This is a genomic window from Vibrio rubrogenes, assembly GCF_059641415.1.
This window is the reverse complement of the sequence record NZ_JCARSY010000024.1, coordinates 1-57,671: the sequence shown is the minus strand read 5'-3', so window position 1 is coordinate 57,671 and position 57,671 is coordinate 1. Positions and strand designations below refer to the sequence as shown.

Sequence of the window (57,671 nt, the reverse complement as noted above, 5' to 3'; positions counted from 1 at the left end):
ACCGTGACCGGTACCAATGATGCACCGGTTGCCGAGGCGGCCACCGCGACCGTGAGCGAAGATGCCACCGTAACCGGCAGCATTACCGCCAGCGATGTCGATTTACCCGACGGTCAAGCGCTGGTGTTTACCACCGAATCAAATGTCCCCGGTCTGACCCTCAATGCCGACGGCTCTTACAGTTTTGATGCCTCCGGTTATGACGCGCTGGGTGAAGGCGAGACACAGGTGATTGAAGTGCCGGTGACCGTCACTGACGATCAGGGTGCCACCGCAACCACCACGCTGACCATTACCATAACCGGCACCAATGACGCACCGGTTGCCGAAGCGGCCACGGCGACCGTGAGCGAAAATGCCACGGTGACCGGCAGTATCACCGCCAGCGATGTCGATTTACCCGACGGTCAAGCGCTGGTGTTTACCACCGAATCAAATGTTCCCGGTCTGACCCTCAATGCCGACGGCTCTTACAGTTTTGATGCCTCCGGTTATGATGCGCTGGGCGACGGCGAGACGCAGGTGATTGAAGTGCCGGTGACCGTCACCGACGATCAGGGCGCGACCGCGACCACCACGCTGACCATTACCATAACCGGCACCAATGACGCGCCGGTTGCCGAGGCAGCCATCGCGACCGTGAGCGAAAATGCCACGGTGACCGGCAGTATCACCGCCAGCGATGTGGATTTAGCGGCCGATGCCAGCCTGACTTTCAGCACTACATCGACTGTTGACGGACTGACCTTAAACCCGGACGGTAGTTACAGCTTTGATGCCTCCGGTTATGATTCACTGGGCGAGGGCGAGACACAGGTGATTGAAGTACCGATCACGGTGACCGATGATCAGGGCGCGACCGCGACCACCACGCTGACCATTACCGTGACCGGTACCAATGACGCGCCGGTTGCCCAGGCGGCCACGGCGACTGTGAGCGAAGATGCCACGGTGACCGGCAGCATTACCGCCAGCGATGTGGATTTAGCGGCCGATGCCACGCTGACCTTCAGCACTACATCAACGGTGGACGGACTGACCCTTAATGCCGACGGCAGTTACAGCTTTGATGCGTCCGGTTATGACGCGCTGGGCGAGGGTGAGACACAGGTCATCGAAGTGCCGGTGACCGTCACCGACGATCAGGGCGCCACCGCGACCACCACGCTGACGATTACCGTAACCGGCACCAATGACGCGCCGGTTGCCGAGGCGGCCACCGCGACCGTGAGCGAAGATGCCACGGTAACCGGCAGCATTACCGCCAGCGATGTGGATTTAGCGGCGGATGCCACGCTGACGTTCAGCACCGAAGCGACCGTGGACGGACTGACGCTCAATGCGGACGGTAGTTACAGTTTTGATGCCTCCGGTTATGACGCGCTGGGCGAAGGCGAGACGCAGGTGATTGAAGTGCCGGTGACGGTCACCGACGATCAGGGCGCGACCACAACCACCACACTGACCATTACCGTGACCGGCACCAATGACGCGCCGGTTGCCGAGGCGGCCACGGCGACCGTGAGCGAAGATGCCAGCGTAACCGGCAGTATCACCGCCAGCGATGTCGATTTACCCGACGGTCAAGCGCTGGTGTTTACCACCGAATCAAATGTTCCCGGTCTGACCCTTAATGCCGACGGCTCTTACAGTTTTGATGCCTCCGGTTATGACGCTTTGGGCGAGGGCGAGACACAGGTGATTGAAGTACCGATCACGGTGACCGATGATCAGGGCGCGACCGCGACCACCACGCTGACCATTACCGTGACCGGCACCAATGACGCGCCGGTTGCCGAGGCGGCTACGGCGACTGTGAGCGAAGATGCCACGGTGACCGGCAGCATTACCGCCAGCGATGTGGATTTAGCGGCGGATGCCACGCTGACCTTCAGTACTACATCAACGGTGGACGGGCTGACCCTTAATGCCGACGGCAGTTACAGCTTTGACGCGTCCGGTTATGACGCATTGGGCGAGGGCGAGACGCAGGTGATTGAAGTACCGGTGACCGTCACCGACGATCAGGGCGCCACTACGAGTACGACACTCACGATTACCGTAACCGGCACCAACGATGCACCGGTTGCCGAGGCAGCCACCGCGACCGTGAGCGAAGATGCCACGGTAATCGGCAACATTACCGCCAGCGATGTCGATTTAGCGGCCGATGCCACGCTGACCTTCAGTACTACATCAACGGTGGACGGACTGACCCTCAATGCCGACGGCTCTTACAGTTTTGATGCCTCCGGTTATGATGCACTGGGCGACGGCGAGACGCAGGTGATTGAAGTGCCGGTGACTGTGACCGACGAGCAGGGCGCGACGGCAACCACCACGCTGACCATTACCATAACCGGCACCAACGATGCACCGGTTGCCGAGGCGGCCACAAATACCGTGAGCGAAGATGCCACCGTAACCGGCAGCATTACCGCCAGCGATGTGGATTTAGCGGCCGATGCCAGCCTGACGTTCAGCACCACATCAACGGTGGACGGGCTGACCCTTAATGCCGACGGCAGTTACAGTTTTGATGCCTCCGGTTATGACGCGCTGGGCGACGGCGAGACGCAGGTGATTGAAGTGCCGGTGACCGTCACCGACGATCAGGGCGCGACCACCACCACCACGCTGACGATTACCATAACCGGCACCAATGACGCGCCGGTTGCCGAGGCGGCCACCGCGACTGTGAGCGAAGATGCCACGGTAACCGGCAGTATTACCGCCAGCGATGTGGATTTAGCGGCGGACGCCAGTCTGACCTTCAGCACTGAGGCCACCGTGCCCGGTCTGACCTTAAACCCGGACGGCTCTTACAGTTTTGACGCCTCCGATTACGATGCGCTGGGCGCCGGTGAGACGCAGGTCATTGAAGTACCGATCACGGTGACCGATGATCAGGGGGCGACCACAACCACCACGCTGACCATTACCGTGACCGGCACCAACGATGCGCCGGTTGCCGAGGCGGCCACCGCGACTGTGAGCGAAGATGCCACGGTGACCGGCAGTATCACCGCCAGTGATGTCGATTTAGCGGCCGATGCCAGTCTGACCTTCAGTACTACATCAACGGTGGACGGACTGACGCTCAATGCCGACGGCTCTTACAGCTTTGATGCGTCCGGTTATGACGCGTTGGGCGAGGGCGAGACGCAGGTGATTGAAGTGCCGGTGGCCGTCACCGACGATCAGGGTGCGACGGCAACTACCACGCTGACCATTACCGTGATCGGCACCAACGATGCACCGGTTGCGCAGGCGGCCACAAATACCGTGACTGAAGATGCAAGTATTAGCGGCAGCATTACCGCTTCCGATGTCGATTTAGCGGCGGATGCCACGCTGACGTTCAGCACCACATCAACCGTGGACGGACTGACGCTCAATGCCGACGGCTCTTACAGTTTTGATGCCTCCGGTTATGACGCGCTGGGTGAAGGCGAGACGCAGGTGATTGAAGTGCCGGTGGCCGTCACCGACGATCAGGGTGCGACGGCAACTACCACGCTGACCATTACCGTGACCGGCACCAACGATGCACCGGTTGCGCAGGCGGCCACAAATACCGTGACTGAAGATGCCACGGTGACCGGCAGCATTACCGCCAGCGATGTGGATTTAGCGGCCGATGCGACGCTGACCTTCAGTACCGAGTCCTCCGTGGATGGGCTGACCCTTAATGCGGACGGCTCTTACAGCTTTGATGCCTCCGGTTATGACGCGCTGGGCGAGGGTGAGACACAGGTCATCGAAGTGCCGGTGACCGTCACTGACGATCAGGGCGCGACCACGACCACCACGCTGACCATTACCGTGACCGGTACCAATGACGCGCCGATTGCCGAGGCGGCTACGGCGTCGGTCACTGAAGATGCAACGGTGACCGGCAGTATTACCGCCAGCGATGTCGATTTAGCGGCGGACGCCACGCTGACCTTCAGCACCACATCAACGGTGGACGGGCTGACGCTCAATGCCGACGGCAGTTACAGCTTTGATGCCTCCGGTTATGACGCGTTGGGCGAGGGCGAGACGCAGGTCATCGAAGTGCCGGTGACCGTCACCGACGATCAGGGCGCCACTACGACCACCACGCTGACCATTACCGTGACCGGCACCAATGACGCGCCGGTTGCCGAGGCGGCCACGGCGACCGTGAGCGAAGATGCCACCGTAACCGGCAGCATTACCGCCAGCGATGTCGATTTAGCGGCGGATGCCAGCCTGACCTTCAGCACTACATCAACGGTGGACGGACTGACCTTAAACCCAGACGGCTCTTACAGCTTTGATGCCTCCGGTTATGACGCGCTGGGCGAGGGCGAGACGCAGGTGATTGAAGTACCGGTGACGGTCACCGACGATCAGGGCGCGACTACGAGTACGACACTCACGATTACCGTGACCGGTACCAACGATGCACCGGTTGCCGAGGCGGCCACAAATACTGTGAGCGAAGATGCTACCGTAACCGGCAGCATTACCGCCAGCGATGTCGATTTAGCGGCCGATGCCACGCTGACCTTCAGCACCGAAGCGACCGTGGACGGGCTGACCCTTAATGCCGATGGTAGTTACAGCTTTGATGCCTCCGGTTATGATGCGCTGGGCGAAGGCGAGACGCAGGTCATCGAAGTGCCGGTGACCGTCACCGACGATCAGGGCGCGACCACAACTACCACGCTGACGATTACCATAACCGGCACCAATGACGCGCCGGTTGCCGAGGCGGCCACGGCGACCGTGAGCGAAGATGCTACGGTGACCGGCAGTATTACCGCCAGCGATGTGGATTTAGCGGCGGACGCCACGCTGACCTTCAGCACCACATCAACGGTGGACGGGCTGACCCTTAATGCCGACGGCAGTTACAGCTTTGATGCGTCCGGTTATGACGCGTTGGGTGAAGGCGAGACGCAGGTGATTGAAGTGCCGGTGACCGTCACTGACGATCAGGGCGCCACTACGACCACCACGCTGACCATTACCATAACCGGCACCAACGATGCACCGGTTGCCGAGGCAGCCATGGCGACCGTGAGCGAAGATGCCACGGTAACCGGCAGTATCACCGCCAGCGATGTCGATTTACCCGACGGTCAAGCGCTGGTGTTTACCACCGAATCAAATGTCCCCGGTCTGACCCTCAATGCCGACGGCAGTTACAGCTTTGATGCGTCCGGTTATGATGCGCTGGGCGAGGGTGAGACGCAGGTGATTGAAGTACCGGTGACCGTCACTGATGATCAGGGCGCGACTACGAGTACGACACTCACGATTACCGTGACCGGTACCAACGATGCACCGGTTGCCGAGGCGGCCACGGCGACCGTGAGCGAAGATGCCAGCGTAACCGGCAGTATCACCGCCAGCGATGTCGATTTACCCGACGGTCAAGCGCTGGTGTTTACCACCGAATCAAATGTTCCCGGTCTGACCCTTAATGCCGACGGCTCTTACAGTTTTGATGCCTCCGGTTATGACGCTTTGGGCGAGGGTGAGACGCAGGTGATTGAAGTACCGGTGACGGTCACCGACGATCAGGGCGCGACCGCGACCACCACGCTGACGATTACCGTGACCGGCACCAATGACGCACCGGTTGCCGAGGCGGCCACCGCGACCGTGAGCGAAGATGCCACCGTAACCGGCAGCATTACCGCCAGCGATGTGGATTTAGCGGCAGATGCGACGCTGACCTTCAGCACCGAAGCGACCGTGGACGGACTGACCCTTAATGCCGACGGCTCTTACAGCTTTGACGCCTCCGGTTATGATGCGCTGGGCGAGGGTGAGACGCAGGTGATTGAAGTACCGGTGACCGTCACCGATGATCAGGGTGCGACGGCAACCACCACGCTGACGATTACCGTGACCGGCACCAATGACGCACCGGTTGCGCAGGCAGCGACAAATACAGTTACTGAAGATGCAAGTATTACCGGCAGTATCACCGCTTCCGATGTCGATTTAGCGGCGGACGCCACGCTGACCTTCAGCACTACATCAACGGTGGACGGGCTGACCCTTAATGCCGACGGCTCTTACAGCTTTGATGCCTCCGGTTATGACGCGCTGGGCGAGGGCGAGACGCAGGTGATTGAAGTACCGGTGACCGTCACTGACGATCAGGGCGCCACTACGAGTACGACACTCACGATTACCGTGACCGGCACCAATGACGCGCCGGTTGCCGAGGCGGCCACGGCGACCGTGAGCGAAGATGCCACGGTAACCGGCAGTATCACCGCCAGCGATGTCGATTTACCCGACGGTCAAGCGCTGGTGTTTACCACCGAATCAAATGTTCCCGGGCTGACCCTTAATGCTGACGGCTCTTACAGCTTTGATGCGTCCGGTTATGACGCGCTGGGTGAAGGCGAGACGCAGGTCATCGAAGTGCCGGTGACCGTTACCGACGATCAGGGCGCGACCACAACCACCACGCTGACCATTACCGTGACCGGCACCAATGACGCGCCGGTTGCGCAGGCAGCGACAAATACAGTTACTGAAGATGCAAGTATTAGCGGCAGTATTACTGCCAGCGATGTCGATTTAGCGGCGGACGCCACGCTGACCTTCAGCACCACATCAACGGTGGACGGGCTGACGCTCAATGCCGACGGCAGTTACAGCTTTGATGCGTCCGGTTATGACGCGTTGGGCGAGGGCGAGACGCAGGTGATTGAAGTACCGGTGACCGTGACCGACGATCAGGGCGCCACTACGAGTACGACACTCACGATTACCGTGACCGGCACCAACGATGCACCGGTTGCGCAGGCAGCGACAAATACAGTTACTGAAGATGCAAGTATTAGCGGCAGTATTACCGCCAGCGATGTCGATTTAGCGGCAGATGCCACGCTGACCTTCAGCACCGAAGCCACCGTGGACGGGCTGACCCTTAATGCCGATGGTAGTTACAGCTTTGATGCCTCCGGTTATGACGCGCTGGGCGACGGTGAGACGCAGGTGATTGAAGTGCCGGTAACCGTCACCGACGATCAGGGCGCGACCACAACCACCACGCTGACTATTACCGTGACCGGCACCAATGACGCGCCGGTTGCTGAAGCGGCCACAAATACCGTGAGCGAAGATGCCACGGTGACTGGCAGCATTACCGCCAGCGATGTCGATTTAGCGGCGGACGCCACGCTGACCTTCAGCACTGAATCTACCGTGGACGGTCTGACCCTCAATGCCGACGGCTCTTACAGCTTTGATGCTTCCGGCTATGATTCACTGGGCGAGGGCGAGACGCAGGTGATTGAAGTGCCGGTGACCGTCACTGACGAGCAGGGTGCGACCACAACCACCACGCTGACGATTACCATAACCGGTACCAATGACGCGCCGGTTGCCGAGGCGGCCACCGCGACCGTGAGCGAAGATGCCACGGTAACCGGCAGTATTACCGCCAGCGATGTCGATTTAGCGGCGGATGCCACGCTGACGTTCAGCACCACATCAACGGTGGATGGGCTGACCCTTAATGCCGACGGCTCTTACAGTTTTGATGCCTCCGGTTATGACGTGCTGAGTGAGGGTGAGACGCAGGTCATCGAAGTGCCGGTGACTGTGACCGACGATCAGGGCGCCACCGCGACCACCACGCTGACCATTACCATAACCGGCACCAACGATGCACCGGTTGCCGAGGCGGCCACAAATACTGTGAGCGAAGATGCCACGGTAACCGGCAGCATTACCGCCAGCGATGTGGATTTAGCGGCGGATGCCAGCCTGACGTTCAGCACTACATCGACGGTGGACGGGCTGACCCTTAATACCGACGGCAGTTACAGCTTTGATGCCTCTGGTTATGACGCACTGGGCGAGGGTGAGACACAGGTCATCGAAGTGCCGGTGACCGTCACCGACGATCAGGGCGCGACCGCGACCACCACGCTGACGATTACCATAACCGGCACCAATGACGCGCCGGTTGCCGAGGCGGCCACCGCGACCGTGAGCGAAGATGCCACGGTAACCGGCAGCATTACCGCCAGCGATGTCGATTTAGCGGCAGATGCCAGTCTGACCTTCAGTACTACATCAACCGTGGACGGGCTGACCCTCAATGCCGACGGCTCTTACAGCTTTGATGCCTCCGGCTATGATTCACTGGGCGAGGGCGAGACGCAGGTGATTGAAGTGCCGGTGACCGTCACTGACGATCAGGGCGCGACCACAACCACCACGCTGACCATTACCATGACCGGCACCAATGACGCGCCGGTTGCCGAGGCAGCCACCGCGACCGTGAGCGAAGATGCCACAGTAACCGGCAGCATTACCGCCAGCGATGTGGATTTAGCGGCCGATGCCAGTCTGACCTTCAGCACCGAAGCCACCGTGGACGGGCTGACCCTCAATGCCGACGGCTCTTACAGCTTTGATGCCTCCGGTTATGACGCGCTGGGTGAAGGCGAGACGCAGGTCATTGAAGTGCCGGTGACCGTTACCGACGATCAGGGCGCGACCACAACCACCACGCTGACCATTACGGTGGTTGGGACCAATGATGCACCGCAAGCGCAGGCTGCGGTGGGTATTGTTGCTGAAGATATGAGGATTATCGGCAGCATCACCGCCACCGACGTCGATTTAGCGGCGGACGCCAGTCTGACCTTCAGCACTGAGGCCACCGTGCCCGGTCTGACCTTAAACCCGGACGGCTCTTACAGTTTTGACGCCTCCGGTTACGATGCGCTGAGCGCCGGTGAAAAACAGGTGATCGAAGTACCGATCACGGTGACCGATGATCAGGGCGCGACCACAACCACCACGCTGACCATTACCGTGATTGGGACCAATGATGCACCGCAAGCGCAGGCTGCGGTGGGTATTGTTGCTGAAGATATGAGGATTACCGGCAGTATTACCGCCACCGATATCGATTTAGCGGCGGATGCCACGCTGACCTTCAGCACTGAGGCCACCGTGCCCGGTCTGACCTTAAACCCGGACGGCTCTTACAGTTTTGATGCCTCCGGTTACGATGCGCTGAGCGCCGGTGAAAAACAGGTGATCGAAGTACCGATCACGGTGACTGATGATCGCGGTGCGACCACGACCACCACGCTGACCATTACCGTGGTTGGGACCAATGATGCACCGCAAGCGCAGGCTGCGGTGGGTATTGTTGCTGAAGATATGAGGATTACCGGCAGCATCACCGCCAGCGATGTCGATTTACCGGCGGACGCGAGTCTGACCTTCAGCACCGAAGCCACTGTGGACGGACTGACGCTCAATGCCGACGGCTCTTACAGTTTTGACGCCTCCGGTTACGATGCGCTGAGCGCCGGTGAGACACAGGTGATCGAAGTACCGATCACGGTGACTGATGATCGCGGTGCGACCACGACCACCACGCTGACCATTACCGTGGTTGGGACCAATGATGCACCGCAAGCGCAGGCTGCGGTGGGTATTGTTGCTGAAGATATGAGGATTACCGGCAGTATTACCGCCACCGATGTCGATTTAGCGGCGGACGCCAGTCTGACTTTCAGCACCGAAGCCACCGTGGACGGACTGACGCTCAATGCCGACGGCTCTTACAGTTTTGACGCATCCGGTTACGATGCACTGGGTGCCGGTGAGACACAGGTGATCGAAGTACCGATCACGGTGACCGATGATCGCGGTGCGACCACGACCACCACGCTGACCATTACGGTGGTTGGGACCAATGATGCACCGCAAGCGCAGGCTGCGGTGGGTATTGTTGCTGAAGATATGAGGATTACCGGCAGCATCACCGCCAGCGATGTCGATTTACTGGCGGACGCGAGTCTGACTTTCAGCACTGAAGCCACCGTGGACGGACTGACGCTCAATGCCGACGGCTCTTACAGTTTTGACGCATCCGGTTACGATGCGCTGAGCGCCGGTGAAAAACAGGTCATTGAAGTACCGATCACGGTGACTGATGATCGCGGTGCGACCACGACCACTACGCTGACCATTACCGTGGTTGGGACCAATGATGCACCGCAAGCGCAGGCTGCGGTGGGTATTGTTGCTGAAGATATGAGGATTACCGGCAGCATCACCGCCACCGATGTCGATTTACCGGCGGACGCGAGTCTGACTTTCAGCACCGAAGCCACCGTGGACGGACTGACGCTCAATGCCGACGGCTCTTACAGTTTTGACGCCTCCGGTTACGATGCGCTGAGCGCCGGTGAGACACAGGTGATCGAAGTGCCGGTGACCGTCACCGACGATCGCGGCGCGACCACAACTACCACGCTGACCATTACCATGGTTGGGACTAATGATGCACCAGTAGTGACTGGCACCTTCACCGGTGCGGTGACCGAAGGCGATGTCGGTGATGTAGTGCAAGTGAGCGGCACCATCGGGATTGATGATGCGGATGTAGATGATAATCCGGTGTTTGCCGATACCACTGAAAGTGGAGCTTACGGCAGTTTGACACTGGTGGATGGTCAGTGGACTTATACCTTAGATCAAAGCAAAGCGCAGTCGCTGGCTGAAGGGGAGCAAGTCACTGATACGATTACGTTGACCGCCAGTGACGGCACCACACAGCAAATCGAAATTGATATTACTGGTACCAACGATGCGCCTGTTATTTCTTTAGAGGATTCGGCAAAACAAGTCTCGATTTCTGAAGAAGGTCTGGCTCAGGGGAATCCAGATACTATCGGTTCTCGTGATACAACGAATGCTCGACAAGTGTCAGGATCTTTTTCTGTATCTGACCCGGACTCATCTTCTGTGACATTGTCACTTATAGCGCCGACAACCCCGTTATATAGCCATGGCATCGCAATTATCTGGACATTGCTGGAAGATGGTTCTTTGATTGGTCAGGCAAATGGTACAACAGTGTTGACGATTAGCCTTGCCGATGAGGGGGATGGTGATTATTCATATACGGTTCATATGTATGGATCAGTCGATCATCCGGACTCATCAGGTGAAGATTCACTTCAAGTCGATTTTGGTATCTCTGCGGATGATGGCCAAACGGTTTCGACTCAATCCGTTCAAGTTTCGATTGAAGACGATTCACCGGACTCACATACGATGGATGTTGTGGTTGAAGACGATGATGATGCACCTTTTAATTTTTCCGTTTCGGACACAACGGTTTCACTAGAGAATTCTGTTTTCGATAATGGTGACTGGCATACCCAACAAACTGATACGAGAGTTGCTTGGGGAACTTCAGGTGCATGGGATACGAGTTATTCATCTTATCAGGTCTCACCAGCACAACAGGGATCACATGGTTATACAGAAGGGCAACCATTTGAACTGGCAACATTAGTGCATCAGAATGGTTCGATCTTGAGCTATGAATCCACATTGGATAGTACGGTATTAACGATTGTCACTCAGGTGACGATTAATGGTGTGACGCAGTCGGTTACATTACATTTGAATGTTGATCATGACGAAACAGCAAATAATACGGATACGAATGGTGACTCAATTACATTGACGACTGATTATGTTGACGTCGAGATCGATGGTGTAATGTATCGATTGGATATTGAAGGCTTTAAGAAAGACGACGGTACGATATCGAAAACAGTGGTGACGCCTGAAGGTGATACGGAGTCTTACACACTTGTTGCAAGTCTGAATTACCATCCTGATTCGCATCCTGATCAAATCGTAACGGGGACGATCGATTATGATGCCGGTGCCGACGGTATGGCTTCAGTCGCGTGGGAAACTGGCACGGAAAATAATGGTGTCACAGTGATTCATGGAGAATACGGTACGCTGACGGTTTATGCCGATGGTCATTATACTTATGAGGTGAATGAAGATGCGTTGGCTACGCTGGATGAAGGAACAACAGCAACCGATTCATTTAACTACGTGGTAACGGATAATGATGGTGACAGCGCAACCAGCTCACTGAATTTTGAAGTCTCCGGACATTCTGCCGCGTCGTTGAGTTCCGGTCTTCACGGGGAGTTTTATAACTATCAGGAAGGTTGGTCTAATCACTGGAATAATGTTGATAGCCTTGCTGATGCATTGGCGATTATCCAGAATCAGGATCCGAATGCTGAGTTTACTTCCACAAAAGTGGATTACCAGAGTGATTTACTTGCCTATAATTTGGGTAGTTACGATGCGGCCTACTGGCTGAATGGTCGTACAAATCTCGAAGAATGGCTGGAAGACACCGGTGATGATCGCTCGGTTATTTTCAACAATAAGGAAAATTCATCAGATGCTGTTGTCCGTTTAACCGGGGGCGTTGCGCTCGATAGTGGTACTTATTCAATCAAGGTCATTGCTGATGATGGTTATCAGATTAAGATTAATGGTGTTGTTGTTGCTGAATACGATGGGATTCAGTCGGCAACAACCGATACATTTACCTTTACCGTTGATGGTTCCGGATATCAGACTGTTGAAATTGTCTATTGGGATCAAGGTGGAGCTCACCAACTCACCGTTGCTTTGGCTGATGTGACAGATGGTGTGACGGGGGATTATTCCGTTCTGGGTAGCGATGCTTATCCGACCGTAAATGGTGATGTAACGGCTGCCGGTTCTGTGGATGTGATTACTGACCATGAAGCAATGGCGGCGAGTTATGAAGATCGAATCGCCCAATTCGAAGCCGATCATTATTGGCAAGCCGACGGTGACCATAAAGATAATGATTTAGTCGGTTCATCGGACGATGACCATATTGATGGTCGTGGCGGTGATGACTGGATTGATGGTGGCCTCGGTGGTGCAGATTGGTTACAGGGCGGTCACGGCGATGATACCCTTGTGAGCAGTTATGGCAGCGAAGGTGACTTACTGGATGGCGGAGATAATGGGGATCATCTGTATGGTCGGGATGGCAATGATATTCTGATTGGTGGTTCGGGTGAAGATTATCTTTCTGGCGGTGCAGGTGATGATATCTTGATTGGCGGCTCGCTCGATGACCATCACGCAGATGGTTCTGATCTGTTGATTGGTGGTGCGGGTAAAGACCTGTTTGTTCTGGATTCTTCCTCGGTCGATAAGATTCAGGATTTCCATACCGGTGAGGATGCGATTGACTTATCGAATCTGTTAGCTGACGTTTTAGATAATCAGAGTGATGATGCAATTCAGCAATACTTGGATCAAAATGTTGAAGTGACATCTGAACATGGACAAACTCATCTGAGTATTAACAATGTCAATGTTGCTGATTTTGGCCATGACTCCAGTTTTGATGCGAACAGTACAATTGCGGTGATTATTAATGACCATGAGTTCTCGGTGAAATATCACGATTCATGATAAATCTGCATTTTTGCGGAGCAATGAAACAAAGCCAGTGTAGCGTGCCTATGCTGGCTTTTTTATCGGGATTATTTTAAATAATTAGTCATCAAGTAGTTGAATAATTTATTTTTTTCTTCAGGCGTAAGGCTTTTTATCCGTTGAATATTATGCTCAGGAATCAATTCGGGCTGAGGGTAGTGCGTCAGGACTTTCTCGATACTTTCTTCACGGATGAGATGGTAGATCGGATAAGGTGATTTGTTGGTGAGGTTGTCATCATCTTCAGGATAATTTCCGGCAAAGCAATAGTCTGGGTGAAAAGTAGCGACTTGATAAATACCTTCCCACTGATGTTGCATGATCAGGGCATCGATCCAGTCAATGAACTGATTGTAGTCATCAAACGATGAAAGAAAGTGGGGCACGACAACCAGCGTCGTTTCCAACTGTTCAGGTGGAGTCGTCTCTAACTCGAGCAACTGCCGATAGATATCTTCCAGTAATTGCTCTTCTTGCCGCGCTTGGCTAATATGGATTTTGATCTGTTTCTTTTTATACGGTTTTGCTGCGAAAGGACATAAGTTTAGGCCGATGACAACTTGTGTCAGCCATTGCTCGACCATTTGATGAATCAATGTATGCTCTGATTGAGAGTTCATAGTGTGAAATAACCGCGTGAAAAAATTTGCAGGCAGAATACCATGAAATTTAGATGGAGTTGGTATGTTGCTGTGCTTGGAAAATATCGAACTCTTTCAATTGCCAGCATAAGGTAAACAGGAACAAATAGATAACCGTTCCTCCTGCGACCACCATATGCCAGCCGCCATACTGCCAACAAGCAATCAGAAAGAACCCACCAAAACTCCCTCCCAAGTAGTAATGAACCAAATAAAGTGCGGTCGCTGTTGCTTTTGCCTGCTTGGCATGTTGACTGACCCAAGCGTAAGCCAATGTATGACTAAAGAAGGCGCCAGAGCTAATACAGATTAAAGCTATCATGAGCATCGGCAGTGACTCAATCATTGCAAGCCACATGCCGGATAGACTGAGACATGTTCCGGCAATCATTCCGGAAACGGTATTATGATGTTTAAGCCAACAAGATGTCAGACGCGAACTCAATGTGCCTCCCAGATAACAGATGAAGATCAGTGATGCGAGTCCGACAGGAATTGAATAGGGGGCGGCTACCAAACGAAACCCCATCACGGTGTACAGATTGACAAACAGGGCAAAGTTTGCACCGCCAAACAACATCGCCAGCCACAGCTTACGTTGACGAAGATGCATCAATACTGAGCGTTGATGTTGTAAAAACTGTCCTTTACGAGGAGTAAAATGTTGCTGAGGCGGGAGCCGGAAATAAACATATAATGCACCAGCGATACTCAAAACGCTGACCACGGCGACAGCTGTTTCCCAACTGAATCGATCAGTAAGATTCCCCCCGGCAATTCGTCCACAGATCCCGCCCAACGAATTCGCGGCAATATAGCTCCCAATTGCGGCTTGAAAGGCTTGAGGCGAGAATTCTTCAACCATATAGGCGACAGCAACAGAGGCAAAAGCTGCGATCGCAACCCCGGTAAGTGCACGTGCCGCTACAAGAGTCCACCATGTCGGATGTAACAGAAGGGCAAGACCGAGTAAAGGAAGTGTCAGTAAGCCAATCATCATAATTTTCCGGCGTCCGAACACTTCAGAGCAGATGGCCCAAGGCACCAGAGTGACCGATAAAGCGAGTGTTGATGCTGCGAAGAGCCAGTTAACCTTCGTTTCAGATAAGTGATAGAGTTCGGCCATGTGGGGGAGAATGGGCTGAAAAAGATATAAATTACAGAAGACAATGAAAGCACCGAGCGCTAATCCAAAAGAAACTTGGCGATATTGAGGGGTATGACGTTCGATCATTCATTTGTCCTGTCGGTTATCCTGTGACCAACGTAACATTAGTGCCTTAATTAATAAAATATATTAAAAATATTGTTGCTATATAATTTGTATATCATGGAAATTCGTCAACTGAAATATTTCACCACGATTGTTCAATTCGGGAGTTTTACTGCAGCGGCTCGGTCACTGCATATTGCTCAGTCAGCTTTGAGTATTTCGATTAAAAAATTTGAGCAGCAGTTGGGGACTCGTTTGCTCAAAAGAGATGATCGCAAAGTGAGTATGACTGATGAAGGCAAGGTACTGTATGAGTACGCACAACGCATTTTACAACAGGTTGATGATGCACATCTGGCGATGGATGAGTTGAAAGGACTGGTGAAAGGTGAAGTGCGTTTGGGAACGCCAAGTATGACGGGATCTTATTTTTTCCCTGAAATTGTCATGGCTTTTAAGAGTCACTATCCGAATTTGAAAATGACGGTGGTTGAGGCCGGTGGTCAGTCAATCCGGAACATGTTGTTGACTGGAGAATTAGATATCGGGGTGATTTTAAACCGCGATATCCCAGAGGGACTGAGTGTTGATCCACTATTGACATCACAGATGGTTGCCGTGGTCAGTCAACATCATGAGTTGGCCGACGCATCCCACATCAGTCTGGATACATTTTTACAACATGAGTTGGTTACTTTTCAACCGGGCTATTACCATCGTGAATTCATTGAGCAAGCCTGTCAGACACATAATTTTCATGCTCAGATTTCATTTGAAACTAATCTGTTACCAATGATTTTAAGAATCGTAAAGTGTGAATATGCAATCAGTGCATTGCTTGAGTTGGTGACGGAACAAGAACCGAGTGTTCGTGCGATCCCTTTTGAGCCCCCCGTGCCCGTGCATTTGGCATTAGCGTGGCGTAATGATGGTTATCTGTCTTATGCAAATCAAGCCTTTATCCACTTTGTGAAAAATCATGTGTCTTGAGATGAAGTTGGTACAAAAGTGTGAAATGTTAGTCAGAACAATGTGTATATGTTGAAATCGTGCTAGGTTTAAAGAAGTTCGTTTCAGACTGAACTAGATGTCAGGGAGGTTGAAATGGATGCTGACATGTACCTACCGTGCCAACCTTACTGGTTATGTCGGTCTTTGATGTTTACATTCTATGTTGTGATGGCAGGTGTGGTTCTTTGGCTGATTATTCTCGTCATTCGTGAATATGTTCGGATTAAGAATCGTGCGAAATATGTTCAGGAGCGCCGCAAATTACATTACAAAGAAAGGCATCGATTGAAATCTGAGCGCGTGATCAAACGTTCAAAACGACCGATAAGGCGAAGATAATCCGTTGTTGTGCCTGAATAATAGATAGAGTCCGCTATCCTGAAAGGAGTCTGATGATGGATATTCAGGTCTTTTATTATGCACCGTGTAAACCAGACTGGTTATGCCGGCCTGCTCTGATCGTTATTGGCATTATGCTTGCGATTGGACTGATTTTATTCATTCGGCTGGTGATTCGAGAATATTTGCGGATTCACCGCAAGCAATATGTTTTAAAACGTAGACGTCTCCATTACAAACAACGACACAAGCTGAAACCATATCATCCAATGCGTTGGCCAAGGACGCCTCGTGATTAGCGGTCGGTTGCGGTCTCTCGATCAAGCTGGCGTTGAAATGCCAGCGATTGTTCTGTCGTCCCGAAATCTTGAATAAATGTAGCGAGACGTGTTCTGGCAACGGAGAACCGTCGGGCTTTGATTGCTATCTGGATGAGATAGAACTGAGACTGGAATCGCTTTGGATCATGATTCAGTGCCTGTAAAAAAAACTTCTTTGCTTGCAAAGTATTCCCGGTTTTTAGTGAGCACAGTGCGGCATTTTCATAGCCGGCAGCAATCTGAGGGTAGTTTGTTCTCGAGTAAACTTGCGCGAAATAGTGTTGGGCCTGGTTGACATTCCCCTGTTTGCACAAAAATGTCCCATAGTTGTTGTATACATCCGGATGATTCGGGTGCTCGTTCAATGTCAGTTCATATTGTTGTTTGGCTTTGTCTGTTTCACCAACTCTTTCATAGTAATAGGCTTGCGCGAGTTGCAACCGAATATAATGTGGTGCGATGTCGGCAGCCCGTATCAGGTTGAGCAGGGCTTTTTGAGGTTCATGGCGTTGAAGGTAGGCAATACTCAGGGTAATTCTGGCATCTGCAATTCGGTGTCGCTCAGGAGTTGAAGGCGCACTATGGCTGCAACCTGAAATGACCAACCACCATCCTAGAATCAATCGACGTACCATCCGGCCTCCGCTCAATCACGTCCTCGTTTATCTGAGGGATGATAAAGCGATTCTTCGGGGAGAAAATAGGGCAGCGTATATCTTGCGACACAGATAAAAAAGAGCGGCCTTATTCAGGCCGCTCTTGAATAAGATGACGTTGCTCTAATCATCTTTGGTAAACTTATCTTCACTGAAATGTTCCAGATCATAGGGTGTCTGCTGGTAAACACAGTAGTTAAGCCAGTTTGAAAACAGCAGATGTCCGTGGCTCCGCCAACTGGCGATGGGTTGATTGTCCGGATTATCATTCTGGTAATAGTTCACTGGAATGGTTGGCTCCAAGCCTTCACCCAGATCCCGGACATATTCACCATGTAGTGTAAAAGCATCATATTCAGGATGACCGGTCACAAACACATGACGTTTATCCGGACTGGTTGCCAGATACATCCCTGCATCTTCAGAGGTAGCAAGAATATCGAGACTGGTATTTTCTCGAATGTAATCGACAGGGAAATCTGCATATCTGGAATGGGGGGCAAGAAAAGAGTCATCAAATCCGCGAATCAGGGGATGAAAGTCTTTCTGTAGGGAATGCGTATAAACCCCGGAGAGCTTGTCTTTACGGGTCAGCTTCGGCAATCCATAGAGAATGTTGAGTCCTGCCTGAACAGCCCAACAGACATATAAAGTTGAAGTGACATGATCTTTGGCCCATTGGATGATGGATTCCAGATGCTGCCAGTAGACGACATCTTCAAAAGCAACCAATCCCAGCGGCGCCCCTGTCACAATTAATCCGTCGAAGTAACGATCTTTCACCATCTCAAATTGCCGATAAAACATATCTAAATGTTCTTCGGGTGTATTGCGGCTAGGACGGTTATCGATGCGCAAAAGTTCAACATCTACCTGCAGCGGACTATTAGAGAGCAGGCGTAAAAATTGAGTTTCGGTCTCAATTTTTTTGGGCATCAGATTCAGTATCAGTACTTTGAGCGGTCTGATTTCTTGCGTAGAAGCTCGAGATTCATGCATGACGAAAATGTTCTCATGCAGAAGAACATCCGTTGCAGGAAGTTGATCAGGAATCTTTATCGGCACAATATCACTCTCACAATAAATCTATCTGGACGTCTATACATCTAAACTTAACTGAATCGATCACATATGTCGAGAAAAAATCAAGCTCGCATGTAAACTGATATTTGATTGTTATTGGTGGTTGAACAATGACTACCGATTTCATGCCGAACGATAGAAAAGGTAAAATCAGAGCGACAGATATGACGAAAAATCACCACAGATAGATCTAGCACCGAATGATTCGCCTATCTGTGGTGACAAGGGATAAGATGATAGACAATAGTCAGATTTATTTATAAAACTTGTTTATTTATGAAAGCTGGGACAAAAGAAGTCAGCCCGCCATATCAGCTTATGTTTACCTTTCATCGATAATAGAACGTCTTTGCCTTTCATTTGAGGAAATGCAAGCAAAGGAGGCAAATCATCGACATCTGTAGCTACGGCTTTATAAGCACGGATACAAGTAAAAGTTGAATCTAAATTGTCTACCAGCATCTCATGGGATAAACAAATACCTAGCTCGTCACGTCTCATTGTATGTTCCTTCTATTTTTGCTCTTCCAATCTTTTCCCAATGGTGTATCACATACTTTTCGGATGATTTTATGATATATGCTATAGCTTCAACACCCCGTATAAAAAGTATACAATCCATATGGCAATACCAAGGGAATAAGTCACAATTTCCTTGTGATCTTTGCCAAAATTTGTGATGAAATTTTTAAAGTTATTTTCGTGATAACAGCCTCCTGTATCTGCTGCGTGTGTGAGTCAATTAACCAATGATACTGGCACGGACTTAGCTGATGAATTTATTGTTATTTTTCCTAAATCCTGACAATATGAATAACGGAACATCTATGTGATCGGAGCAGCTCTGATGAAGAGAAACTTTTGTTTGAGATGAAACAATAAGATACTGGTCATATTCTTTCGTTCGTTCAGCGATAAAATAACGATACTCGGGTAGATAAGATCTACAATAACAAATGTTAAATTTGCTGTTTTTACAGCCCGGATCAATCCAGAATAGAAGTAGAGTGGTATGAGTCATCCAACTAGTACGATCTTGACAGAAAGCGGCACCAATGAACTTGAAATTATCGAGTTTCATATAGAAAAACGTCTACCGAACGGTGGTACCAAAACTTGTTACTACGGTATTAACGTTGCGAAAGTCCGGGAAGTAATTCAGGTCCCGGAAACAACAGATTATCCCAATGCTCAGCCACATATGATTGGTGTATTTTCTTCTCGGGATATATTAACCCCATTGGTTGATCTGGCTGGCTGGCTTGGCATCCCGAAATCACCGGATGTTGAAAGCAAGTTTGTTATCGTGACGGATTTTAACCGGATGACGAATGGGTTCTTAATCGACAGTGTCAGCAGAATTCATCGCATCTCTTGGAATGATGTTGAATCGCCAAGCCAGTTTCTTGAAGCCGGCGAGCAAGATTGTGTTGTTGCCGTCGTGCGCAAAGAAGGGCATCTGATTATGATTTTGGATTTTGAAAAAATCATTGCAGATATTAACCCTGAACTGAGTATGGAAAAGTATGATGTCAGAGTGGATAAAAGCATCGACCTGAATCAAAAAATGGTGAGCAAAAGAAATGCGAAGACCGTAATGGTTGTGGATGATTCTGCATTTATTCGTAGTCTGATCCAAGATACGCTGAGTTCTGCCGGTTACAACGTTATTGCCTGTAAAGATGGTGGTGAGGCTTTTGAAAAGCTAATGAATATTGAACAAGCTGCTGAGAAAGAAGGCGTTCAGGTTCGAGAGCTGATTGATGCGGTGGTGACAGATGTAGAAATGCCTCGTATGGATGGGATGCATTTGGTGAAACGGTTGAGAGACAACAATTCATATCGTGAGATCCCCATTGTAATGTTCTCTTCTCTGATGAGTGATGATAACCGTCATAAAGCGTTGACACTGGGAGCCAATGATACGATTACCAAACCGGAGATCGGTAAATTGGTCGGCATGATGGATCAGTATATTTTTGGGACTGAATGACTAAAGCCGTGAGTATCCATGTTGTCGGCTTTGATTGAGTATTTCGTTTGGTTGGGGATACTGTTTTATCAGACGGTTGATGTGTTTGGATGGTGCGTTTCCGGCCCGTATTGAAGTGCATCACTGGGGGTATTAAATTACGATGCTGAACATCTTTATTATTGTTGCATTGTTAGTCTTGTTCTTTCTTTTTGCGCAGCGTTACATCATTAAAAAAGATGACAGTAAAGAATATAGTTATCGACGATTCGGACCGCTGCTCAACCCCGCTGAGAGTATATTTTACCGGGCATTAATTGAAGCGGTCGGAGAGCAGGGGGTTGTATTTGCCAAAGTGAATATGGCGCAGTTATTAGTTCCTGCCGGGCTGAAAAAGAAAAAGGATATCTTTATTGCCAGTCACAAGATTTCAAAATATAGCTTTCAGTTTGTCGTCTGTGACCCCAGAACATTTGAAGCCCGTGCGGTGATTGAACTCGATAATGGTAAATCGTTGAGTAAGGCTAAAATTGAGCGCGAAAAACTGCTATTAAGTGTCTGTCGGTCTGCCAATATCCCTCTGATTGGAACGAACATCAAATATAGTTATCAGGTGAGTCGGCTACGGCGACTTTTGGCTGCTCATATTGATTTGATTGAAGCTGATAAAGAAGTCAGATTCTGTAAAAAGTGTGGTAGTCCGATGGTTATTCGGGTCGCGACACAAGGCGACCATAAGGGGCGACGGTTCTTTACATGTAGTCGTCAACCTCACTGTAACTATACTGAAAATTATAATGTTGTTTATGAAGATAATCATGAGGACGAGCGCTAATTGTGCTCAAGTTAAATTAAGCTGATTTGTAACGCTCAACGTTATCATCAAGCGACGTCTGAGCATCTGCCTGACAAATCCGCACCTGATTCTTACCATTTTTTTTCGCTTTATAGAGCTCTATATCTGCCAGCTTCAAAATATCAGAGAGGTTATCGCCATTACGGTAACGACAAATCCCGATACTTAACGTCAACTGTAAGCGTTTGTCACCAAAGCTGTACAGGTGATTACTGATGGTGTGGCGAAGCTTCTCACCGATTTTTTTTGCCTCATCCAAATCGATATCAAACAAGGTAATACAAAATTCTTCTCCGCCAATCCGAAAGAGATTTTCATCACCGACGATACGACTAATGATCAGGCTGGTTTCGATCAAAACCTTATCACCGATGTCATGACCAAATCGATCATTGATCTGTTTAAAGTAATCAATATCGAGAATCAGCAGACTCAGATGTTGTTGATCTTTTTTCGTCGTCGTAAAACGATGAAACGATGTTGACAGAGATAATCGGTTATGTGCACCGGTCAAAGAATCTCTTGAAGCGAGATACATCAGTGAGTTTTCAATATTGGAACGATTGGATTCATAAAGATGCGACACAATCCAGATCCCGATATAGCAGAGCACTAAATTAAACATGCTTTCTAACATACTGTAGGTTGCGTCTTGGCTCAGCTTCATGATGATGATTGTAGATTGAATCACCAAGAACAGACCGCTGGTATACATGCCGTGTTTGATGCCGAGTAATAAGTACAACACGATCGGTGCAAGACAACTCCAGACAAACAGTCCCTGAGCAATCGGTTGAAAGTACGTTCCGACCAGCAGCGTAAACATCAGATAATAAGCGTAATAAAGAATGTACTGCTTGGGATATCGTTTTTGTTTGAGTTGGGTATAAATCAAATAAGAATAGACGGCCAGAATACATTCAACGAAGGCCAGAAATAACTCGTTTCGATGAATGGCATGGAAGAGAGCAAAGAACAATGCTATCAACGTTAAAAACAGACTGATACCGGAAAGAACAGAAGTTCTGAGCAAGTATGATTTATTGGGTAATCGATCATCCATTTTAAGAGCGTTCTGCATATGTTCTAGCCAATTGAGGTATGTTACGCAATCATTATAATACTTCAACTAGTTTTTTGGGTTAATGTCACAAAATCGGACTCATATTACAATTTGTCTGCACAGAAAAGGTATGAAATTTCGACAAAGAATGATTGTGATTGAGCAAAAAAGATTCATGTTGGTGAACTTAAAGCCAATCGGTTCATTTTCAGGGAAATTTTTCTTGCACAACGTTAAGACTGTCGTTAATATCCTCTCCGTTCTTGATTGATGCGTCCGTAGCTCAGTTGGTTAGAGTATCGCCTTGACATGGCGGGGGTCGGTGGTTCGAGTCCACTCGGACGCACCATTACAAGAAAACATCATTATGCGTCTGTAGCTCAGCTGGTTAGAGTATCGCCTTGACATGGCGGGGGTCGGTGGTTCGAGTCCACTCAGACGCACCAAATCTGCATCTCCTTTCTTTGAAATTCTTCGTTATCAACAAATCCTTCTTTATCGTACGAAAGCTTATTTTGCGTACAGCTATTTAACGTACAAGTAGTTATTACTTTGTGTTAGGAACTCGTATCCATTTTGCTGTTAATTTCGTTCTTTGTCTCTGATCTAAACGTGAAGGGCTAATGGGTTGCCTAAAATCAAATGCAACATGATGAGTAATCGGTGCCGCAAAAGATTATTTCAAGAATATCCAACATGAATCAGTTTGGTGTGGTACTGTGGTGGTTATCCCTCCTGCTTAGTAGGGACTACTTTTCTTTTCCAGACGTATGTCTCGGCATTTCTTAGTTGCCCCCTAAGCCTAATTAACTAGGCTCTAATCATGTCAATTTCAACTGGAAAATTAAGAAACATCGTTCAATTAATTAGAACTGAAGAGACAGAAATCGACCGTAATCCAATATATTCACAACCTTGGATATCACTTGGACATAAAGTCAATCCGACGACTCCCACTGCTATTATTTATTGTGAAGGTAACTTTGGTAAAATTGACGGAAAGAGTGCAAATGGGTTGGTAAGGCATTCCCACATTTATCGTATCTTATCCGTTATTGATAGTGAGCTGGCAAGCTTAGATTCCGGTGAAGTTCTTGATGGTATGAGAAATCATATTCCTCTGGTGGCTAATATTGAAGAAGCGATGATTCATGCGGAAACCGTTCCTGATTACTTTATTTTTGGGATCGCACCATCAAAGGGCTTACTTTCCGATTCAGAAAAACAAATTATTCTCAATGCCATGTCGCGCAACATGAATATTGTTAATGGCATGCATGAGTTCTTAAACGACGATCCTATCTTTCGTGAAGCCTGTCTAAAAAATAATGTCCATATTCTTGATATTCGCAAACCCAAGAGCAAAGAAGCATTGCAAGTATTTAGTGGCAAAATACACAGTGTGAAATGTCCAAGAATTGCTGTCATGGGTACAGATTGCGCATTAGGGAAAAGGACGACCGCGACCATATTAGCAGATGGGTTAAGAAATAAAGGCCTCAATGTCGTGATGATAGCCACGGGGCAAACGGGTATTATGCAAGGCGCGCCCTATTGTGTGGCATTAGACGCTGTTCCCTCTCAATTCTGCGCCGGTGAGTTAGAAGCGGTCATCGTGAAGGCATATGAAATAGAGTCTCCGGATATCATCATCGTTGAAGGGCAGGGAGCATTAAGCCATCCTGCATTTTCTACGAGTTCTTTTATATTACGCGGCAGTTGCCCAACCAGCGTTATTTTACAGCATGCCCCTAAACGGATGTATCGTGTCGATTTCCCAGATATGCCAATCCCTTCCGTTGCCAGTGAAATCAACCTGATAGAGGCATTTTCGAATACCACCGTGATAGGGTTAACACTGAATCATGAAGGAATGTCTTCCGATGAGATTATTCCTCAAATCAGAGCTTATCGTGCTGAGTTTGGCCTACCAGTGACGGATCCATTATCTCAGCCTAAAGAACAACTGTTGCAAATGGTATTATCGACCTATCCGATGCTAGAAGATAAAATGGCAGAGCAAAAGTGAGCTACCCACAGCTAGACATCGATTGCTCTAAAATTCGTCATAATGCTCAGTTTCTTATTGAACAACTCGCGTTAAAAAATGTTGCAGTCACACCCGTTACAAAGTCTTGTTTAGGTCACCCCATCATTGCCAACATTCTCATTGATGCCGGAGCCAGTATGCTGGCAGATTCTAGAGTCGAAAACATACAAAGGATGACACGCAACGGAATTGCTGTCCCGAAAATGTTAATACGTACTCCAATGCTGAGCCAAATCGACAGTGTAGTTGAGTCTTGTGATATCAGCCTGAATACGGAAATCGAAGTGATTCGGCAGATTTCTTGTGCAGCAAAGCAGTCAAATATCCAGCATGGCGTCATAATCATGGTTGAACTTGGGGATTTGAGAGAAGGTATCATGCCGAATCTCGTTATCGGTTTTATAAAGAAGATCATTCTTTTACCCAATATCATCATAAAAGGCATCGGGGCGAATCTTACGTGTCGCTATGGTGTCACTCCAGATGATAAAAAGATGAGACTTCTTTCTGACCTTGCTGATGAAATCGAAGCAACATTCGGAATCTCACTCGAAATTATTTCAGGCGGGAATTCTTCTTCAATCAATTGGGTCCTCGACCATAAAAGTCGCACCCGTGTGAATCATTTACGAATAGGGGAAGCAATTTTCCTCGGTTGTGTACCTTTAGAACAACGGTCGATCGAGGGGCTATACACCGATGCGATCACATTAACCGCCGAGGTCATTGAAGCCAAAATTAAACCTTCGTTACCATGGGGAGATCGTGGTTCTAATGCTTTTGGTGAACAAGAAAAACTTCAAGACCGAGGTACAGTTTCACAGGCAATTCTTGCGTTGGGTCGCCAAGACGTTTGTGTAACCGGGCTTCACCCTCCCTATCATATAAGCATCGTATCATCGAGCAGCGACCACTTGATTCTTGAAACTTCCGAAGAGCCTCTGATTGCTGGAAAGAAAGTTCTATTCAGCGTCGATTACAGTGCATTTCTGTCCGCGATGACCTCAAACTCAGTCCATAAAGTGTTTCATTATGATACAGAAAATGAGTGAAGAGATACGTGTACTCCGGCCCCGCATCATAGGGGAGCCGAACGATGTATCATCACTTTTCATCGCGGTGACACATCACATCAAATGCGACCAAGTGAACGATTTTTCACCGACTCTGTGTCTTGCTGCATTGCTGGGGCTGCATCGTATTGATTGCATGGATAAATGTCTGCTGAATATCCGGTATACGGAGTGCTCTTGCCTCATCTAACAACGCCAGTGCTTTGGCAATATCGTGATGACTCACCGCATGTTTGATAGCCGACTGATAATAATGAGTGGATTCTGCTTGCGGTGGTGAGGTGTGTTGCCACTGATTGGTATCGATATTTGGTTGTGGGGATGTCAGTGTACTGACCATCGCGTTGCTGCCTGATGTTTGTCGCGATTGTTGGAGCGCATGTTGACGAATCGATTCCGTTTCAACGGTCATCTTCAATGATCCCTGATAGCTTGTGGTGACAGAGATATCTGCAACCAGCGGTAACGGCGCACCATCTTCAATCGCGCGTCGTTTTGCAGGATGGGGAATGGTAATAGTTTGACCGACCTGATCAGGTTGAGTGAAAATGACCAGATAAGGGGTCTGTTCCGCATTGATTTGGTAAGTCTGTTCGAGTCGATCCGATTCAAATACATCGCTGAACCGAAGTTGATGCTGATCGATCCGCAAGGTCTTTTGCGGGTGGTAGTTGGCATCCAGTAATACCAGCGTCGGCATAAAAATCTGATGATTGAACACCAAACTCTTGAGCGTCAGTTTGACGGTGCCGGAGCGCGGTGAAAATTGAAATGCGCCGAAATATGAACGCCCGCTGCTGAAATCGCGCACCGGAGACGATGGATCAATTTTAAGTTTAATGCTGTCGCTGGTATTGAGTGACGTCCAGTAAACATCTTGATAACGGGTACAACATGCAGCATCTTCAGCTGGCGGCGCAACAATATGCTGAGCCTGCTTTGTTGCTGAGCACCCGGAGACCATAAACAGCGCCAAGGTAAAATGGATCAGTTGCTGTATTTTCTGCATAGTGACTTCCTGTAATGGACAACAATGGACGGTTCAGGCAACCATGCGGTTGCCTGTTTTCACGATTATTTCTCCGGTATCAGAACCAAATTTCAGCCTCGATGCCAACCCGTGTTTCAGAGTTATCATCACCGGAGGTCCAAGCATAACCATTATCACTTGATTTCATATAGGTAATATAGGGTTTGATTTGTGGGCGACCCCAGTAATCTGCATTGACGGTCAGTACCGGTGCTAAAGTTGCGGTATAGAATGATGTATCGGCATCTTCACGTCCCCATGTCCCCGCTGCACCGAGGCTTTCCAGTGCATAGGTCAGGGTCGCTTCCATCCGGAAGTTTTCATTGACTTGATAAGAAGGTGTGACACCGACAATCAGGCGTGAGAGTCCGTCTTTGGAACCCCAAACATCGTGCGTGGTGTTATTATCCAGCTGCCAATAGGTCACTTCGGTTCCCAATTGAATATTCTGAGCAATATTGGCGACCCCATAAGAAGTCAGGAAGATAGAACGGTCATCTTTGTTCCAGTTGCCGCTCCACTGACCGAAGTTAACGCCCCGGTTGGCAGAGACGCCTTTCCCGTAAGTAATGGCAGTGGTTGACCAACCATCGAAGCCATAATAGTCGCGATGATAAGTGATCGCAGCGCCGTAACCATCTTTGGCGGTACTTGATTCGTCAACATGTTTTCGCGAAGTTATCTTCAGATCAAAATCGAATTTCCCCCCCAATCCTTCAACGCCATAATAGTAAAAATCAGCCGAAGTAAGTGTGGTACTGCGCCCGTCACTATCTAAAGAACACTGTTTTGAGTTGACGTTCGCCCCCGAGAGCGTACAACTGCCTTCACCGGGATCGGCTGATATCACCGCAAACCCTGCATCATGGTACTGAACCCCGGCTCCGACACCGGAGGACTGTTTCCAGAACTCTTTGGTAATGATGCCAGACTGGCGATTCAGGTAACGTTGACCCGCCCAAATGCTAAGACCATCGGCAAAGTAGGATAAGTCACCTAACTCAATATAGGCTTCTTTGAACTCCAACTGGCCACTTTCCAGATGTCCTTCATTGCCTGACGATGAAGTATAGAACCCGCGGCCATTGCCGCCTTCATTATTACCGTACTCAGTTTTCAGTACATATTTAGCCCAAGAACCGGAATCAAAGTTCTGGCCTTTGGTCACCGTGAACTCTATCTGCGTCGGATTTCCGGAAAACGCAGCACCGGCGGCATGATAGTCTCTGCGATGGCCGTAACTGTCGTTTAAAGAAAGTGATTCGCCGACATTGTACTGTAAGTGCCCATAACCGTTGACTGTCCAGCCTTCATGGACTTTGTCTTCTGCTGAGGATTGCATTGAAAGCACTGCTCCGGAAATCGCTAATGCAATTAGGCTTACCTTCTTCATGTGATTCGCTCCTGTTTATTGTGATTCTTCCTATGTTCTCCGGAGGCTCCCATTCAGGATGCTGAACCGTGGTGTCATCGGAGAGGAAAATAGGTGACAGCGTCGCTTGAACAAATCTCGACTCATCACGAATTTGTTCTGACGAGAGAACAAGATAAGGAACGCGACGAGGTCTGACTTCCTCTTCAGATGTGAAATTTATGGAGGAAGCACCGGGATGAGAGAGGCGGAGAAAAAAAGGAATCGGGATACAATGTTATCTGAGTCACAAATCTAGGGTGGAGGTCGGGAAGCTGTTGTGACGCACGCCCTGTCACCGGGTGATCTGTATCACATTTAATCGATCAGCAAAACAGGATAGCCTCGGGCATCAATGTGCAAAAATGTGAAATACCCCCGATTTGGCGACTGACTGTCAGGTGAAGGAGAACGTGCAGTGTGGTCCACCACACGTCCCTTGGCGACGTTATTTAGTATCCCATTAAGCTCAGTAATCGTTCTGCCGTTTCTATCGCTTCTTTACGGTTGTTCAGATTGAGCTTCTGATAGAGGTTTCTGATATGAGTTTTGATGGTGGTTCCCGCGACTTCGAGCTCCTGAGAGATCTGTTCATTGCTGAAACCTGAATAGATCAGACCAAGCACTTGCCATTCACGTTGCGTCAATGGACTGGTGCGCACAAGTTCAGGCACTTTCGGGTGATGAAGCAACTTATCGATAAATTCTTCATCGAAATGCAATGAACGACTGCGTTGTTTCTGGGCGATCTCACGGAGCAGATATTTCGCGCGATGTTTTTCTAAGTCCTCGAGTGTTTCACCTTGTACCAGTTGCTGTAAGACCGGATATAAGTGTTGCCCTTCGATGAGAAAATCCGCCACCATTCCTGTCTGATTGGTCATCTTCAACGCTTGGCGTAACATGGTTTCAGCAACTTGTGGTTGTTGGCTCTGCACCGCGAGTACCGCTTCGACGATCAGGTTACGATTGGTATCGGTAAAGAGTTCGGATTGTTGTGCTTCATGCTGCAAAAACGCCAGACTCTGCCGCGCTTGTTCGAGTTGGCCGGTATAGATCTGAGCCCGCGCGATATTACGCCACTGGAGTTGTAAAAAGTGGTTCTTCGCTTCAGAAGGCCGGGAAGCCTGATCCAGCCAGGTTTCGATTGCATCGGCATCATCCCGGACTTGCCAATAGAGCAATAAAGCGAACGATGCATTGGCCGTCCAGTCGATATGGTAGCTGGACTGGTTTAACAATGTCTCTATCTGCGCCACAAATTTTGCAGCGCGATCGATTTCACCGCGGGCAATCGCAACACGGGCCAGAATCGAGTAACTATGCAGATGTTTACTGATGTCTAAGTTGCCCAGCACTCTGATACCTTTCTGAGCAAAGACTTCCGCTTCATCCAGTGAATTCCAGCACCAGAGAACCTGCGCATGGAGCCGCAACAGAAATTCATGTAACGGCACTTGATGCAACTGCTGGGCTTCAATCAGTTTGAAGGCTGATTCATGGAGCTCGAAAGCGGCTTGAACATAACCCTGCGCGAGCAAGATTTCGCTCTGCTGGATTAAAGCCCATAGCGCTTGATGATACACCTGATGTTGACGGGCCAATTTTTCGGTTTGTTGCATCAAAGACAGGGCCCGATTGAGTTCCCCGTGTACATGATTAACTTCTCCGACAATTGAGGTCGCAATAATCCGGCTGCGGAAATCGGTTGTCTCCAACTGACTCAGGGCAAGTTCAGCCAGTTCTAAAGCGAGTTCCGGATCATTCTTATTGATGGCGATCTGTGCTCTGAGCGTGTTGAGTTGTCCTTGTTCCGGCTGAGAAATCGCAATGTTTCTCTGCTGCATCTCATGTTCGGCCTGGGTTAACATATCCTCAACCCGGGGATAGCGGTGCTGGCTCTGGGCTAACCAAGCCTGAAGTAACGGCAGTTTTACACCGGCATAGAGATGATCGGCATCAAGTTCGTCAATTGCTGTCTCCAGAATGTTTAACTCACCATGATTGAACATTCGCCAGCCGTGAGCGAGCAGAATCTGAGTGGTCAAATCACTGTTATGGGCTTGCTGAGCGTGTTTCAGTGCCTGATGAGGAATGTCGAGCTTCAGCCAAGCTTGAGCTGCCCGGCAGTGGAGTTGCTCTTCTTCATCAGGAATAATCTTATGCCGCTGATGGGTCAGAAACTCCGCAAACAGATGATGAAAGCGATACCAGTTCTGCTCGCTTTCCAGTCGATGGATAAAGAGGCCATAACGATTGAGTGACTCAATCATATTTAACGCATCGCTGCGCTGGGTCAGTTCAGCAACCAAGATATCGTTAAAGGTCTCCAGAACCGCACACTGCAACAGAAATAACCGAGTCTCGCTGTCAATATAAGCAAAGACTTCCTCAATCAAGTATTCCCACAGATGATTATGATTAAACCGGGCGACCGATTGTCGGGATTGAGCCAGTGACCGGTTCTGATGTTTGGCTTGTAAAGCGATCAACTGTAGGGCGGAAGGCCAGCCTTCGACATAATGTCTCAGCTCGCTGACCGTTTCCGGGTCAAACTCATCATGGACAACCTGACTGAAAAAGCGGGTTGTTTCTTCTTCGTCAAAGGCCAGCATGTTGTGATCGATTTCGATGAGTAGATCTCGCACACGCAGGTTCGCAATACCCAACGGTGGATTCGAACGGCTGGTGACGACCACAGTCATATTGTCCGGCATATGTTTAATAAAGAAACGCACCGCTTCATGGATTTTTTCATCATGAATCAGGTGGTAGTCGTCAAGTACCAGATAGCAGGGTTGCGTCACATCCTGAATTTCATGAAAGAGTTCGGCAAACAGAGAAGAGACGGAGGAGTACTGGCTGCGTTCTGCAAGAGTCTGGCTATTCGGACAACCATTGCTGGTGGCAATATTAATCGCCTGAATAAAGTAATTAATGAAACGAAACGAATCATTGTCACCATCATCAATACTATACCAGCCGACAGCAGGGCTTTCGGCGAGCCACTGTGCTGCCATGGTGGTCTTACCGTAACCGGCCGGTGAACGAAATAACACCACTTTACATCGCTGCGCATGGCGCAGGGTATCAAGTACCCGCTGTCGAGAGATCGCGTGGTGTAGACGACTCGGACGTGTCAGTTTTGATGGAATCCACATAAATTCTGCATTTTTCTTCGATTTGCATAAATTCTCAGTAGTTTAACGTGGAGCGTACTGTCTGGAACTTGATCGACTTCTTAATACACAAATTTCTAACAATTTTATGAATTGAGTGATGGGTTTTTGAACTTTTGGGCAAATCATCAGGCTCTACGCCTACTGACTCCTACCACAATTCCCTTTCTGCGGGAGGATGTTTCATGACGCAGGACTATGCAGGATATACCCATACCTTTAGTCCTTAAATTAAGCAAGATGCTGTAAAGAGTGAGATCGTCATGAACAATGAACAAACAAATCATTTTGAGCCGGAGGCATTCAAACAGAGTGTCTTAAATCATTTGAAGACCACCTATTCACAAGAGATTGAACATGCGAGCGCCCGGTCATGGTATTTGGCGATGGTGAGGGCATTGTCTGAAATGAGCGTTGCCGATATGGTCGATACCGAACATGATCCACGGGTTCGCAACGCGAAACATGTGAATTATCTTTCACTCGAATTTTTGATGGGTCGACTGACGGGCAACGCGCTGATTAACATGAATTTGTATGCGCAGGTCGAGCACGTGATGCAAATGCTGGGACAATCGTTGTCTGATTTATTGGAACATGAGCGAGACCCTTCGCTCGGCAACGGTGGGTTGGGGCGTTTAGCGGCCTGCTTTATGGATTCCTGTGCTGCTCAGGAATACCCCACGGTCGGATACGGTTTACATTATGAATACGGGTTATTCAAACAGTCTTTTGTCGCCGGACGACAACAGGAAGCGCCAGATGAGTGGCGCGGAGAAGAGGGGTATCCGTGGGAACGGCTGCGGCCTGAACTGACCCGGCGAGTCGGGTTCTTCGGCCATGTTGAAACCTATCAACATCAAGGTAAGACCAAGCGCTGTTGGCAGCCTGCACAGATCGTGAAAGCCATCGCATGGGATATTCCGATTATCGGCTATAAAAGTCGTACGGTTTATCCGTTGCGTTTATGGGAATGCCGGGCAGAGCAGGGTTTCTCACTCGATAAGTTTAATGAAGGTGCTTATATTGAAGCGCAGCAGCGCATGATTGAAGCCGCAAATCTGACCAAAGTGCTGTATCCGAATGATAATCATGAGCAAGGTAAAGTCCTGCGGCTGATGCAGCAATATTTTCATAGTGCTGCATCCATCGGTGACATTGTGGATCGTCACGAGCAAGCCGGACGCGAGTGGGAGAGTTTACCCGATTATGAGACCATTCAACTCAATGATACTCATCCTGCGATTGCGATTCCTGAACTGATGCGGGTTTTGATCGATGAGAAAGATCTGGCGTGGCAAACCGCATGGTCGATTTGTACGCGGGTCTTCGCCTACACCAACCATACCTTGATGCCCGAAGCGCTGGAAACATGGCGTAAGTCGCTGATGACAAAATTGTTGCCCCGACATATGGAGCTGATCGCGGAAATTGATCAGCATGTTTCGAAACAGGTCGTGCAACGGTGGCCGGATGATGCCGATAAACAAGCGAAACTCGCGATCATCTCCACGGAGAAAGAGCCGATGGTGAGAATGGCGAATCTGTGTGTGGTCGGCTCTTATGCCGTCAATGGTGTCGCCGCGATGCACACGGAACTGGTGCAAAAAGAACTTTTCCCTGAATTCAATGCATTATTCCCCAATCGGATCCGTAATGTCACCAACGGGATAGCACCGCGTCGCTGGTTAACCTATTGCAACCCTGATCTGGCAAATTTGATTCGTCATAAGATCGGTCACCGCTGGGAAGACAACCTCGACCATTTGGTCGATTTAGCCGCCTATGCTGATCAGCCTGAGTTCCAGTCTGCATTTATGGCGACTAAAAAGGCCAATAAAGAGCGTCTGGCGCAGTGGGTTTTGGCCCACCTCGGATTAGAAATTAATCCCGATGCCCTGTTTGATGTCCAAATCAAACGTCTGCATGAGTACAAGCGTCAGCACTTAAATCTACTGCATATTCTGTCTTTGTATCATCGTCTGTTGCATGAGCCTAACTTCGACATGGTGCCCCGCGTGGTCTTTTTTGCCGCGAAAGCCGCCCCCGGTTATCACCTGGCAAAAGAGATTATCTATGCGATCAATCAGGTTGCCGAAACCATCAATCATGATGAAAGGGTCAACGATAAGCTGAAAGTTGTATTCATTCCCGATTATCGGGTCAGCATCGCGGAATTAATCATTCCCGCTGCGGATCTGTCCGAGCAAATTTCAACCGCAGGTAAAGAAGCATCCGGCACCGGTAACATGAAACTGGCACTCAACGGTGCTCTGACTATCGGCACGATGGACGGTGCGAATGTGGAAATTTGTGAAGAAGTCGGTGACGAGAATATCTTTATCTTTGGCTTGAACGTACATCAGGTCAATCAATGCCTGCGCGAGGGTTATGATCCTCACCGTTACTACACGGCCGACCCATTACTGAAGGCAAGTCTTGATTGGCTTAACACGGACTATTTTACGCCGGGAGAGCCGCACGGACTGAAGCCGGTTTTCGACACCTTGTTAAGCGACGGTGACCCGTATCTGTGTCTGGCTGATTTTCGGTCTTATGTCGATACTCAGGCCGCGGTTGACCGCCAGTATCGAGATGTGCAGGGCTGGGCACGCAAAGCCATCTTAAATACGGCGCTGGTGGGTAAATTCAGTTCGGATCGGTCGATTCGCGATTATGTCGAGACGATCTGGCATCTGCAGCCCGTCAAACGTTAAGTCAGTAACCGGTTTATTCAGCAACGGGTTAGTACAGAAACCGAATGACATGGTGTATCGGAGCCGAGCATTCCGCCTCGGCTCATTTCATCTTATGAATTCTTATCAATGCAATGTCATTGGAGTGAAACATGATAACAAAACCAACATTGGAGCATGTGGCGGATCTTGCCGGGGTAGCCAAGTGTTACACGGATGCATGGGGCGATGAAACGGAAGTCCCCGAGCAGACGCTGCGTCAGATTCTGGCCATTATGGGCTATGATACGTCAGAAGATGCCCGACTCATGGCATCTGCGATAGACAAACATCAATCTCGCCTGTCAGAGCCGGTTGTGGTTGTCCGCGGAGACGAACAACCCGTCGATATCATCCTCCGAATCGGCCGAGATGTTTCATATCAACATTTCTCTTGGCAAATCCGGACCGAAGACAATCAGCATTTTGATGGTGACGTGGCAACGCATCTCCTTGCGGATCACCGCGACCGAGATGGCACCGTGACCCTGCGTATCTCGGGGCTGACGCTGGGCTATCATCAGTTGTGGGTGAAGGATAACCGGACCGATCATCTTGAGGAGAGTATGCTGATCATCGCGCCGGCAGCATGTTATAAACAGCCCGCGCTATTGTCAGGCCAGAAAATGTGGGGGTTGAGTATTCAACTCTATACGCTCCGCAGTAAAGCTAACTGGGGCATCGGTGATTTCGGTGACTTGAAACAACTGATCACCGAAGTCGCAGATAAAGGTGCCCAGTTTATCGGACTCAACCCATTGCATACGCTTTTCCCGGTCCATCCGGAGTTTGCCAGTCCTTATAGTCCGTCTTCCCGTTTCTGGTTAAATACGCTCTATATCGACGTCAGTTCGGTTCCCGAATTTGTCCTCAGCCACGCCGCTCAGTCGTTAGTCGGCAGTGCCGATTTTCAGTACCGGCTTGAGCAGACAAGAGCTAAAAAGTGGGTTGACTACACCGAAGTGAGTGCCCTTAAAATGATGGTGTTGCCGTTGTTGTATCAGGAGTTTCGTCACCGTCATCTGGCGCATCATTCCGAGCGGGCACAGGCCTTTATACAGTTTGTGGAACAAGGTGGAGAGAGCCTGACTGCGCTGGCGGTATTTCATGTGTTGTCCGAGACATTCTGCCAGACCGGGACAGAGAACCACGAAGCCACTCAGCCGTGGGGATTGGCACAGTTTCCGCCTGAATATCAAGACTATCAGAGTGAGACGGTACAAGCCTTTATTGAGACGCATCAGGAAGCGATTCATTTTCATATGTACTTGCAGTGGATTGCTGACAGCCAGTTGAAAGAAACACAATTAATGGCCCGGGAACGCGGCATGGCGATTGGTTTATATCGGGACTTGGCCGTCGGTGTCAGCAAGAATGGTTGTGATACTTGGGTCGACAGCCATCACCATACACTGGTCAAAGCGGTGAGTGTCGGTGCGCCACCGGATATTTTAGGACCGCTCGGGCAGGACTGGGGACTGCCGCCATTTCATCCGGTTACGCTCCGGGAACAGGCCTATCGCCCTTTTATTGAACTACTCAGAGCCAATATGAAGCATTGTGGCGCGCTGCGGATTGATCATGTGCTGGGGTTATTGAGACTGTGGTGGATACCTCAGGGGAAAACCGCGAAAGAGGGAGCTTATGTCTATTATCCGGTGGAGCATTTGCTGGCGATTCTCGCATTGGAATCACACCGACATCAATGTGCGATCATTGGTGAAGACTTAGGTACCGTTCCGCCGCAAATGGCAGAGATTCTGGCAACCGCAGGGATTCACTCATATAAAGTCTTTTTCTTCGAAAAATCTCAGCAAGGGGTATATACACCGCCGTCAGACTACCCTTATCAGTCGATGACTGCCTTATGTACACACGATATGCCGACGCTGAGAGGGTTCTGGCATGGTTCAGACCTGTCGTTGGGGCAACAACTGGGGCTCTATCCCGATGAGACACAACTCGAACAACTGCGTCATGATCGTGCTCAGATGCGTCAGGGCGTATTGCAGGCTCTGGGGATGTTTAACTCACGGGATGAAGATGGCGCAGGTATTCAGCAAATGGACTGGGCTGAGGAACACCGGGTGATGGATCCATTATTGGGTGAGTTAATCCAGCTGCATGTGGCCTCCGGTCGTTCAGCGTTGGTCAGTATTCAGCTTGAAGATTTACTGGCAATGGATGAGCCGGTCAATGTACCGGGTACCGTTGATCAATATCCCAACTGGCGGAGAAAACTGTCTGCCGATCTAACCACGATTTTCTCGTCGGCGGCAATTCGCAACATGCTGGTTAAGCTTACTCAGATTCGGGCTGCCTGATACGATATCTGAAAAGCTTGAAATATCAAAAAACCGGTTCTCAAACGAGAACCGGTTTTTTTAGATTGGGAGTGATGAATCTCTATCTAAATAGTGACGAATTCATCCCGATGAAGTTCATTTCTATCAACCGTTCATTTCTATCAAACGGATGCGTCATCTGCATCATCATAAATCGTATCGAAATCCACCCCTTTTTCACGATAGAGTCTCGGACAAGCCCGGCCATCACTGTGGAACAGATGACAACGATTGGGTTCAATACCGATGGTATATGAATCACCGACCACCACATCAAGGGTATCCATCGCCCGATAAATCACATTGGCATCCGCGCCTTTCAAATGCAGGTAGATCTGCGTTTCGTAGCCGAGTCTTTCCACAATCTGCACTTTGCCTGATACGGTGAATGCTGCGGATTCGGCACTGATTAAATGCTCAGGACGAATCCCCAAAGACATCCGCTCGCCCGGATGAACCTGATCGCCTTGAACCGGAATCCAGAAGGTCTCACCATTGGGTAATTGCACCATGACTCGTTCCGGTTCCGCGGCTTCGACATTGACGGTCATAAAATTCATTTTCGGTGACCCGATAAAGCCTGCCACAAAGCGATTTTTCGGATAATGATAGAGTGCCAGCGGTTGGCCGACCTGTGCGACGGAACCTAATTGAAGAACAACGATCTTATCCGCCATCGTCATGGCTTCAACCTGATCGTGCGTCACATAAATCATGGTGCAACCGAGCTGGCGCTGTAATTTGGTAATTTCGCTGCGCATGTTGACCCGTAGAGACGCATCGAGATTTGAGAGCGGTTCATCAAGGAGAAACACATTCGGTCTTGAGACCAAAGTTCGGCCAATGGCAACCCGCTGACGCTGGCCGCCGGATAATGCTTTGGGCTGACGGTCCAGTAAGTGGCCGAGCTGGAGGATTTCCGCTGCCTCAACAACGCGTGTGTGGATGGCTTTTTTATCGGCTTTGGCGAGTTTGAGGCCAAACGACATGTTGTCATACAAATTCAGATGCGGATAAAGGGCATAGGACTGAAAAACCATCCCCACACCTCTTTTGGAGGGTTCAATATCATTGACGCGCTGTTCACCAATATATAAATCACCGGAGGTGATATCTTCCAAGCCGGCAATGCAGCGTAGCAGGGTGGATTTCCCACATCCTGACGGGCCGACGAAAACGACAAACTCACCGTCGTTGATTTCCAGATTCACGTCCTTGGAAATCACGACATCATCATAAGCCTTCGATACATTTTTCAGGGTGACACTTGCCATTTCGATCATCCTTAACTCAAATATAGATTTGTGACATGGAAAGGGAGCAGCCATACTCAGTGACTGTACCTTATTATCGGATATTCTTTCACCTTACGCGGTGAGTTGGAAATAGTATGCGTCAAAGGATGGCGCTGTGCATCCTCCTGTCTGTCAATCCTCAGGGCGGACAGCGAAGGATTAGCATTCGGGAAGGGAGGAGGTCGGGGGAGACGCCACCTAGTCAGAAACTGTGCGGAAAAGTGTTATCTATCACATTTTATCTAACTTTTAAGTGATTCGGGTGTGTAGATGTTGATGGGAGTCACGAAAATACCGTTATATCTCAGGGGCGTAGGGCTCAGGATGATGATGGACGCAGCAATATTTTTCATCATATGGCATCACCTCCTACGACAAGTTGAACAATAAGGATAAGCGCATGAAAAAGACCCTACACGCTGTCGCAATTTGCACCTATACAGCTCTGGGCTCGTTGAGTCTGAGTTTAAGCGCACATGCTGCCATTGCGGAAGGACAGCTCACGATATGGATTAATGGAGATAAGGGCTACAACGGTCTGGCGGAAGTTGGCAAAAAATTTGAACAAGATACCGGGATTCCGGTGACCGTGCTCCACCCGGATGCGTTACAGGATAAGTTCCCGCAGACCGCCGCCACCGGTGACGGGCCGGATATTGTTTTTTGGGCACACGACCGGTTTGGCGGGTATGCTGAAGCGGGGTTACTTGCAGAGGTTCATCCGTCCCCTGAACTCAAAGCCAACATGTTCGATTTCACCTGGGACGCTGTCCAATATCATGGCAAATATATCGGCTATCCGATTGCGGTTGAGTCTCTGTCGCTGATTTATAATAAGGATCTGGTGCCTGAGCCGCCCAAAAACTGGGAGGATATCGCCAAACTGAATGACAAGCTGAGCAAACAGGGTAAAAGCGCGATTATGTGGAATCTGAAAGAACCGTACTTCACCTGGCCATTGCTGGCGGCCGATGGCGGGTATGCGTTTAAATTTAGTGATAAGGGCTATGACATCAATGATATCGGAGTCAATAAACCCGGTGTCCGCAAAGCGATGACGTTTTTGAAAGGGCTGGTCGATAGCCACGTCATTTCACCGGATATGGATTACTCCGTATCTGAGTCCGAGTTCACCAAAGGCAAGACAGCCATGACCATCAACGGACCGTGGAGTTGGGGCAATATTGACAAAGCCGGAATTCATTACGGTGTCACCACATTGCCGAAGTTTAATGGTCAAAACTCAAAAGCGTTTGTCGGTGTTCTTTCTGCCGGGATCAGCACCGCTTCACCGAATAAAGATCTCGCGGTTGAGTTTATTGAGCATTATTTATTGACCGATGAAGGGCTGGCAATGGTGAATGCCGATAAACCGCTGGGCGCCGTCGCATTGAAATCTTATCAGCAAAAACTTTCCAGCGATCCGCGCATTGCTGCCACCATGTACAATGCGACATATGGTGAGATTATGCCAAATATACCGCAGATGAATGCATTCTGGAGTTCAATGAAAAATGCCATTATCAATGTGGTTGACGGGCGTCAGTCGGTTGACTCGGCATTGGCTGATGCGCAAAAGCAAATTGCACATTAATGGGAAGCGGGGCAGGTGATACTGAGTCGTCATGATTCATCCGTGACGGGAAGTTGGTTTGGTATCACCTGACCTGAATTAGCTTGATTAGATTTCAGGAAGTTTTATGCAGTTCGTTCAGAAAGCAGACCCCGGCAGTTTGAGTACCGGTCATAAAATCAAGTGGATCAAATGGGTGACCCTGTTTGCGATAGGCAGCCTGAACGGTTATGCCAGTATCATGATGTATGCGCGTGGTGAAATTGCGTTTGCTTTGTTAACCATTGTGCTGACAGCGCTGGCACTCTACATTTTTGGCAGCCGGAAAACCTACGCGCATCGCTATATTTATCCCGGCATTGCCGGCATGATCCTGTTTATTCTGTTTCCGTTGGTTTACACCATCGGACTCTCATTCACCAATTACAGTGCCAAAAATCAGCTTTCGTTGGAACGGGCACAGTCGGTATTACTCGATCAAACCTACCAAAGCGGCCAGAACTATCCTTTTACTCTTTATCGCGAGCAAAATGGCTACCGTCTGGTGGTGCGTGACGGCGAGCAGTTATTGGCGACACCGGCATTTTCATTGGGACGCCATGTGGCGAAACAGTTGGCATTAGCCCCCATTCGGCCACCGCAAGGGTGGACAAAAGAATCACTGAAAACCGTGATTCAACATCGGGATACGCTGGCTGAGCTGAAATTAGTCACGCCACAAGAACAGACTATTCGGATGAATGGGTTGCGGCGATTTTCAGCCATTACCTCTAAGTATCAATTGCTTGATGATGGCGTAACCCTGCGTAATCAGCAAAATGGTGAATTACTCAAGCCCAATATGGAGATCGGTTTTTATCAGCCGGTTGATCAGGATGGCCAGTTTTACCAAGACCCGATTTCTCCCGGATTTATCGTCAAAATCGGGACGGCTAATTTTCAACGGGTGTGGCAGGACGACGGCATTAAAGAACCTTTCATCAGTATTTTTATCTGGACGGTGGCCTTTGCCGCCCTGACCGTCGGGCTGACCCTGATCATTGGCTTGGTACTCGCCAGTGTCGTGCAGTGGGAAGCGCTGCGTGGACGGTCGGTTTATCGCGTGTTGCTGATTTTACCTTATGCGGTGCCGGCTTTTATTTCGATCCTGATTTTTAAAGGATTGTTCAATCAAAGTTTCGGTGAAATCAACATGGTGCTGAATGCGCTGTTCGGTCTGAAACCGGCATGGTTTTCCGATCCCATCATGGCGCGGGTTATGGTTATTGCGGTCAACACTTGGCTGGGTTTTCCCTACATGATGATTTTATGTATGGGATTGCTCAAAGCGATTCCTGAAGATCTCTATGAAGCATCCGCCATTGACGGGGCCGGGCCGTTGTATAATTTTACCAAAATTACCCTGCCATTGATGATTAAACCGCTAACACCGCTGTTGATCGCCAGCTTCGCGTTCAATTTTAATAACTTCGTGATGATTTATCTGCTCACCGGCGGCGGGCCGAATATGATCGGTACAACCGAGCCTGCCGGCTATACGGATTTGTTGGTCAGCTACACCTACCGAATTGCCTTTGAGGGCAGCGGCGGTCGGGACTTCGGTCTGGCCAGTGCGATTGCAACCCTGATTTTCTTACTGGTGGGTGCATTGGCATTAATCAATCTTCGTTTCACGCGCGCAGGACAAGATTAAGGAGGAGTTGCATCATGGCAATGGTTCAAGGAAAAAATTTGAAATACCGGGTCTGGGTAACGCATATTGGCTTATGTTTCTTTCTCTCACTGATTATTTTTCCGATGCTGATGATCGTGGCAATCTCATTACGGGAAGGAAACTTTGCCACAGGGAGCATTATTCCGGAACATCCGTCTTGGGAGCACTGGAAACTGGCATTGGGGTTTGCGGTGACTCATGCAGACGGGAGTGTCACCCCGCCGCCATTTCCGGTTTTGACCTGGTTGTGGAATTCGGTCAAGGTTGCCACAGTCTCCTCGGTGCTGATCGTCGCCTTATCCACCACCTCGGCATACGCATTTGCACGGATGAAATTCGGTGGCAAGAGTCTTATCTTAAAGGCGATGATGATCTTCCAGATGTTCCCGGCCGTGCTGGCGCTGGTGGCGATTTACGCCCTGTTTGATAAATTGGGTCAGTATATTCCTTTCCTTGGTTTGAATACCCATGGCGGACTGATTTTCTCTTATCTGGGCGGTATCGCACTCCATGTCTGGACCATTAAAGGTTATTTTGAAACTATTGATGGTTCGCTGGAAGAGGCCGCAGCCCTCGATGGAGCGACTCCGTGGCAGGCTTTCCGTTTGGTGTTGTTACCGCTGTCGGTGCCGATTCTGGCTGTTGTTTTCATTCTGTCGTTTATTGCCGCAGTCGGTGAAGTCCCGGTGGCATCGCTGCTACTGTCTGATATTAATCAGTACACTCTTGCGGTCGGCATGCAGCAGTATCTGTATCCGCAAAACTACCTGTGGGGGGATTTTGCCGCCGCCGCAGTGTTATCGGCACTGCCGATCACCCTCGTTTTCTTGTTAGCGCAACGCTGGTTAGTCGGTGGTCTGACAGCCGGTGGCGTGAAGGGTTAATGCGGCCACTTTCCCGGTCGGTGGCGGCGCATAGCTGCCCTGACGCGTGGTTTTGACCCGGAGCCTGACCAGGCTTTCGCACAGCGACACCGCACAAGTGACCCCGTCGAGTACCGGGATTGAAAATTGAGCCGATAATTGTTCGGTCAGATCGACTATCCCGGCACAGAGCGGGCAAGCGTTGTGACAACACTGAATTTATTGGCGAGCATCGATGCCACCCGGTAAGCGGCTTCACCAATACCAATCATCGGTTTGTCCGTGATGCAACGAGCCGCGTCCGGACCGGTATCATCGAAACAGGCAGTCACAACCGCATCGAAATTCTCTTGTGCCTGAATCGCCTTATCAATTGAGACCGCGGCCTTCTTCATGGTTGACCAACATTTCGTCGAGCCACCGGAAGGCCGCACTTGGATGACGGGTTAGACTTGTTCTGAACTCAATACCATGGTTTCGCTGGCTTTGGCACGTTGAGATTTGGTGGCAAGAAAATAGAGATAGCCGACAAACATCATGGTCGCGAACAACAAGGCGATAATGAGATTAAACCAGATCATGGCGATCAGGCAGATCACGGATAAAACCAAGGCAATGGCAGGAATGACCGGATATCCCGGAGCCCGGTAGCTGCGCACCATTTGTGGTTCACTCTGACGCAATTTAAACAGACTGAGCATACTCATGATATACATCACAATTGCACCGAAAACCGCCATGGTGATCATCGCTGCGGTTAAACTCATCCCTTGCAGATTAATGACACCGTCACTGAAAATAGCAATGATACCAATAATGCCACCGGTGATGATCGCACGTTGCGGTGTTTTGAATGCCGATAGTTTTGCCAGACCTGCGGGCATGTAACCGGCACGGGCGAGAGCAAAAAACTGGCGCGAATAGCCGAGAATAATGCCGTGGAAACTGGCAATCAGGCCAAACAGGCCAATCCAGACCAACATATGCAGCCAGGTGGAGTTATCGCCGACAATCATTTTCATCGCTTGTGGCAGCGGGTCATTAATCCCTGACAGTGCCTGCCAGTTTCCTGCGCCACCTGCAAATATCATCACACCAATCGCCAACACAACCAGCGTCAAAATCCCGGAGATATAGGCGACAGGAATGGTTCGTTTCGGATCTTTTGCCTCTTCAGCAGCCATGGCCGCGCCCTCAATGGCGAGAAAAAACCAGATCGCAAACGGAATTGCTGCGAAGACGCCGGTGATAGCATGGAAACCAAAGGTATCACTGCCGGCCCAGCCGTTGGCGGTGAAATTCGCCATACTGAATCCGGGAGCGACGACGCCCATAAACACCAACAATTCAATCACCGCTAAAATGGTTACAAATAATTCAAAAGTTGCGGCAAGTTTGACGCCCAGACAGTTCAGGCCCATGAAAACAATGTAAGCGCCGACGGCGGCATATTTCGGATCCAAACCGGGATACTGGACATTGAGATAAGCACCGATTGCCATCGCAATCGCAGGCGGGGCGAAAACAAATTCAATTAACGTGGCATAACCGGCAATTAAACCGCCGATTTCACCGAAAGCGCGACGGCTGTAGGCAAACGGCCCGCCAGCGTGTGGAATCGCAGCGGTCAGTTCAGTAAAGCTAAAAATAAAACAGGTATACATGATAGCAATTAAGGCTGTCGTGATGAGGAACCCGAGTGTTCCGGCAACGCCCCAGCCATAGCTCCAGCCAAAATATTCACCGGAGATCACAAGTCCGACCGCAATTCCCCACAGGTGAATTGTGCCCAGCGTTGGTTTCAATTTTTCGGTCATGATTGTCCTCCATTCATTTCATTCCATGACGATGAGATCCTTTCCCAACATCCATGTTTTCAACAATATGACAGACGTCCAATGCTTAAAGTGTGCCTGAATGGCTTTGCTGGCGTGAAAGCGAGCGGCGAAATGGCTGTTGGGGTATGAGCGTAGAGGGTGTCGATTTCGTCAGACGAGGATGGCTGGTCGTTCAGTAAGGATCATATGATACAAAACTGTCAATATTCTGAGATTGTGATAGAACGCGTTGCGACTGAAAAAGCCCCGGAAGATCAGTGAAGAGAGTGGCCGTGGACAGCGCGATTTGCTCAATGATTGTGCATGAAGAACTGTTTTTGTGCGTTTTTTTCGGTGCATGATTCGTGAATATCAGGTCATCGTCAAGCAGGGCACAGAGTTGTGCCCGGCATGAAGATCGTCATTGAAGCCGTATCTGAGTCAGCGCTTGAAACAGGGCTTTTTTATCTGCGTCAATGAGGTATTTCGAATTGAGGGTCGTTTTAAATGTGGCATAGTCGCTTGCGGAGAAACGCCCGCCGTCGCGCAGATACTCAGCAATATCGGTATTAATTTGGTTGCCGAGTTTGATCAGCGCAGGGCGAATCACCGTTTTTAAGTCTCTGGGTTGAGCGGTCGTCGGCTGGCTTAATAAATCAGCACGATAGCGATACTGTATGGCTTTGGCGGCTGAGATCTGTGCTTTAAAAAATCCGACCACACTCTGTTTGTCCAATCCTTTTTGCGCTGCGGACTGACTTGCTTTGTCAATCACAACCACTTCACGCTCAATATCTTCAATCGGTTTTCTATGGATGGCTTTGTACAAGGCTACATCTTCCATATAACTGAGTCGCTGGTCGATGGTTGAAAAAATCTCCGCAGGTGTCGGGGCTGCGAATACATTGAATGATAACAATGCCACGACCAGTACGGTTATCGTTTTAAACATAACTACCTCATATTTTATGAATAAGATTGATTATCATAGAGTTATTTGTCGTTGGCGCAATAGATTTCATGACTGGCGTTGAGGAAGGAGGTTGCGTCTTCAGCCGCAGCATCATCGTTTTTACTTTGCCAGCCTTCGGTATCATAATATGACGCACCATTTGCCGAAATAGATAGCGAATCGGAGTTATGCGTGTTTTTTATTAATATCCAGTTGTGGGTTTGAAGCCAGTATTTTGATATAGGTGTAGTGCTCAACTTGTGGATCAAAACGATTGATACAGGTTTCAATACGCTGATATCCGTTATTTTCGTAGTACTGGTAGCTGCAATTAGTATCGGTATGCAGTGAGTAACCTTTCGCATTCAGGTTTGACAGATACTTTTCAAATGCATGAATTAAGGTTGTACCGATTTGATGACGGCGGTATTTTTTGTCGACACAAAAAAACAGTAGTTTACTATCACAATCATGTTCAACCGTTTGACTGAGTAGTTTTTGTTGTTTCAGGTCGCTAAGCACTTGTTGTCCAGATGCCGTTGTTTGTAACGTTGCTTTCGCTTTTTTTACAGCCGCTTCGTAGTCAAACTCTACGGCTTTTTCATTAGTGAGCGTGGTTGAGCCGAGTATGATTCCACATATCTTTTCGTCATGTTCTGCTATCTCAATAAAAGTGCTGCTCTTAAAATCATTGGCAATATAAATGGTTGCTAGGTGGGCGAGAGCATCTTTATCTCTTACAGAAGTGAATACGCTAAGATCTATATTGGTTGCCAAAATGTCGGTAATGGTCTCGAAGTCCTGCTGAGATGCTTTGCGGTAATGAACATGCATCATTTTTTAACCTGCTTTTGTCGTTTGTTTCAATCTAGAATAGTCAACTTACCTGTTTCTGCGATAATTTTTCCACCATCCCGAATCAGTGAATGGATTTGGCCTGAGTTGAAGTTAAGGTGTTGTGTCACTCCTAAACCACTTTCTTCTACCCAACTAACAAGAAATTCATTCAGGGTCAAATTGATAACCGTCGCTTGCTCTGTGACTTCCACACCGGCATCTTTGCCTGTCATTGACAGACCATTAATCGACTTCCATACAACCGTTTTGTCATCCAGATATCTATTTTCAAATGAGAATTCAGGGTAGTCAATTTGAAATCTCAACCCTGATAGTTGAGTTAATTGAAGGTTCATTATATATATTCCTAAAAGAGTCAGCCTATTGTTGACTGACTCTTAAGTACGAATTAAGCCTGAGTTACCATTCCATTTCGCCAGTGTTTACTTGGCTGCCGAGTTCTAAGTCACTTTCACCTGGTAGTGATGGGTAAGCTTCTTTCATGATAGAAATGACTTTTTGTGACTTTTTCGTTTCTAGTTTGTCTGCCTGAGATAGTGCAGATTCGAATGTTTTCAGATAGTTGATGGTAAAATCAATAGCTTCATCTTTTTCCGGTGCATCACCTAAATAGTGGGCAGGGATAACCAGCTCCGGCTGTAGTGATTTCATTTTTTCCAGTGATTGAACCCAAGCTCCACGAGCTTGTTTAGTTTGCGTATCTGCGGTCCAAACATGCATACCAGATGTTAACGATACACCACCAAAGACTGTTTTTAGCGATGGAATCCACATATAAGCCTGATATGTGCCCATCTCTTTAACTTCGATATTATGGCCTTCGAGTGAGATTGTGGTTTGATTTGATGGTTGAGGAACAAATAGCTCAGTTGGTGCATTTTCACCAAGGATCGGTCCCCAATATTTCAATTTTGCATCTTTGGTATTCTGAATATGCTCGACGATTGAAGGGCTTGAAACTACTTTGACCTCAGGGAAAGCTTTTAATAGCGGTTGCAGACCAAAATAGTAGTCAGGGTCACCGGCAGTGATATAGATCATGGTTAATGTTTTGTTGCTTTTCTTGATCGTATCAGCCAGTGCCTGACCGTCACTGACGCTGAATTGAGCATCAAATAAAATAGCATCTTTTTGCCCGCTCACTAATGTAGAAGTGACTGGAAAAATAGCGTCTTTGCCGGGCTTATATTGCTGTAACGTTAGATCCGAAGACAGAGCCTGGCCTGATAGAAGTAGTGCGCCGGCAGTTAGTGTTGTTGTTAACTTTTTCATCAGTGACCCTTACTTATATTTGGTTGTAGAAAACACGTAATACTCGCGTTCGTTCAGTTCAATAAAATCTATTGTATTGATTTATAATTGGTGCAAATACCCTATAATTCGGTGATTACTGTTTCATTTATCGATCTAATTAGATGAGGTTATATGGATAGGCTTACGGCATTACACGTGTTTTCAACGATTGTTGAGCAAGGAAGCTTAAGTGGTGCTGCCGACAAATTAGACATTTCCCGGGCAAAAGTATCTCGCTATCTTGCAGAATTGGAGAGCTGGATGGACACGCGTTTATTACACCGTACAACGAGACGCCTTAGTTTGACGTCGGCCGGAGAAGAAACGTTAAATGTTGCTCACCAGTTATTAGGGATGACAGAAACTTTGGAGAATATCCGTAGCCAGAATTCCACTGAATTAAAAGGGCAATTAAGACTAACAACCAGTTTATCTCTGGTTGACAGTTTGCTGATCGATGCGGTTGGTAAGTTTATGGAGAAATGGCCACAAACTTCTGTTGATATTCTTACCACTGATAATTCGGTTAATTTGGTTGAATCCCGTATCGATCTGGCGATTCGTATTACCAATGATTTAGAGCCAAATGTCGTAGCAAAACGCATTGGAGAATGCCGATCGGTTGTTTGCGCTTCGCCAGAATATATTCAGAAAAGAGGCAAACCGACCGATGTACAATCGCTGGTCTATTTCAACTGTTTATCCTTTGCTTACTATGGACGAGCAGCGTGGGTTTTTGATGGCCCCAACGGGCCAGAGTCTGTAGCGATATCTGGAACGATTAGTTCTAATCTCTCTGAAGTATTGTTGATTGCAACATTAAAAGGACATGGGATTAGTTTACAGCCTGTAGCTACTGCGAAACCTCTGATAGCACGCGGCCAGTTGGTGGAACTGCTGACGGAATGGAAGCCTAAATCGTTAGGAGTTTATATCGTGTATGCAAATCGCAAACAAATTACACCTTTGCAACGAGGCTTTATTGATTTTCTTGTAGAAGAAATAGCGTCATCGCCCCACTGGTAAGTTAAATCTATCGAGCGTTTGGTTCCTCTTGCCAAGATGCAAGCGTAACCAGAAGATCTTTTTTTGTTTGACGGAGTCGCACGTTGTCCAGAACCGGCTTTTACAGGCGTCCTGCCCGGAAAAGCCTAACCATTCTTCCTTGAATGGTTTTCTTGGTTTGGTGGTTGATTTGAGTGAAGTGAAACATGTTTAAAGCGAAGCTAAATTGACTGATGTAATCAGGTCAAATGGGGTAGAAACCGTAACAGTCAAATATATTGATAACACGTCTAGTTTACTGCTGTTGCAGCGTTATGTTTTTCTCTGGTTTATCAAGCTATAATACCCAAGATCAATGTCGTCGTTTAAGGTGCAAAAAGATGAATAGTAAAGTTGAAGCTTATGGTGTTCAAGCAGTTAAAAGGCCAAAGATTAAGGCGACGAAGCAGCTAGATTTGTCTGGTGACTATGGTCGTCAAATCGTAAAGTCTGAGACAAAATTAGCACTAAGGACTCATCCGAAGACTTTTGAAAAATTGGCTGATATGTAATGGATATAATTTGCTTTCCTTTTGAGCGTGTTATTGAAATTAATGCGTTGATCTTGTCAACCGAGCCGGGTATGAAAGGGGCTGTTGATATTCCAAAGTTGCAAGGTGCCTTAAGTCGTATTGACAATGCAATTGTTTATCAGGGATTAGATGATGTATTTGAAATTGCGGCAAAATATACAGCCTCTATTGCAGTTTCTCATGCTTGCCCTGATGCCAATAAGCGAACTGGTCTAGCTGTTGCTTTGGAATACCTTTCTCTAAATGACTACGAAATTACCGAAGATAATGATCTTTTAGCAGACGCAGTTCGTGACTTAGTTATCCAAGAAATTAGTGAGATTGATTTTGCCGACGTGCTGTATGCTCAGTATCTAAAGGGGCGATAATTATCACAACTACAAATAGCGCTACTCCTTTGAATTGCATCGCATTTTTTCTCAAGGCACAATGTAAAACGAGTGGCGATGGTGTTCTTTGTCAGCCGCTTCTTTTATGCTAGCGCTATTCATCCACAACGAGCCTCAATACTGCGATTATGAAAACATCTCTCGATCATCTGCCCGAATATAAACAGCGTGAGCTGGCGGATATCTCAACGATTCTGCGCGATACACTGGAAGATTACTTGCAAGGCAAACAGGGCAGTAAGAGTGAGTTTCGCATTCTAAAAATTATTCTGTTCGGCAGCCATGCCAAAGGCAGTTGGGTCAAGGATCCGGTCAATGGTTATATCAGCGATTACGATATTCTGGTGATCGTCAATAAAGCTGCCTTGGTGGAGGATTATGTAGTCTGGCAGCGGGCTGAAGAGCAAATTGATCGCAAAGTGAAATCGGCACCGTTGGGTTTGATTGTTCACGATTTAAAGGAAGTAAACGAGCGGTTGCAACAAGGCCACTATTTTTTTAAGGATATCCGCGAAGAGGGGATCGAACTGTTTGCCGCGACGCCGAAACCGTTAGCGATGCCGGGGGATTTGACTGAGGAAGAGCTGCGAGAGATAGCCCGTAAGCATTATGAGCAGTGGTTCAGTAGCGCTTCCCATTCACTGAAGAAATTTTATTTTTCCTTGAAGGAGCTGACTTTGAATGAAGCTTCTTTCGATCTTCATCAGGCAACAGAACGTCTTTTGGCCTGTACATTACTCACTTGTACCAACTACTTGCCGAAGTCTCACAATATCGAGAAACTCGGTAATTTGTGTGCGCAGATTGATCCGGCCTTTGCTGAGATTTTCCCGATGGACAACAAATTCCACCGCCGTAGTTTTCGGCGTCTGCAACGGGCGTATGTTGATGCGCGTTATTCTGCGCACTACGAAATCACCGAAGAAGAGTTGAATTATTTGGTGGCAGAGGTGCAGCGGTTGCAGGCATTAACCGAAGAGGTTTGTCGGGGGAGAATAGGGGATTGAGTGATCGTTGTATTTTGATTCTCTCAGTATCCGGCTCCTAAATTTGACGCACAATTACGTCTTGCGGTTTCAGAGACATCGGTGTTTTGTGCGCCAGTTACTCTTGCAGAGATGCAAGCGTAACCAGAAAATCTTTTTTGTTTGGCTTGGTCGCATGTTGTCCAGAACCAGCTTTTACGGGCGTCCTGCCCGGAAAAGCCTAACCATTCATCCGTGAATGGTTTTCTTTGTTTGGTGGTTGATTTGAATAGCGTGAAACATTGAATCAACAAAGCTCAATTGATCGATGCTCTCAGGGTGAAAAATCATGGACGATTTTTCAGGATTGCTTGAGCAGGATGCGAATCAATCCGCCCCTGATTACGCGTGCTGAACTTAAACCTAGGCCTTTTGGGGTACTTTTTCGGCCTTGAAAAAGTACCTGGGGCGCTTTCGGAGATGGCAATGAGATCGAAGAAAGTTATTACGTCCCAAACTCAGCATCATCCTCTTACTTTTTCAGCCTCCGGCGTGGCAGTTTGACGCACAATTTCTTTCTGCGGTTTCAGCGGCATTTGTGCCCAGTGCGCCAGTTACTCTTGCCAAGATGCAAGCGTAACCAGAAGATCTTTTTTGTTTTGATTGAAGAGGTTTCAGCGGATCAATACTCTACCCATCATTTTCACTTTCCTAGCCTCCGGCTCCCAAATTTGACGCACAATCAGCGTCAGTGATTTCAGAGACATCGGTGCTCAGTGCGCCAGTTACTCTTGCAGAGATGCAAGCGTAACCAGAAAATCTTTTTTGTTTGGCTTGATCAAACGCTTTCCAGAACCAGCTTTTACGGGCGTCCTGCCCGGAAAAGCCTAACCATTCATCCGTGAATGGTTTTCTTTGTTGAGTGGTGGATTTGAGTTGGGTGAAACACTGAATCAATAAAGTTAAATTGATCGATGATCTCAGGGTAAAATTCACGGATGAATTTTCAGGATTGCTTGAGCAGGATGCGAATCAATCCAACCCTGATTACGCGCGCTGAACTCAAAAAAGATGCTTTTGGTTCCTTTTGCATCCATCAAAAGGAACTGGGGCGCAGTCGGAGATGGCAATGAGAGCGAGGAACGGGATTGCGCACCAAACCAACAGATTTACTATTGAACACACCAAGCTACAATTTAATCACCTCAACCGAGCCTCCCTGTTACCCCCATTCCAAAAATATCCACTCCCCATCAAAACCCCAAATTTAAACATGTTTTATAAATCCATTTGAGTATAATTGTGGATTCATATGAAAATAACTTTATCAATAAGCATCCATCGATAAAAACAATCACGGCTCAGTCAACAACGTCAATGAACTATCAAACCACTCAAATCTATAATCTGATGCGTTATGAATTTGCTCAAGTTGAAGGGGATTTTGCCTCCTTACGTGAGTCAGATGTGAAATCTGTCATGCCTGCTGGAATGCGCTTTGCTGATTTTCTTGAACAGCTGCGTAGCGGTCATCAGGTATTGCTGACTGATGTACCATCGATTCCTTTGCTGATTCGAGATCGGGATGAATGGGGCAATTCATACTGGCGAGTCAATCCTGCGGTTGAGCCTCATCTCGACTTGCTGGCTAACAAGGCTTATACCGGCAGAGTTGAATTGGTCAATCATGGCATTGGTTCATCTTATTCCGGCAGTGTGAATGCCTCTGTGTATACCGAGCCTTATGTCGAACGCGAACCTGTGAAACTCACTTTAGCAGAGCGGCTGGTCAGGCAGCGTCAAGAGCAACTACGGGAGCTGGATAAAATCCCACTGCCTTCATCTGCATGGCAAAACGCATTTAACAAGCCCCCCGTCAAACCCTCCCGTTTTGCCAAATCTGCGCTGGTGCCGAGCGGTACGTGTGACATCGGTACACAAAGAGAGTCGCTTTCTGCGCTGGGGGATTATGCGGCTTATACACTTGCCGTCGGGCAGGGGATCAGTACCGTTTCTGAAGAGGCTTTTTTAACGCGTATTGGCGGTGCAGCGCTGGCAGAACTGCCGGGAATGGCGATTAAAATTATCGGGCGAGCTGGCATTCTGGCTGCATTTGTGCCGAACAAATTAGCGGACAGTACGCTCTACAGCGCTGCTGATATGAGTAATAAAGACACGGTTGAAACCAATATTCGCTTAGGGTTCAATGCTGATAATCGGATTTACGGCTATCACGTCAATGGGACGGATATCCCTAAGCGTGAAGTAAAACGGGTTGGTGAGCGGTTTGCTGTTGAGTTAGAGCCGGATGTCATCATTGAATGGGTGCCGATCAGCGGAGATTTTGGCGGTAAACCGATCCTTGTCAATCCCATCCCGGAGATGGAAAAGTTCGATATCTGGATTCATCCGCAAGCGGAGCAAGGGCAAGAATTTGACGACACCTACATCACGCCAATTGCTGATGCGGATCTGCAAGACTATATTCTGACCTTTCCGGCAGAGACTGGGTTACCGCCGTTGTATGTGGTGTATAGTGAAGATGCTTATTCAGCAGGATTTAAAACAACGCTTTCACCCGATTCATATCCGGGGGTCTCACGGGCTAGACATTTTCAAGAAGCCAATGAAAATTTATTGCAACAAATGGAGAAAGATCCCGAATTTGCAGAAAAAATGAGATCATTAGGCATTCACTTGGAGAGAACACCAACAGGGTTAGCGCCACGTAGACCGCCCGACGGCTGGACTTGGCATCATGAAATCGGGGAAGGGGAAATGATTTTGGTTCCTCGTTCTCAGCATACAATAGGGAGTGAAGAATGGGATGTTCTTCATCCAAAGAATAAAGGGGGTTACGCAATATGGGGAAAATGAGATGACATTGAATGAAATCATACAAAATATCGATGCCTTTGATTCTGAACATACAATATACATTGATAGCAACTGGAATTCGGATTCAGAAGCCATTGTTTGTAATGAGCCTAGTGATGGGCAAGCGCCAGAGGGATATGAATATTTTTTAGAAGTTTTTCTGGTGCAAGAGATTATGAAGGATTTAGGGACATCATCGATTGATAGAATTATTGCATACGCTCAGAATGATGCTTAAAAACCTCTGCACTGAAAAATAGACCTGTGAAGAAATCATTCCCTCGTTCACAAGACTCGAACTGAAATAAGGAAAGCTATTCGCTACTCCTTTGAATTGCATCGCATTTTTCTCAAGGAACAATGTAAAACGAATGGTGATGGTGTTCTTTGTCAGCTGCTTCTTTTATGCTAGCGCTATTCATCCACAACGAGCCTCAATACTGCGATTATGAAAACATCCCTCGACCATCTGCCTGAATACAAACAGCGTGAGCTGGCGGACATCTCAACGATTCTGCGCGATACACTGGAAGATTACCTGCAAGGCAAACAGGGTAGTAAGAGTGAGTTTCGCATTCTGAAAATCATTTTGTTCGGCAGCCATGCCAAAGGCACATGGGTCAAGGATCCGGTCAATGGTTATATCAGCGATTACGATATTCTGGTGATCGTTAATAAAGCCGCCTTGGTGGAGGATTATGTAGTCTGGCAGCGGGCCGAAGAGCAAATTGATCGCAAAGTGAAATCGGCACCGTTGGGTTTGATTGTTCACGATTTAAAGGAAGTGAACGAGCGGTTGCAACAGAGTCACTATTTTTTTAAGGATATCCGCGAAGAGGGGATCGAACTGTTTGCCGCGACGCCGAAACCGTTAGCGATGCCGGGGGATTTGACTGAGGAAGAGCTGCGAGAGATAGCCCGTAAGCATTATGAACACTGGTTTAAGCGTTCATGCAGCGGATTAAAAATGTTTCATTTCGCGTTTGAAAAATCAATGATTCACGATGCCGCTTTTACACTTCATCAAGTCACAGAAAAACTCTTTGCCTGTACATTGCTCACTTGTACCAACTACCTGCCGAAGTCTCACAATATCGAGAAACTCGGTAATTTGTGTGCGCAGATTGATCCGGCCTTTGCTGAGATTTTCCCGATGGACAACAAATTTCACCGCCGTAGTTTTCGGCGTCTGCAACGGGCGTATGTTGATGCGCGTTATTCTGCGCACTACGAAATTACTGAAGAAGAGTTGAATTATTTGGTGGCAGAGGTGCAGCGGTTGCAGGCATTAACCGAACAGGTTTGTCGGGGGAGAATAGGGGATTGAGGGCTGTCGTTTGATTCGTAGCTTTTGGCATTGGAATGTGACGCACAATTACGTTTTTCGGTTTCAGAGGCATCGGTGCCCAGTGCGCCAGTTACTCTTGCAGAGATGCAAGCGTAACCAGAAGATCTTTTTTGTTTGGCTTGGTCGCGGGTTGTCCAGAACCAGCTTTTACGGGCGTCCTGCCCGGAAAAGCCTAACCATTCTTCCTTGAATGGTTTTCTTGGTTGGGTGGTTTGTTTGAGTGAAGTGAAACATGTTTAAAACGAAGCTAAATTGATCGATGCTCTCAGGGTAAAATTCACGGGTGAATTTTAAGCTTTTCGTGAGCAGGAGCGAATAAAAGCGCCCCTGATTACGCACACCGAACCCAAAAAGATGCTTTTGGTTCCTTTTGCATCCATCAAAAGGAACTGGGGCGCTTTCGGAGATGCTAATGAAATTGCGGAGTCTGATTGCGCACCAAACCAACAGATTTACTATTGGTTACACCAAACCACAATTTAATCATTTCAAGCTGGCTTCCCTGTTACCTTGTTTGTTACGGTTGGTTGAACTATTATTTGTACGTAATTATGTACAAATAGAGGCTTTTGCAATGAAACGTATTCGCTTTGACCAAGACATCAAACCGTTATCTGAATTTCGTTCAGGTGTGGCTTCGTTTATCAAACAAATCAATGAGACTCGGCGTCCGTTGGTGATTACTCAAAGGGGCAAGGGGGTTGCTGTGGTTCTGGATGTAGAAGAATATGAAGCAATGCAAGAAAAAATAGAATTACTTGAAGAAATGCGAGCGGCAGAAGCACAACTTGCTTCAGGTATGGGAGTTTCCAACGAAGACGCTCGGGCTAATGTACTGGAACGTATTAAAAAATGAATGTGGTTTGGGCGCCATTCGCTTTTCTTATCTTTCAAGCCTCCGGCTCCCTAATTTGACGCACAATTGCGTTCCTCAATTTCAGAGACATCGGTGCTCAGTGCGCCAGTTCATCTTTCAGAGATGAAAGACGAACCAGAAAATCTTTTTTTGTTTGGCTTGGTCGTGCGCTTTCCAGAACCAGCTTTTACGGGCGTCCTGCCCGGAAAAGCCTAACCATTCTTCCTTGAATGGTTTTCTTCGGTGGGTGGTTGATTTGAGTTGGGTGAAATCTTTTTAAAAAGCCAACTTGATTGATGTGCTCAGGGTAAAATTCAGGGATGAATTTTAAGCTTTTCGTGAGCAGGAGCGAATAAAAGCGTCCCTGATTACGTGCGCTGAACTCAAAAAAGATGCTTTTGGTTCCTTTTGCATCGATCAAAAGGAACTGGGGCTCGTTCGAGGATGCTAATGAAATCGAAGAGCGGGATTGCGCACCAAACCAACAGCGTTACTGCTTCGTGTACCAAACCTCTTCATCACACCTTACTGATTGTTTAAACACTGCAATTTCTTGCAAACCTTACCTATATCAAAGAATGTCATATCTGTGTCAATTTTTTCTGGATGTTTGCTGTAACCTATTCAATGCTATGTAGCGTGTTTAGGTGCTTATTCGAGATATATGATAAGAGGACGTATGGTGGTAGCGTGGGTGAATCAGTTGTGCGCAAGTTAGAGACGGCACAGAGATGTAATTTCTGCTTGGTATGATGTTTTACTGATATTTTTCATACGTGTTTTCATAAGATTATGTGAAGGATTGTATTGGATGACAGCAGGTTAGAGTAGTTCTATATAATAAATTGTTAGCACTCAGTATGGAGCAAGGATGAATATCGTAACTGTATTAAACACCATCGTGTTGATAGCTTCTCTACTATGGCTTGCTTTCGAACCAGGGTTTGAGCCATTTATTGTTGCGATTACAGCTATTTTGACATTGATAGGGCTTTTGATTAAGTCATCCAACTCTAATAAGAAAGAAGTTGTAGTTGAAAGTGATTGTCAAAAAAGCGTAAAGGTTGAGTCTGATATTAAAAAGCCTACTGAAGTTGAGCTAGTGGCTTCTAGATTTAGGGAATCACTAGAGCTAATGAATGAAGGAAACTCGAATTCTCCTTTTACGATTGCAAAGCTTGCTCAACTAATGAAACTACATAAAATAGGTGAGCTTGAGAGGGTATTCAATGCGGAAGAGGAGCCTTCATTTGAGTTTATTGCTCACTTCTGTAATACGTTCGGAATAAGTAAAAACTGGCTAATCCACGGTCAAGGAACACCCTATAACAATCCAGAACAAACAAACTTTGACCCTCTCGAATATTATTCGGGGATAGAGAAAGAAAAACCAAATAGAATCTATTTCATCATGAATAACTCCGAAGTCGGTGAGGTTTTTATTCTACTAGAGCTATCGGATTGCAAATACAAGATATTACAAAGAATTTGGCATGTTAGTAGTCATGTTGGCGGTGGTGGGCGGAGCCAGATATATGGTCTATATAAATTAATTAGAAAGCTTAAGAAAAATGGTTACAGCTTAAAGTGTGGTGGCCGCATTCTAGAGCCAGATATATTTGAAAAACTATTCTCTGGCAAAGTTTTTCCTGAATTTGTACTGTCAAGACCCTCATTTGAAAATCCTTGGTGGGATGATTTTACTGATGTCTATGGAAAGTACCCGATTTCTTCAAACTACGAGGAATGGTATGGAAAAGGGTTCTTATATGCGCAATCAGTGGTGAGGGAGAAGCTAGAGGCTGAAAATGCTAACAAGTCAATGCAGCAGACCGCTAACGCGGCAGCTGATTGAGACGTTAAAAACCATGGGAGGATTTCATGGGACGTAAATTTATTTCACAAATTAAGCAAAGCAAGGATGAAATGTTTGATGCTTTAGTACATAACGCAATCGATTTTTTAGATTCATCAATGGATAATTTAAATAAAAGACCAAAAAATTCAATAGTGGACTTTTATTCTTCGATAGAGTTATTTCTTAAAGCTCGCTTAATGAAAGAACATTGGACATTAATTCTTAGCGATCCAAAAATAGGAAATTTAGATAGCTTTCAGGTTGGGGATTTTCATTCTGTATTTTTGAATGATGCAATACAACGCATGAAAAACATATTAAAAGAGCCTCTGCCTGATAAAGCTGTCAATGCTTTTACAGCTTTAGGTGAACATAGAAATCAAATAGTTCATTTTGCACATACGCGTTATAATGATATTGATGCTACTAAAGCAAGTGTTGTTGTCGAGCAATGGAGTTCATGGCACTATCTACATGAGTTACTTATAAATACATGGTCGACATTATTTAATGGTTATAATGATGAAATTGAACGTATTCATCAAAAAATAATGAGACAGAAAGAGTTTATTGTTACTCGTTTTAGGGAAATATCTCCAGAAATCGAGAGAAAGAAAAAACAAGGGGATGAAATTGCAACTTGTTTTCATTGCAGCATGGATTCGGCGGTAATCACTAAAAAAAATTCTTGGGGTTACGATTATGAATGTATGGTTTGTGGTGTTAAAGATCTTTTGATTAAAAAAACGGCAGCAACAATTCCATGTCAGCATTGTGGACAAGAATTTGAGTTTTTTGATAAGAAATTAACCAAATGTCCGTACTGTGGCGGTGAAATCGATGATGATTATGTTTATTCTGAGTGTAAAAAACGCTACTCACAAGGCGATGACAGTCATGAGGAAGGTGAATGGATTGCCTATTGTCACGAATGTGAAGGAGAGAAGCCTACAGTCTTCTTTATTGACGGGCTGTGGAGTTGTATAAATTGTTTTGACAGAGGTTGGGCTGCTTTAATTTGCCCTCACTGTGACGAATTTGTTACTGGGGATGTAGAAAAAATTGAATATTTTGCCTGTGTTCGATGTGAAGATTCGGTTAGAGCAGATATCAAGAAAAATGGTTTT

The 57,671-nt window shown here is 47.9% G+C and carries 38 protein-coding genes and 2 tRNA genes (1 of these 40 running past the window's edge); 23 read left to right on the top strand and 17 right to left on the bottom strand.

All coding sequences use genetic code 11. From position 1 onward, the window contains the following. Positions 1 to 13,308 carry the 3' portion of a cadherin-like domain-containing protein gene (locus tag AC55NX_RS15345; RefSeq protein ID WP_496996518.1) on the top strand. It extends 1,680 nt beyond the left edge of the window, so 13,308 of the gene's 14,988 nt are visible here — the last part of the coding sequence; its start codon lies beyond the left edge, outside the window; it ends in the stop codon at positions 13,306 to 13,308. A gap of 71 nt (positions 13,309 to 13,379) precedes the next feature. Here the strand turns inward: AC55NX_RS15345 and AC55NX_RS15340 are convergent, their stop codons facing one another. Then, positions 13,380 to 13,952, bottom strand: a complete 573-nt coding sequence (locus AC55NX_RS15340; protein ID WP_496996517.1) for a DUF1415 domain-containing protein — start codon at positions 13,950 to 13,952, stop codon at positions 13,380 to 13,382. Between the two features lie 49 nt (positions 13,953 to 14,001). Then, positions 14,002 to 15,207 (bottom strand): MFS transporter, encoded by a 1,206-nt coding sequence (locus AC55NX_RS15335; protein WP_496996516.1) that lies wholly within the window; start codon positions 15,205 to 15,207, stop codon positions 14,002 to 14,004. A gap of 96 nt (positions 15,208 to 15,303) precedes the next feature. Between AC55NX_RS15335 and AC55NX_RS15330 the strand changes: the two genes are divergently transcribed. Further along, the gene (locus AC55NX_RS15330) at positions 15,304 to 16,176 is read left to right on the top strand and encodes a LysR family transcriptional regulator (RefSeq protein ID WP_496996515.1); all 873 of its coding nucleotides are present in this window, start codon (positions 15,304 to 15,306) and stop codon (positions 16,174 to 16,176) included. Between the two features lie 655 nt (positions 16,177 to 16,831). Here AC55NX_RS15330 and pilW read toward each other — a convergent pair. The 3 genes from pilW to AC55NX_RS15315 form a co-directional block, all read right to left on the bottom strand. Continuing rightward, on the bottom strand, positions 16,832 to 17,491 hold the full coding sequence (pilW, locus tag AC55NX_RS15325; RefSeq protein ID WP_496996514.1) for a type IV pilus biogenesis/stability protein PilW: 660 nt from the start codon (positions 17,489 to 17,491) through the stop codon (positions 16,832 to 16,834). A gap of 144 nt (positions 17,492 to 17,635) precedes the next feature. After that, on the bottom strand, positions 17,636 to 18,577 hold the full coding sequence (metA, locus tag AC55NX_RS15320) for a homoserine O-acetyltransferase MetA (protein WP_059120909.1): 942 nt from the start codon (positions 18,575 to 18,577) through the stop codon (positions 17,636 to 17,638). A gap of 288 nt (positions 18,578 to 18,865) precedes the next feature. Then, positions 18,866 to 19,096 (bottom strand): hypothetical protein, encoded by a 231-nt coding sequence (locus AC55NX_RS15315; RefSeq protein WP_059120908.1) that lies wholly within the window; start codon positions 19,094 to 19,096, stop codon positions 18,866 to 18,868. A gap of 511 nt (positions 19,097 to 19,607) precedes the next feature. On the opposite strand from AC55NX_RS15315, the gene AC55NX_RS15310 reads away from it, so the two are divergent. Both AC55NX_RS15310 and AC55NX_RS15305 read left to right on the top strand, forming a co-directional pair. Further along, the gene (locus AC55NX_RS15310; RefSeq protein ID WP_496996513.1) at positions 19,608 to 20,588 is read left to right on the top strand and encodes a chemotaxis protein; all 981 of its coding nucleotides are present in this window, start codon (positions 19,608 to 19,610) and stop codon (positions 20,586 to 20,588) included. 142 nt (positions 20,589 to 20,730) lie between these two features. After that, the gene (locus AC55NX_RS15305; RefSeq protein ID WP_496996512.1) at positions 20,731 to 21,402 is read left to right on the top strand and encodes a DUF2726 domain-containing protein; all 672 of its coding nucleotides are present in this window, start codon (positions 20,731 to 20,733) and stop codon (positions 21,400 to 21,402) included. A 16-nt stretch (positions 21,403 to 21,418) separates the two neighbouring features. Here the strand turns inward: AC55NX_RS15305 and AC55NX_RS15300 are convergent, their stop codons facing one another. Further along, positions 21,419 to 22,486 carry a GGDEF domain-containing protein gene (locus AC55NX_RS15300; RefSeq protein WP_496996520.1) on the bottom strand — a complete coding sequence of 356 codons (1,068 nt, stop codon included), beginning with the start codon at positions 22,484 to 22,486 and terminating at the stop codon, positions 21,419 to 21,421. A 272-nt stretch (positions 22,487 to 22,758) separates the two neighbouring features. Here AC55NX_RS15300 and AC55NX_RS15295 point away from each other — a divergent pair. From AC55NX_RS15295 to AC55NX_RS15280, 4 genes are all read left to right on the top strand, one after another. Then, positions 22,759 to 22,835 (top strand) — tRNA-Val (locus AC55NX_RS15295). Positions 22,836 to 22,855: 20 nt separating this feature from the next. Then, positions 22,856 to 22,932: transfer RNA gene (locus AC55NX_RS15290), tRNA-Val, on the top strand. A 377-nt stretch (positions 22,933 to 23,309) separates the two neighbouring features. Beyond that, entirely contained in the window at positions 23,310 to 24,515 is a 1,206-nt protein-coding gene (locus tag AC55NX_RS15285; protein ID WP_496996511.1) for an N-acetyltransferase DgcN family protein, read from the top strand. Next, a complete protein-coding gene (locus tag AC55NX_RS15280; protein WP_496996510.1) occupies positions 24,512 to 25,588 on the top strand; it encodes an alanine/ornithine racemase family PLP-dependent enzyme in 1,077 nt (358 codons plus the stop codon). Before AC55NX_RS15285 ends, AC55NX_RS15280 begins: the two co-directional genes overlap by 4 nt. A gap of 106 nt (positions 25,589 to 25,694) precedes the next feature. On the opposite strand, the gene AC55NX_RS15275 is transcribed toward AC55NX_RS15280, so the two are convergent. The 3 genes from AC55NX_RS15275 to malT form a co-directional block, all read right to left on the bottom strand. Continuing rightward, positions 25,695 to 26,618, bottom strand: a complete 924-nt coding sequence (locus AC55NX_RS15275) for a MalM family protein (protein WP_496996509.1) — start codon at positions 26,616 to 26,618, stop codon at positions 25,695 to 25,697. A 79-nt stretch (positions 26,619 to 26,697) separates the two neighbouring features. Continuing rightward, the gene (locus AC55NX_RS15270; RefSeq protein WP_496996508.1) at positions 26,698 to 28,032 is read right to left on the bottom strand and encodes a carbohydrate porin; all 1,335 of its coding nucleotides are present in this window, start codon (positions 28,030 to 28,032) and stop codon (positions 26,698 to 26,700) included. A 470-nt stretch (positions 28,033 to 28,502) separates the two neighbouring features. Further along, entirely contained in the window at positions 28,503 to 31,211 is a 2,709-nt protein-coding gene (gene malT, locus AC55NX_RS15265) for an HTH-type transcriptional regulator MalT (RefSeq protein WP_496996507.1), read from the bottom strand. 281 nt (positions 31,212 to 31,492) lie between these two features. On the opposite strand from malT, the gene AC55NX_RS15260 reads away from it, so the two are divergent. After that, positions 31,493 to 33,946, top strand: a complete 2,454-nt coding sequence (locus AC55NX_RS15260) for a glycogen/starch/alpha-glucan phosphorylase (protein WP_496996506.1) — start codon at positions 31,493 to 31,495, stop codon at positions 33,944 to 33,946. Between the two features lie 131 nt (positions 33,947 to 34,077). Then, positions 34,078 to 36,288 carry a 4-alpha-glucanotransferase gene (gene malQ, locus AC55NX_RS15255; RefSeq protein WP_496996505.1) on the top strand — a complete coding sequence of 737 codons (2,211 nt, stop codon included), beginning with the start codon at positions 34,078 to 34,080 and terminating at the stop codon, positions 36,286 to 36,288. Between the two features lie 143 nt (positions 36,289 to 36,431). Here malQ and malK read toward each other — a convergent pair whose 3' ends face one another. Then, a complete protein-coding gene (gene malK / locus AC55NX_RS15250) occupies positions 36,432 to 37,583 on the bottom strand; it encodes a maltose/maltodextrin ABC transporter ATP-binding protein MalK (RefSeq protein ID WP_496996504.1) in 1,152 nt (383 codons plus the stop codon). Between the two features lie 421 nt (positions 37,584 to 38,004). On the opposite strand from malK, the gene malE reads away from it, so the two are divergent. The 3 genes from malE (at position 38,005) to malG (ending at position 41,775) form a co-directional block, all read left to right on the top strand. Continuing rightward, complete coding sequence (gene malE, locus AC55NX_RS15245; protein ID WP_496996503.1) at positions 38,005 to 39,198, top strand: maltose/maltodextrin ABC transporter substrate-binding protein MalE; 1,194 nt, start codon at positions 38,005 to 38,007, stop codon at positions 39,196 to 39,198. A gap of 106 nt (positions 39,199 to 39,304) precedes the next feature. Further along, on the top strand, positions 39,305 to 40,870 hold the full coding sequence (gene malF, locus AC55NX_RS15240; RefSeq protein ID WP_496996502.1) for a maltose ABC transporter permease MalF: 1,566 nt from the start codon (positions 39,305 to 39,307) through the stop codon (positions 40,868 to 40,870). 14 nt (positions 40,871 to 40,884) lie between these two features. Continuing rightward, entirely contained in the window at positions 40,885 to 41,775 is an 891-nt protein-coding gene (gene malG, locus AC55NX_RS15235; RefSeq protein ID WP_496996501.1) for a maltose ABC transporter permease MalG, read from the top strand. A gap of 155 nt (positions 41,776 to 41,930) precedes the next feature. Here the strand turns inward: malG and AC55NX_RS15230 are convergent, their stop codons facing one another. The 6 genes from AC55NX_RS15230 to AC55NX_RS15205 form a co-directional block, all read right to left on the bottom strand. Then, on the bottom strand, positions 41,931 to 42,149 hold the full coding sequence (locus AC55NX_RS15230) for an aspartate/glutamate racemase family protein (protein ID WP_496996500.1): 219 nt from the start codon (positions 42,147 to 42,149) through the stop codon (positions 41,931 to 41,933). Positions 42,150 to 42,200: 51 nt separating this feature from the next. Further along, entirely contained in the window at positions 42,201 to 43,571 is a 1,371-nt protein-coding gene (gene eat / locus AC55NX_RS15225; RefSeq protein ID WP_496996499.1) for an ethanolamine permease, read from the bottom strand. Positions 43,572 to 43,992: 421 nt separating this feature from the next. Beyond that, positions 43,993 to 44,523 (bottom strand): chorismate mutase, encoded by a 531-nt coding sequence (locus AC55NX_RS15220; RefSeq protein WP_496996498.1) that lies wholly within the window; start codon positions 44,521 to 44,523, stop codon positions 43,993 to 43,995. A gap of 186 nt (positions 44,524 to 44,709) precedes the next feature. Further along, positions 44,710 to 45,360: a GNAT family N-acetyltransferase gene (locus AC55NX_RS15215; protein WP_496996497.1), complete on the bottom strand. Its 651-nt coding sequence runs from the start codon at positions 45,358 to 45,360 to the stop codon at positions 44,710 to 44,712. A 26-nt stretch (positions 45,361 to 45,386) separates the two neighbouring features. Further along, positions 45,387 to 45,716: a MoaF-related domain-containing protein gene (locus tag AC55NX_RS15210; RefSeq protein WP_496996496.1), complete on the bottom strand. Its 330-nt coding sequence runs from the start codon at positions 45,714 to 45,716 to the stop codon at positions 45,387 to 45,389. 64 nt (positions 45,717 to 45,780) lie between these two features. Then, a complete protein-coding gene (locus AC55NX_RS15205) occupies positions 45,781 to 46,653 on the bottom strand; it encodes a Vmh family MBL fold metallo-hydrolase (protein WP_496996495.1) in 873 nt (290 codons plus the stop codon). A 153-nt stretch (positions 46,654 to 46,806) separates the two neighbouring features. Between AC55NX_RS15205 and AC55NX_RS15200 the strand changes: the two genes are divergently transcribed. The 4 genes from AC55NX_RS15200 to AC55NX_RS15185 all read left to right on the top strand — a co-directional run bounded on the left by AC55NX_RS15200 (position 46,807) and on the right by AC55NX_RS15185 (position 49,647). Then, complete coding sequence (locus tag AC55NX_RS15200; RefSeq protein ID WP_496996494.1) at positions 46,807 to 47,700, top strand: LysR family transcriptional regulator; 894 nt, start codon at positions 46,807 to 46,809, stop codon at positions 47,698 to 47,700. 359 nt (positions 47,701 to 48,059) lie between these two features. Next, positions 48,060 to 48,230 carry an acetyltransferase gene (locus AC55NX_RS15195; protein WP_318584953.1) on the top strand — a complete coding sequence of 57 codons (171 nt, stop codon included), beginning with the start codon at positions 48,060 to 48,062 and terminating at the stop codon, positions 48,228 to 48,230. Continuing rightward, positions 48,230 to 48,619, top strand: a complete 390-nt coding sequence (locus AC55NX_RS15190) for a type II toxin-antitoxin system death-on-curing family toxin (RefSeq protein WP_318584952.1) — start codon at positions 48,230 to 48,232, stop codon at positions 48,617 to 48,619. Before AC55NX_RS15195 ends, AC55NX_RS15190 begins: the two co-directional genes overlap by 1 nt. Positions 48,620 to 48,768: 149 nt before the next feature. Further along, positions 48,769 to 49,647: a HEPN domain-containing protein gene (locus AC55NX_RS15185; RefSeq protein ID WP_496996493.1), complete on the top strand. Its 879-nt coding sequence runs from the start codon at positions 48,769 to 48,771 to the stop codon at positions 49,645 to 49,647. A gap of 669 nt (positions 49,648 to 50,316) precedes the next feature. On the opposite strand, the gene AC55NX_RS15180 is transcribed toward AC55NX_RS15185, so the two are convergent. Further along, positions 50,317 to 50,601 carry a hypothetical protein gene (locus AC55NX_RS15180; protein ID WP_496996492.1) on the bottom strand — a complete coding sequence of 95 codons (285 nt, stop codon included), beginning with the start codon at positions 50,599 to 50,601 and terminating at the stop codon, positions 50,317 to 50,319. Positions 50,602 to 50,907: 306 nt separating this feature from the next. On the opposite strand from AC55NX_RS15180, the gene AC55NX_RS15175 reads away from it, so the two are divergent. The 6 genes from AC55NX_RS15175 to AC55NX_RS15150 form a co-directional block, all read left to right on the top strand. Continuing rightward, on the top strand, positions 50,908 to 52,482 hold the full coding sequence (locus tag AC55NX_RS15175; RefSeq protein WP_496996491.1) for an S-type pyocin domain-containing protein: 1,575 nt from the start codon (positions 50,908 to 50,910) through the stop codon (positions 52,480 to 52,482). A gap of 1 nt (position 52,483) precedes the next feature. Then, positions 52,484 to 52,720, top strand: coding sequence for a hypothetical protein (locus tag AC55NX_RS15170; protein ID WP_496996490.1), 237 nt, complete (start codon positions 52,484 to 52,486; stop codon positions 52,718 to 52,720). Between the two features lie 210 nt (positions 52,721 to 52,930). Continuing rightward, complete coding sequence (locus tag AC55NX_RS15165) at positions 52,931 to 53,809, top strand: HEPN domain-containing protein (RefSeq protein ID WP_496996489.1); 879 nt, start codon at positions 52,931 to 52,933, stop codon at positions 53,807 to 53,809. A 595-nt stretch (positions 53,810 to 54,404) separates the two neighbouring features. Continuing rightward, positions 54,405 to 54,686 (top strand): type II toxin-antitoxin system Phd/YefM family antitoxin, encoded by a 282-nt coding sequence (locus tag AC55NX_RS15160; RefSeq protein WP_072961590.1) that lies wholly within the window; start codon positions 54,405 to 54,407, stop codon positions 54,684 to 54,686. A gap of 871 nt (positions 54,687 to 55,557) precedes the next feature. Then, positions 55,558 to 56,541 (top strand): hypothetical protein, encoded by a 984-nt coding sequence (locus tag AC55NX_RS15155; RefSeq protein ID WP_496996488.1) that lies wholly within the window; start codon positions 55,558 to 55,560, stop codon positions 56,539 to 56,541. Between the two features lie 26 nt (positions 56,542 to 56,567). Next, positions 56,568 to 57,671: hypothetical protein (locus tag AC55NX_RS15150; RefSeq protein ID WP_496996487.1), on the top strand; the 1,104-nt coding region annotated here is incomplete at its 3' end.

Coding starts and splice junctions, on each gene's coding strand:
- AC55NX_RS15340 (WP_496996517.1), bottom strand. CDS start 13,952: ATGAACTCTCAATCAGAGCATACATTGATTCATCAAATGGTCGAGCAA.
- AC55NX_RS15335 (WP_496996516.1), bottom strand. CDS start 15,207: ATGATCGAACGTCATACCCCTCAATATCGCCAAGTTTCTTTTGGATTA.
- AC55NX_RS15330 (WP_496996515.1), top strand. CDS start 15,304: ATGGAAATTCGTCAACTGAAATATTTCACCACGATTGTTCAATTCGGG.
- pilW (WP_496996514.1), bottom strand. CDS start 17,491: ATGGTACGTCGATTGATTCTAGGATGGTGGTTGGTCATTTCAGGTTGC.
- AC55NX_RS15315 (WP_059120908.1), bottom strand. CDS start 19,096: ATGAGACGTGACGAGCTAGGTATTTGTTTATCCCATGAGATGCTGGTA.
- AC55NX_RS15310 (WP_496996513.1), top strand. CDS start 19,608: ATGAGTCATCCAACTAGTACGATCTTGACAGAAAGCGGCACCAATGAA.
- AC55NX_RS15305 (WP_496996512.1), top strand. CDS start 20,731: ATGCTGAACATCTTTATTATTGTTGCATTGTTAGTCTTGTTCTTTCTT.
- AC55NX_RS15300 (WP_496996520.1), bottom strand. CDS start 22,486: ATGGATGATCGATTACCCAATAAATCATACTTGCTCAGAACTTCTGTT.
- AC55NX_RS15285 (WP_496996511.1), top strand. CDS start 23,310: ATGTCAATTTCAACTGGAAAATTAAGAAACATCGTTCAATTAATTAGA.
- AC55NX_RS15275 (WP_496996509.1), bottom strand. CDS start 26,618: ATGCAGAAAATACAGCAACTGATCCATTTTACCTTGGCGCTGTTTATG.
- AC55NX_RS15270 (WP_496996508.1), bottom strand. CDS start 28,032: ATGAAGAAGGTAAGCCTAATTGCATTAGCGATTTCCGGAGCAGTGCTT.
- malT (WP_496996507.1), bottom strand. CDS start 31,211: ATGTGGATTCCATCAAAACTGACACGTCCGAGTCGTCTACACCACGCG.
- AC55NX_RS15260 (WP_496996506.1), top strand. CDS start 31,493: ATGAACAATGAACAAACAAATCATTTTGAGCCGGAGGCATTCAAACAG.
- malQ (WP_496996505.1), top strand. CDS start 34,078: ATGATAACAAAACCAACATTGGAGCATGTGGCGGATCTTGCCGGGGTA.
- malK (WP_496996504.1), bottom strand. CDS start 37,583: ATGGCAAGTGTCACCCTGAAAAATGTATCGAAGGCTTATGATGATGTC.
- malE (WP_496996503.1), top strand. CDS start 38,005: ATGAAAAAGACCCTACACGCTGTCGCAATTTGCACCTATACAGCTCTG.
- malF (WP_496996502.1), top strand. CDS start 39,305: ATGCAGTTCGTTCAGAAAGCAGACCCCGGCAGTTTGAGTACCGGTCAT.
- malG (WP_496996501.1), top strand. CDS start 40,885: ATGGCAATGGTTCAAGGAAAAAATTTGAAATACCGGGTCTGGGTAACG.
- AC55NX_RS15230 (WP_496996500.1), bottom strand. CDS start 42,149: ATGAAGAAGGCCGCGGTCTCAATTGATAAGGCGATTCAGGCACAAGAG.
- eat (WP_496996499.1), bottom strand. CDS start 43,571: ATGACCGAAAAATTGAAACCAACGCTGGGCACAATTCACCTGTGGGGA.
- AC55NX_RS15220 (WP_496996498.1), bottom strand. CDS start 44,523: ATGTTTAAAACGATAACCGTACTGGTCGTGGCATTGTTATCATTCAAT.
- AC55NX_RS15215 (WP_496996497.1), bottom strand. CDS start 45,360: ATGATGCATGTTCATTACCGCAAAGCATCTCAGCAGGACTTCGAGACC.
- AC55NX_RS15210 (WP_496996496.1), bottom strand. CDS start 45,716: ATGAACCTTCAATTAACTCAACTATCAGGGTTGAGATTTCAAATTGAC.
- AC55NX_RS15205 (WP_496996495.1), bottom strand. CDS start 46,653: ATGAAAAAGTTAACAACAACACTAACTGCCGGCGCACTACTTCTATCA.
- AC55NX_RS15200 (WP_496996494.1), top strand. CDS start 46,807: ATGGATAGGCTTACGGCATTACACGTGTTTTCAACGATTGTTGAGCAA.
- AC55NX_RS15195 (WP_318584953.1), top strand. CDS start 48,060: ATGAATAGTAAAGTTGAAGCTTATGGTGTTCAAGCAGTTAAAAGGCCA.
- AC55NX_RS15190 (WP_318584952.1), top strand. CDS start 48,230: ATGGATATAATTTGCTTTCCTTTTGAGCGTGTTATTGAAATTAATGCG.
- AC55NX_RS15185 (WP_496996493.1), top strand. CDS start 48,769: ATGAAAACATCTCTCGATCATCTGCCCGAATATAAACAGCGTGAGCTG.
- AC55NX_RS15170 (WP_496996490.1), top strand. CDS start 52,484: ATGACATTGAATGAAATCATACAAAATATCGATGCCTTTGATTCTGAA.
- AC55NX_RS15165 (WP_496996489.1), top strand. CDS start 52,931: ATGAAAACATCCCTCGACCATCTGCCTGAATACAAACAGCGTGAGCTG.
- AC55NX_RS15160 (WP_072961590.1), top strand. CDS start 54,405: ATGAAACGTATTCGCTTTGACCAAGACATCAAACCGTTATCTGAATTT.
- AC55NX_RS15155 (WP_496996488.1), top strand. CDS start 55,558: ATGAATATCGTAACTGTATTAAACACCATCGTGTTGATAGCTTCTCTA.